This window comes from Stutzerimonas marianensis, from assembly GCF_022810315.1.
Lineage (GTDB): Bacteria > Pseudomonadota > Gammaproteobacteria > Pseudomonadales > Pseudomonadaceae > Stutzerimonas > Stutzerimonas marianensis.
The window spans coordinates 1-57,671 of the sequence record NZ_JALGRD010000007.1; the positions used below are offsets into that span (position 1 = coordinate 1).

The 57,671-nt window shown below is 63.9% G+C and carries 44 protein-coding genes (1 of these 44 running past the window's edge); 25 read left to right on the forward strand and 19 right to left on the reverse strand.

Features of this window, described 5'->3' with window-relative positions:
• Positions 1-12 precede the first annotated feature (12 nt).
• From MST27_RS13000 to MST27_RS13010, 3 genes are all read right to left on the reverse strand, one after another.
• The gene (locus tag MST27_RS13000; RefSeq protein WP_243606372.1) at positions 13-771 is read right to left on the reverse strand and encodes a RelA/SpoT domain-containing protein; all 759 of its coding nucleotides are present in this window, start codon (positions 769-771) and stop codon (positions 13-15) included.
• Between the two features lie 69 nt (positions 772-840).
• Positions 841-2,094 carry a ribonucleotide-diphosphate reductase subunit beta gene (locus MST27_RS13005; protein WP_243606373.1) on the reverse strand — a complete coding sequence of 418 codons (1,254 nt, stop codon included), beginning with the start codon at positions 2,092-2,094 and terminating at the stop codon, positions 841-843.
• A 513-nt stretch (positions 2,095-2,607) separates the two neighbouring features.
• On the reverse strand, positions 2,608-5,502 hold the full coding sequence (locus tag MST27_RS13010; RefSeq protein ID WP_243606374.1) for a ribonucleoside-diphosphate reductase subunit alpha: 2,895 nt from the start codon (positions 5,500-5,502) through the stop codon (positions 2,608-2,610).
• Between the two features lie 775 nt (positions 5,503-6,277).
• On the opposite strand from MST27_RS13010, the gene MST27_RS13015 reads away from it, so the two are divergent.
• Entirely contained in the window at positions 6,278-6,997 is a 720-nt protein-coding gene (locus MST27_RS13015) for a winged helix-turn-helix domain-containing protein (RefSeq protein ID WP_243606375.1), read from the forward strand.
• The gene (locus MST27_RS13020; protein WP_243606376.1) at positions 6,994-8,595 is read left to right on the forward strand and encodes an ATP-binding protein; all 1,602 of its coding nucleotides are present in this window, start codon (positions 6,994-6,996) and stop codon (positions 8,593-8,595) included. Before MST27_RS13015 ends, MST27_RS13020 begins: the two co-directional genes overlap by 4 nt.
• A gap of 1,686 nt (positions 8,596-10,281) precedes the next feature.
• Here MST27_RS13020 and MST27_RS13025 read toward each other — a convergent pair.
• Both MST27_RS13025 and MST27_RS13030 read right to left on the reverse strand, forming a co-directional pair.
• A complete protein-coding gene (locus tag MST27_RS13025; RefSeq protein WP_243606377.1) occupies positions 10,282-10,998 on the reverse strand; it encodes a 4'-phosphopantetheinyl transferase family protein in 717 nt (238 codons plus the stop codon).
• A gap of 6 nt (positions 10,999-11,004) precedes the next feature.
• Entirely contained in the window at positions 11,005-11,934 is a 930-nt protein-coding gene (locus tag MST27_RS13030) for an HTH-type transcriptional regulator ArgP (protein WP_243606378.1), read from the reverse strand.
• Between the two features lie 125 nt (positions 11,935-12,059).
• Between MST27_RS13030 and MST27_RS13035 the strand changes: the two genes are divergently transcribed.
• Both MST27_RS13035 and MST27_RS13040 read left to right on the forward strand, forming a co-directional pair.
• Complete coding sequence (locus tag MST27_RS13035) at positions 12,060-12,686, forward strand: trimeric intracellular cation channel family protein (protein WP_243606379.1); 627 nt, start codon at positions 12,060-12,062, stop codon at positions 12,684-12,686.
• A 101-nt stretch (positions 12,687-12,787) separates the two neighbouring features.
• Positions 12,788-15,541 carry a response regulator gene (locus MST27_RS13040; RefSeq protein WP_243606380.1) on the forward strand — a complete coding sequence of 918 codons (2,754 nt, stop codon included), beginning with the start codon at positions 12,788-12,790 and terminating at the stop codon, positions 15,539-15,541.
• A gap of 99 nt (positions 15,542-15,640) precedes the next feature.
• Here MST27_RS13040 and MST27_RS13045 read toward each other — a convergent pair whose 3' ends face one another.
• Positions 15,641-17,437, reverse strand: a complete 1,797-nt coding sequence (locus tag MST27_RS13045; RefSeq protein WP_243606381.1) for a gamma-glutamyltransferase family protein — start codon at positions 17,435-17,437, stop codon at positions 15,641-15,643.
• A 263-nt stretch (positions 17,438-17,700) separates the two neighbouring features.
• On the opposite strand from MST27_RS13045, the gene cysM reads away from it, so the two are divergent.
• From cysM to MST27_RS13075, 6 genes are all read left to right on the forward strand, one after another.
• The gene (gene cysM, locus MST27_RS13050; RefSeq protein ID WP_243606382.1) at positions 17,701-18,603 is read left to right on the forward strand and encodes a cysteine synthase CysM; all 903 of its coding nucleotides are present in this window, start codon (positions 17,701-17,703) and stop codon (positions 18,601-18,603) included.
• Between the two features lie 30 nt (positions 18,604-18,633).
• Positions 18,634-19,989, forward strand: coding sequence for a 23S rRNA (uracil(1939)-C(5))-methyltransferase RlmD (gene rlmD, locus MST27_RS13055; protein ID WP_243606383.1), 1,356 nt, complete (start codon positions 18,634-18,636; stop codon positions 19,987-19,989).
• Positions 19,990-20,090: 101 nt separating this feature from the next.
• The gene (gene relA, locus MST27_RS13060) at positions 20,091-22,337 is read left to right on the forward strand and encodes a GTP diphosphokinase (RefSeq protein WP_243606384.1); all 2,247 of its coding nucleotides are present in this window, start codon (positions 20,091-20,093) and stop codon (positions 22,335-22,337) included.
• Between the two features lie 202 nt (positions 22,338-22,539).
• Complete coding sequence (gene mazG / locus MST27_RS13065) at positions 22,540-23,364, forward strand: nucleoside triphosphate pyrophosphohydrolase (protein WP_243606385.1); 825 nt, start codon at positions 22,540-22,542, stop codon at positions 23,362-23,364.
• Between the two features lie 112 nt (positions 23,365-23,476).
• Entirely contained in the window at positions 23,477-24,016 is a 540-nt protein-coding gene (locus MST27_RS13070; protein WP_243606386.1) for a DUF2058 domain-containing protein, read from the forward strand.
• 315 nt (positions 24,017-24,331) lie between these two features.
• Complete coding sequence (locus tag MST27_RS13075) at positions 24,332-24,487, forward strand: hypothetical protein (protein WP_243606387.1); 156 nt, start codon at positions 24,332-24,334, stop codon at positions 24,485-24,487.
• Here MST27_RS13075 and MST27_RS13080 read toward each other — a convergent pair whose 3' ends face one another.
• Entirely contained in the window at positions 24,488-25,156 is a 669-nt protein-coding gene (locus MST27_RS13080; RefSeq protein WP_243606388.1) for a phosphoribosyltransferase, read from the reverse strand.
• Between the two features lie 3 nt (positions 25,157-25,159).
• Entirely contained in the window at positions 25,160-26,491 is a 1,332-nt protein-coding gene (locus MST27_RS13085) for an erythromycin esterase family protein (RefSeq protein ID WP_243606389.1), read from the reverse strand.
• 185 nt (positions 26,492-26,676) lie between these two features.
• On the opposite strand from MST27_RS13085, the gene MST27_RS13090 reads away from it, so the two are divergent.
• Positions 26,677-26,910, forward strand: coding sequence for a hypothetical protein (locus MST27_RS13090; protein ID WP_243606390.1), 234 nt, complete (start codon positions 26,677-26,679; stop codon positions 26,908-26,910).
• Positions 26,911-26,917: 7 nt separating this feature from the next.
• On the opposite strand, the gene pdeM is transcribed toward MST27_RS13090, so the two are convergent.
• The 7 genes from pdeM to mfd all read right to left on the reverse strand — a co-directional run bounded on the left by pdeM (position 26,918) and on the right by mfd (position 40,946).
• Positions 26,918-27,574 (reverse strand): ligase-associated DNA damage response endonuclease PdeM, encoded by a 657-nt coding sequence (gene pdeM, locus MST27_RS13095; protein WP_243606391.1) that lies wholly within the window; start codon positions 27,572-27,574, stop codon positions 26,918-26,920.
• Between the two features lie 181 nt (positions 27,575-27,755).
• Positions 27,756-30,338 (reverse strand): ligase-associated DNA damage response DEXH box helicase, encoded by a 2,583-nt coding sequence (locus tag MST27_RS13100; RefSeq protein ID WP_243606392.1) that lies wholly within the window; start codon positions 30,336-30,338, stop codon positions 27,756-27,758.
• A gap of 290 nt (positions 30,339-30,628) precedes the next feature.
• Complete coding sequence (locus MST27_RS13105; protein WP_243606393.1) at positions 30,629-32,335, reverse strand: ATP-dependent DNA ligase; 1,707 nt, start codon at positions 32,333-32,335, stop codon at positions 30,629-30,631.
• Between the two features lie 55 nt (positions 32,336-32,390).
• Positions 32,391-33,407 (reverse strand): ligase-associated DNA damage response exonuclease, encoded by a 1,017-nt coding sequence (locus MST27_RS13110; RefSeq protein WP_161611617.1) that lies wholly within the window; start codon positions 33,405-33,407, stop codon positions 32,391-32,393.
• Positions 33,408-33,486: 79 nt separating this feature from the next.
• On the reverse strand, positions 33,487-34,041 hold the full coding sequence (locus MST27_RS13115; protein ID WP_243606394.1) for a hypothetical protein: 555 nt from the start codon (positions 34,039-34,041) through the stop codon (positions 33,487-33,489).
• A gap of 137 nt (positions 34,042-34,178) precedes the next feature.
• On the reverse strand, positions 34,179-36,521 hold the full coding sequence (locus MST27_RS13120; protein WP_243606646.1) for a DEAD/DEAH box helicase: 2,343 nt from the start codon (positions 36,519-36,521) through the stop codon (positions 34,179-34,181).
• Positions 36,522-37,502: 981 nt separating this feature from the next.
• Complete coding sequence (mfd, locus tag MST27_RS13125) at positions 37,503-40,946, reverse strand: transcription-repair coupling factor (protein WP_243606395.1); 3,444 nt, start codon at positions 40,944-40,946, stop codon at positions 37,503-37,505.
• 159 nt (positions 40,947-41,105) lie between these two features.
• Between mfd and MST27_RS13130 the strand changes: the two genes are divergently transcribed.
• The 10 genes from MST27_RS13130 to sthA all read left to right on the forward strand — a co-directional run bounded on the left by MST27_RS13130 (position 41,106) and on the right by sthA (position 51,508).
• Positions 41,106-42,557, forward strand: a complete 1,452-nt coding sequence (locus MST27_RS13130; RefSeq protein ID WP_243606396.1) for a glyceraldehyde-3-phosphate dehydrogenase — start codon at positions 41,106-41,108, stop codon at positions 42,555-42,557.
• A 300-nt stretch (positions 42,558-42,857) separates the two neighbouring features.
• Positions 42,858-44,195 (forward strand): Na(+)-translocating NADH-quinone reductase subunit A, encoded by a 1,338-nt coding sequence (locus MST27_RS13135; RefSeq protein WP_243606397.1) that lies wholly within the window; start codon positions 42,858-42,860, stop codon positions 44,193-44,195.
• 3 nt (positions 44,196-44,198) lie between these two features.
• A complete protein-coding gene (locus tag MST27_RS13140) occupies positions 44,199-45,410 on the forward strand; it encodes an NADH:ubiquinone reductase (Na(+)-transporting) subunit B (protein ID WP_243606398.1) in 1,212 nt (403 codons plus the stop codon).
• Complete coding sequence (locus MST27_RS13145; protein WP_243606399.1) at positions 45,403-46,191, forward strand: Na(+)-translocating NADH-quinone reductase subunit C; 789 nt, start codon at positions 45,403-45,405, stop codon at positions 46,189-46,191. The genes MST27_RS13140 and MST27_RS13145 overlap by 8 nt, the downstream gene beginning before the upstream one ends.
• Positions 46,188-46,862, forward strand: coding sequence for an NADH:ubiquinone reductase (Na(+)-transporting) subunit D (locus MST27_RS13150; RefSeq protein ID WP_243606400.1), 675 nt, complete (start codon positions 46,188-46,190; stop codon positions 46,860-46,862). Before MST27_RS13145 ends, MST27_RS13150 begins: the two co-directional genes overlap by 4 nt.
• Positions 46,862-47,470: an NADH:ubiquinone reductase (Na(+)-transporting) subunit E gene (gene nqrE / locus MST27_RS13155; protein ID WP_122165194.1), complete on the forward strand. Its 609-nt coding sequence runs from the start codon at positions 46,862-46,864 to the stop codon at positions 47,468-47,470. Before MST27_RS13150 ends, nqrE begins: the two co-directional genes overlap by 1 nt.
• Positions 47,471-47,482: 12 nt before the next feature.
• The gene (nqrF, locus tag MST27_RS13160) at positions 47,483-48,709 is read left to right on the forward strand and encodes an NADH:ubiquinone reductase (Na(+)-transporting) subunit F (protein WP_243606647.1); all 1,227 of its coding nucleotides are present in this window, start codon (positions 47,483-47,485) and stop codon (positions 48,707-48,709) included.
• Between the two features lie 103 nt (positions 48,710-48,812).
• The gene (locus MST27_RS13165) at positions 48,813-49,736 is read left to right on the forward strand and encodes an FAD:protein FMN transferase (RefSeq protein ID WP_243606648.1); all 924 of its coding nucleotides are present in this window, start codon (positions 48,813-48,815) and stop codon (positions 49,734-49,736) included.
• The gene (gene nqrM, locus MST27_RS13170) at positions 49,733-49,963 is read left to right on the forward strand and encodes a (Na+)-NQR maturation NqrM (protein WP_243606401.1); all 231 of its coding nucleotides are present in this window, start codon (positions 49,733-49,735) and stop codon (positions 49,961-49,963) included. The genes MST27_RS13165 and nqrM overlap by 4 nt, the downstream gene beginning before the upstream one ends.
• Positions 49,964-50,113: 150 nt before the next feature.
• Positions 50,114-51,508, forward strand: coding sequence for a Si-specific NAD(P)(+) transhydrogenase (sthA, locus tag MST27_RS13175; RefSeq protein WP_243606402.1), 1,395 nt, complete (start codon positions 50,114-50,116; stop codon positions 51,506-51,508).
• 115 nt (positions 51,509-51,623) lie between these two features.
• Here the strand turns inward: sthA and MST27_RS13180 are convergent, their stop codons facing one another.
• From MST27_RS13180 to MST27_RS13190, 3 genes are read right to left on the reverse strand one after another with little or no spacing between them, the layout of a single operon-like run.
• Positions 51,624-52,349, reverse strand: coding sequence for a glycerophosphodiester phosphodiesterase (locus MST27_RS13180; protein WP_243606403.1), 726 nt, complete (start codon positions 52,347-52,349; stop codon positions 51,624-51,626).
• 19 nt (positions 52,350-52,368) lie between these two features.
• Positions 52,369-52,665: a phosphodiesterase gene (locus tag MST27_RS13185; RefSeq protein ID WP_243606404.1), complete on the reverse strand. Its 297-nt coding sequence runs from the start codon at positions 52,663-52,665 to the stop codon at positions 52,369-52,371.
• Between the two features lies 1 nt (position 52,666).
• Positions 52,667-53,248 (reverse strand): PilZ domain-containing protein, encoded by a 582-nt coding sequence (locus MST27_RS13190; protein WP_243606405.1) that lies wholly within the window; start codon positions 53,246-53,248, stop codon positions 52,667-52,669.
• Positions 53,249-53,344: 96 nt separating this feature from the next.
• Between MST27_RS13190 and MST27_RS13195 the strand changes: the two genes are divergently transcribed.
• The 3 genes from MST27_RS13195 to MST27_RS13205 are packed head-to-tail and all read left to right on the forward strand — an operon-like array spanning position 53,345 to position 56,542.
• The gene (locus MST27_RS13195; RefSeq protein WP_243606406.1) at positions 53,345-54,592 is read left to right on the forward strand and encodes a lipoprotein-releasing ABC transporter permease subunit; all 1,248 of its coding nucleotides are present in this window, start codon (positions 53,345-53,347) and stop codon (positions 54,590-54,592) included.
• A 7-nt stretch (positions 54,593-54,599) separates the two neighbouring features.
• Complete coding sequence (gene lolD, locus MST27_RS13200) at positions 54,600-55,295, forward strand: lipoprotein-releasing ABC transporter ATP-binding protein LolD (protein ID WP_420864247.1); 696 nt, start codon at positions 54,600-54,602, stop codon at positions 55,293-55,295.
• A complete protein-coding gene (locus MST27_RS13205; RefSeq protein ID WP_243606408.1) occupies positions 55,295-56,542 on the forward strand; it encodes a lipoprotein-releasing ABC transporter permease subunit in 1,248 nt (415 codons plus the stop codon). The genes lolD and MST27_RS13205 overlap by 1 nt, the downstream gene beginning before the upstream one ends.
• A 2-nt stretch (positions 56,543-56,544) precedes the next feature.
• On the opposite strand, the gene MST27_RS13210 is transcribed toward MST27_RS13205, so the two are convergent.
• Complete coding sequence (locus MST27_RS13210; RefSeq protein ID WP_243606409.1) at positions 56,545-57,060, reverse strand: DUF2062 domain-containing protein; 516 nt, start codon at positions 57,058-57,060, stop codon at positions 56,545-56,547.
• A gap of 153 nt (positions 57,061-57,213) precedes the next feature.
• On the opposite strand from MST27_RS13210, the gene MST27_RS13215 reads away from it, so the two are divergent.
• Positions 57,214-57,671, forward strand: partial view of a DNA internalization-related competence protein ComEC/Rec2 gene (locus MST27_RS13215; protein ID WP_243606410.1) — the 5' end (the start) only. The gene runs 1,768 nt beyond the window's last position; the window shows 458 of its 2,226 coding nt (coding positions 1-458); its start codon is at positions 57,214-57,216; its stop codon lies off the right edge, out of view.

Genomic DNA, 57,671 nt, shown 5'->3' on the forward strand with positions numbered 1-57,671 from the left:
TTGGCTAATTGTTCAGCGTCTCCTTAGTCCTCGCAGCATATTCATGAGCGAAAGGCTCTTGTCTAATTCCATGAATGAGCTAACTACCTCTTTGTCTGTTAACTCAGGTAGCGGCCCCATCTTATTCTCGTGTGCTCTAGCAAGAACCTCACTTGCTAGTGCCATGGCCTGTTGGTAGCGATTGTCGCCTTCCTGGAATTTTGGCTGGCTTTCAGTAATGAAGCCAATTACCTCAACGGCGGTTGCCCAAGCATGTTGTATGTTGGTTCTGTATTGAATCTCTACATATAAGCCGCGCAGATGGTTGCCGGCATGGGAGTTTACATCGTATTCATATATATCATGAATTCCTCTATAGCCGGTGCTTTTCGGGTTCTTTATGTAGTCATATTTATCGGCTTCGTTTCTGCGTTTATGCTTGAAGCGGGCGGAATGGAAGACCTTTCTGAATTTTTGAAGCTCTTCGCAGGAGGGGAAAATCAAGCGACAACCCGCAATATCGTCCATGCGAGACAGTTCCATTTTTGGCAGTCGAAATAGCTTGCCAAAGATGGTGTTACGGCGCTTGTGCCTCTGTGCTACAGCTATTTTAGTTCCACGGGTTCGGTTTCTAAGAATGGCCTGGAAAGTATTAAGGACGGGGCGGTGGGCGGCGCGCCATGTTTCGATGACTAAAAAATCTTCATTGCTGGCTTCGCCAATACGCACCCGTGCTCCCGCTTTGTTCACGCGAGTTTTTGAACCGCCTGGGTACTTGAGTTCTCCACTCATATCACTTCCTTGAGAAATTCGTGCTGGAAGTATGAGGGCAACTAATGTCACCCTCCTATCTAGCGAATATCAATCCCAGCTCAACGCCCCACCCGTCTGATACTCAATAACCCGCGTCTCAAAGAAGTTCTTCTCCTTCTTCAAGTCCATGATCTCGCTCATCCACGGGAACGGGTTAGTAGTACCCGGATACTCTTCCTTCAACCCAATCTGCGTCAGGCGGCGGTTGGCGATGAACTTGAGGTAGTCCTCCATCATCGAGGCGTTCATGCCGAGGACGCCGCGGGGCATGGTGTCGCGGGCGTATTCGATTTCCAGCTGCGTGCCCTGAAGGATCATCTGGGTCGCTTCGTCCTTCATTGCGGCGTCCCACAGGTGTGGGTTTTCGATCTTGATCTGGTTGATCACGTCGATGCCGAAGTTCAGGTGCATGGACTCGTCACGCAGGATGTATTGGAACTGCTCGGCGGTGCCGGTCATCTTGTTGCGGCGGCCCATGGAGAGGATCTGGGTGAAGCCGCAGTAGAAAAAGATACCTTCCAGTACGCAGTAGTAGGCGATGAGGTTGCGCAGGAACTCTTTGTCCGTCTCGACGGTGCCGGTCTGGAAGGTCGGGTCGGAGATGGAGCGGGTGTACTTGAGGCCCCAGGAGGCTTTCTTCGCGACGCTCGGGATCTCGTGGTACATGTTGAAGATCTCGCCTTCATCCATGCCCAGCGATTCGATGCAGTACTGGTAGGCGTGGGTGTGGATCGCCTCTTCGAAGGCCTGGCGCAGGATGTACTGGCGGCACTCGGGGTTGGTGATCAGGCGGTACACGGCCAGCACGAGGTTGTTGGCGACCAGGCTGTCGGCGGTGGAGAAGAAGCCGAGGTTGCGCTTGACGATGCGGCGCTCGTCCTCGGAGAGGCCGTCCGGGCTCTTCCACAGGGCGATGTCGGCGTTCATGTTCACTTCCTGCGGCATCCAGTGGTTGGCGCAACCATCCAGATACTTCTGCCAGGCCCAGTCGTACTTGAAGGGGACGAGCTGGTTGAGGTCGGCGCGGGCGTTGATCATCTGCTTGTCGCCGACGTGAACACGGGCGGATTCGCCTTCCAGTTCGTCGAGGCCTTCCTGGATGTCGAGGTCGTCCAGGGCTTTCTTGGCGCGGGCAACGGCGGCGGAGTCGTCAGCGGCAACGGCACGGGCTTCTTCGACGGAGCCGGCGGCGTCCTGGTCGAGTTTGGCGGGGGCTTCGTTGCTGGCGGCAGCGGCTTGAGGGGCAGCGGGCGCGGCGGCAGTGGTGGTGTCTTCTTCGTCGAATTCGTCCCAGCTCAGCATGGCGGTTTCTCCTGATTGGGGACCGGCGCAGCCGGTCGGGAATGTTCTGGGCTTTTGTGTGTGCACGCAAAAGCGGGTGTTGTTGTGGGGAGGGTGGTGGTGCCCTGCGCCCTTTGTGTTCTGTATCAGGCCGGGTTTGGGCCCGGCCTTTGTGTTGTCTGGTGGGGCTTCTTGCCCCTCACCCTAGCCCTCTCCCCAGAGGGGAGAGGGGATTGGATTTGAGGTGGCCCTCGGCTATGCGTTAACTCGGCTGGTGAGTTGGTGGATAGCGGATCGCGAGCAAGGACTAGGCGTCCCCGACTAGGTGTCCCCCTCGCTCCTACAGGTCCGTGTTGAGCTAAAGCCTCGGAGGAGCGCTTTTCAGCGGCGGCTCGGTGCAAGCGGTTTCCAGAGCGAGGCAGCGCTAGGCGCCTGGCGGGTCGGAGCCCCTGAGCGTACGCATGTACGTGATGGGGGCCGGCCTGCCGGCAACAACGCGCGGTCCGCTCTGGGGACCGCGACTTGCTTATCTACTTATTGGCAGGCTTCGCAATCCGGTTCATCAATGGCACAGGCTTTTGGGACCGGTGCCGGACCTGCCGACATTTCTGGCGCTGGCGCGGCTTTCGCCGGAGCAGCACTGGCGCCGCTGTTGCCACCGCTGGACACGGCGTTGAGCTTGCCGGTGTTGACGGTGGACTTCTCGGTGCTGGTCGCGGCCAGGGCACGGAGGTAGTAGGTGGTCTTCAGGCCACGGTACCAGGCCATGCGGTAGGTCACGTCCAGCTTCTTGCCGCTGGCGCCGGCGATGTAGAGGTTCAGCGACTGGGCCTGGTCGATCCACTTCTGACGGCGGCTGGCGGCGTCGACGATCCACTTGGTTTCCACTTCGAAGGCGGTCGCGTAGAGGTCTTTCAACTCCTGCGGGATGCGCTCGATCTGCTGCACCGAACCGTCGTAGTACTTGAGGTCGTTGATCATGACCGCGTCCCACAGGCCGCGGGCCTTGAGGTCGCGAACCAGGTAGGGGTTGATCACGGTGAATTCGCCCGAGAGGTTCGATTTCACGTACAGGTTCTGGTACGTCGGCTCGATGGACTGCGACACGCCAGTGATGTTGGCGATGGTCGCGGTCGGTGCGATGGCCATGATGTTGGAGTTGCGGATGCCGTTCTTCACGCGCTCGCGCACCGGGGCCCAGTCGAGGGACTCGGTCAGGTCGACGTCGATGTACTTCTGGCCGCGTGCTTCGATGAGGATCTGCTGCGAATCCAGCGGCAGGATGCCCTTGCTCCACAGCGAGCCCTGGAAGCTCTGGTAGGCGCCACGCTCGTCGGCCAGGTCACAGGAGGCCTGGATGGCGTAGTAGCTGACCGCTTCCATGGACTTGTCGGCGAAGTCGATGGCGGCGTCGGAGCCGTAGGGGATGTGCTGCAGGTACAGCGCGTCCTGGAAGCCCATGATGCCCAGGCCCACCGGGCGATGCTTGAAGTTGGAGTTCTGCGCCTGCGGCACCGAGTAGTAGTTGATGTCGATGACGTTATCGAGCATGCGCACGGCGGTGCGTACGGTGCGGGCGAGCTTCTCGGTGTCGAGCTTGCCGTTGACGATGTGCTTGGGCAGGTTGATCGAGCCCAGGTTGCAGACGGCGATCTCGTCCTTGTTGGTGTTCAGCGTGATCTCGGTGCAGAGGTTGGAGCTGTGCACCACGCCGACGTGCTGCTGCGGGCTGCGCAGGTTGCACGGGTCCTTGAAGGTCAGCCATGGGTGGCCGGTTTCGAACAGCATCGAGAGCATCTTGCGCCAAAGGTCTTTGGCCTGGAGCGTCTTGTAGTTCTTGATCTTGCCGTACTCGATCAGGGCTTCGTAGTACTCGTAGCGCTCCTCGAAGGCCTTGCCGGTGAGGTCGTGCAGGTCCGGCACTTCGCTCGGCGAGAACAGGGTCCACTTGCCGTCGTCGAAGACGCGCTTCATGAACAGGTCGGGAATCCAGTTGGCGGTGTTCATGTCGTGGGTACGGCGACGGTCGTCACCGGTGTTCTTGCGCAGCTCGAGGAATTCCTCGATGTCCAGGTGCCAGGTTTCCAGGTAGGCGCAGACCGCGCCCTTGCGCTTGCCGCCCTGGTTGACCGCGACGGCGGTGTCGTTGACCACCTTCAGGAAGGGCACGACGCCCTGGGATTTGCCGTTGGTGCCCTTGATGTAGGCGCCCAGTGCGCGCACCGGGGTCCAGTCGTTGCCCAGGCCGCCGGCGAACTTGGAGAGCAGGGCGTTATCGCGGATGGCGTCGTAGATGCCGCCCAGGTCGTCCGGCACGGTGGTCAGGTAGCAGGAGGACAGCTGCGGACGCAGGGTGCCGGCATTGAACAGGGTCGGCGTGGAGGCCATGTAGTCGAAGGACGACAGCAGCTCGTAGAACTCGATGGCGCGGGCTTCGCGCTGTTCTTCCTCGATGGCCAGGCCCATGGCGACGCGCATGAAGAAGATCTGCGGCAGCTCGAAACGCACGCCGTCCTTGTGCAGGAAGTAGCGGTCGTAGAGGGTCTGCAGGCCGAGGTAGGTGAACTGCTGGTCCTGCTCGTGGTTGATCGCGGCGCCCAGCTTGGCCAGGTCGAATTCCTTCAGCCGCGGGTCGAGCAGTTCGAACTCGACGCCCTTTTCCACGTAGGCGGGCAGGGCCTTGGCGTAGAGGTCGGCCATTTCATGATGGGTGGCGGTCTCGGCGACGTCGAGGAAGCTCAGGGCCTCGGCACGCAGGGTGTCCATCAGCAGGCGAGCGGTGACGTAGGAGTAGTTCGGCTCGCGCTCGACGAGGGTCCGTGCGGTCATCACCAGGGCGGTGTTGACGTCGGTCTGCTCGACACCGTCGTAGAGGTTCTTCAGGGTTTCTTTCTGGATCAGGGCGCCATCGACTTCCTCGAGGCCTTCGCAGGCTTCGCTGATGATGGTGTTCAGGCGACCCAGGTCCAGCGGTGCCAGGCTGCCATCGGCGCGCTTGACGCGGATGCTCGGGTGGGCTTCGACCGGCGCTTCGGCCACGCCACGCTTGCGCTCCTGCGCGCGCGATTCGCGGTAGATGACGTAGTCGCGGGCGACCTTCTGCTCGCCGGCGCGCATCAGGGCCAGTTCGACCTGGTCCTGGATTTCCTCGATGTGGATGGTGCCGCCGGAGGGCATGCGGCGCTTGAAGGTGGCGGTGACCTGTTCGGTCAGGCGCTGCACGGTGTCGTGGATGCGAGACGAGGCGGAAGCGTTGTTGCCCTCCACCGCGAGAAAGGCCTTGGTGATGGCGACGGTGATCTTGTCATCGGTGTAGGGGACGACGGTGCCGTTGCGCTTGATCACGCGCAGCTGGCCCGGGGCCGTGGCGGCCAGGTCCAGTGCGCCATCGGCTGCCTGCGGGTTCTCGCGAATGGACTCGTTCTGCATGGGGTCTCCGGATTCTCTCTGTCTCGGTCGATCGTGGGTGTTGGGCCTGCCTCGTGGGCGGCCTCGTTCTCGTACGGTCTGGCATTGCATGAACCATGCCCCGGCGAACCGGCGCATGGGTCTGAAAAACGAAAACGATCCGACACCGGGCGGTGGCGAATCGAATGTCCCGAAGCATAGTCAGGCGTTGTTAAGTTCTCAACCTCGAAACACAAGATGTTGTGTGACGCATCTATCGCGTTCGCTATCGCTGGTCTTGACTGCAAGCAACGTCGGGCGCCGTAAACGCGGGCCCGCCGTGGCGGCTGACCACCTTCGGCGCGGGCCGGAGCCGGGTAAATGCCGGTGCAAAATTATTTTGCTTGCATTTTTCGGCGTTTGTGTCTGGCTCGCTGATTTCACCCAACATATGGGGTTGAAGCGCCCAAAGGCGACAAGATAGTGCCGGCTCCGACCCCGCGCAAGCGGCGTGAGCGGAACAACCTGTGGATAAGATGTGGGTGAACTGTGCGCCATTCGACGCACGCCGAGCAGTCATGGGGGCTGGAGGCATTCGGATGAAATGCGCCGCTCGAGGGCCGGTTTCGGGCCTCTGGGGGCCGTGGGCGCAAACACTATATGTGGTGTTTTGTCAAAGCCGGTTTTTCAGCGTTTTCACAACGAGCGGCCGGAGTTTTGACGGCGTGTCGGGCGCGATGGCGGGACGGTACTGGACGCTGCCCGTGGACGCCGCCCTGGCGCTACAATGCCGGGCCGTTGTCTGGGAGGGCGCGTGGTGGATCAAGAGTCGTGGAACATCCTGATTGTCGAAGATGACCAGCGGTTGGCCGAGCTGACCCGCGAATATCTGGAGAGCAACGGCCTGCAGGTGGCGATCGAGGCCGACGGCGCCGTTGCCGCCGAGCGCATCCTCCGTGACGGTCCCGATCTGGTCGTGCTCGACCTGATGCTGCCGGGTGAGGATGGCCTGAGCATCTGCCGCAAGGTTCGCCAGCGCTACGACGGCCCCATCCTGATGCTGACCGCGCGCGCCGATGACCTCGACCAGGTGCTGGGCCTGGAGATCGGCGCCGACGACTATGTCTGCAAACCGGTGCGGCCGCGCCTGCTGCTGGCGCGCATCCGCGCCCTGTTGCGTCGGCGCGAAGGCAGCGAGGCGGCGCCCGTGTCGCACAAGCGCCTGCAATACGGGCCCCTGGTGGTCGACAGTGCGCTGCGTGAAGCCTGGCTGCGCGGCGAAGGCATCGAGCTGACCGGTGCGGAGTTCGACCTGCTCTGGCTGCTGACGTCCAATCCCGGGCGCATCATGTCGCGCGAGCAGATCTTCGCCGAGCTGCGGGGCATCGAGTACGACGGCCAGGATCGCTCCATCGATGTGCGCATCTCGCGCATCCGGCCCAAGATTGGGGACGATCCCGATCATCCGCGCCTGATCAAGACCGTGCGCGGCAAGGGTTACCTGTTCGTTTCCGAAGCGGCCGAAGCGCTGCAGTGAAATCGATTTTCCTGCGCATCTACGGCGGCATGCTCGCCGTGCTGGTGCTGGTCGGCCTGCTCGGCACGCTCGGCCTGCAGCAGCTCAACGAGGTTCGTGCCGACCAGCACCGGGAAAGCCTCGCCGCCGGCACCTTTCGCCTGATGGCGCACAACATGCAGAGCATGACGCCCATCGAGCGGCGCCAGGCGGCGAATCTCTGGGGGCGCTTGCTGGGCATTCCGCTGCGCGTGCGGACGCTTGAGGACGTCAGCCTGGAGCCGCGGCTGGAAGCCCGGCTGCTTGCCGGCCAGGTGCTGGTCGAGCAGATGCGGCCGAACAGCGTGACGGTCTTTTCCCTGGTCAGTGCGGCGGACCGGCTGGTGCTGACCGGTGAGGTCGAGCAACTCAGCGAGCAGTTGGCGCGCGCGACCATTTACCTGCTGATCGACGAGCTGATCCGCTATCCCGAGGCCGAGCAGCCGCAGCGCCTGGCCGAGCTCAAGCAGACCCACGGGTTCGGTTATGAGCTGGAATTGCTGACGCGCAACAGCGCCAGCCTCGACGACGACCAGCGCCGCCGCCTGGACGAGGGCGATACGGTGATGGCCCTGGTGCGGGGCGGCGAGGCGATCCGTGTATTCGCTGCGATTGCCGGCACGCCCTGGATCATGTCGCTGGGGCCGTTGTATCAGCTCAACCCTTATCCGCCGCAACTGCTGGTCGCAATCGCCGTGCTCGGGCTGTCATTGATCGGCTTGACCGTCTACCTGCTGGTCCGCCAGCTCGAGCAGCGCATGCGGGTCGTCGAGCGCGCCGCCACGCGCATCGCCGGCGGCAATCTGGAAACCCGGGTGCCGGATGCCGGAACCGATTCCGTCGCGCGCCTGGCCCGGGCCTTCAACGGCATGGCGAGCCATCTGCAGCGATTGTTGGCCGTGCAACGCGAGATGGTCAGCGCCGTGGCGCATGAGCTGCGCACACCGGTGGCGCGCTTGCGCTTCGGTCTGGAGATGGCGGCGGACGCGCAGAGCCCGGAGGCCCGTGCCAAGTATCTCGTGGGCATGGACGGGGACATCGACGACCTGGACCGGCTGGTGGACGAGATGCTCGTCTATACGCGCCTGGAGCGGGGTTCGCCGGAGCTGAACTTCCAGCCCGTCGATCTCGGGGCGCTGGTCGATCAGGTGATCGGCGAGCTGGCGCCGTTGCGGGGGGATGTCCGGGTCGAGCGCGGGCCATGCAGCGTCGCACCGGACGGCGACAGCCTGGTCGATGCCGAGCCGCACTACCTGCGTCGGGCCTTGAGCAACTTGATCACCAACGCCATGCGCCATGCCGAAACCCGCGTGCAGGTGAGCTTCACGCTCGATGCCGAGCGCGCCACCCTGAGCGTCGAAGATGATGGCCCGGGCGTGCCGGAAGACGCCTGGGAGAAGGTGTTCACTCCATTCCTGCGGCTGGACGACAGCCGCACCCGGGCGTCAGGCGGGCATGGGCTGGGGCTGTCGATCGTGCGGCGGATCAGCTATTGGCATGGCGGGCGGTCGCATGTCGGACACAGCGAACTGGGCGGCGCGCGCTTCAGCCTGAGCTGGCCACGCAAGCGGGCGCGCTAGTCGTAGGGTCGAATGTATTCGCCGGCATCACGGACCCTGGGCGAACAAGTTCGCCCCTACAGGACAGCGCTTTGTAGGGTCGAGTTTATTTGTCCGATCGCGGGCAGCGCCTTGTAGGGTCGAATTTATTCGACCGCCCGTGGTTGAGCCTGGCGCGGAGCCACTGGGCGACCAAGTTCGCCCCCACGGAGGCAGCGCTCTGTAGGGTCGAATTTATTCGACCGCCCGGGGTTGAGCCTGGCGCGGAGCCTTTGGGCGACCACGTTCGCCCCCACGGGCCAGGGCTTTGCAGGGTCGAATTTATTCGACCGCCCGGGGTTGAGCCTGGCGCGGAGCCTTTGGGCGACCACGTTCGCCCCCACGGGGGCAGCGCGCTGTAGGGTCGAATTTATTCGACCAATCGCAGTTGAGTCTGGGGCGGAGCCTTTGGGCGACCACGTTCGCCCCTACGGGGCAGCGCTGTGTAGGGTCGAATTTATTCGACCGCCCGTGGTTGAGCCTGGCGCGGAGCCATTGGGCGAACACGTTCGCCCCTACAGGACAGCGCTTAGTAGGGTCGAATTTATTCGACCGCCCGTGGTTGAGCCTGGCGCGGAGCCACTGGGCGACCCAGTTCGCCCCCACGGAGGCAGCGCTCTGTAGGGTCGAATTTATTCGACCGACCACGGGTTGAGCCTGGCGCGGAGCCTTTGGGCGAACACGTTCGCCCCCACGGGACAGTGCTTTGCAGGGTCGAATTTATTCGACCGCCCGGGGTTGAGCCTGGCGCGGAGCCATTGGGCGAACACGTTCGCCCCTACGGGACAGCGCTTAGTAGGGTCGACTTTATTCGACCGACCACGGGTTGAGCCTGGCGCGGAGCCTGTGGGCGAACACGTTCGCCCCTACGGGACAGCGCTTAGTAGGGTCGACTTTATTCGACCGACCACGGGTTGAGCCTGGCGCGGAGCCTGTGGGCGAACACGTTCGCCCCTACGGGACAGCGCTTTGTAGGGTCGAATTTATTCGACCGACCGCGGTTGAGCCTGGCACGAGCCACTGGGCGAACAAGTTCGCCCCTCCGGGACAGCGCTTTGTAGGGTCGAATTTATTCGACCGCCCGTGGGTGAGCCTGGCGCGGAGCCTTTGGGCGAACACGTTCGCCCCTACGGGACAGCGCTTTGTAGGGTCGAATTTATTCGACCGCCCGTGGGTGAGCCTGGCGCGGAGCCTTTGGGCGAACACGTTCGCCCCTACGGGACAGCGCTTTGTAGGGTCGAATTTATTCGACCAATCGCGGGTTTGGTCTGACGCGGGCCTTTGGGCGAACAAGTTCGCCCCTACGGGCCAGTGCTTTGTAGGGTCGAATTTATTCGACCCATCGCGGGTTTGGTCTGACGCGGGCCTTTGGGCGAACACGTTCGCCCCTACGGGACAGTGCTTTGTAGGGTCGTATTTATTCGACCAATCGCGGGTTGAGTCTGGCGCGGAGCCTTTGGGCGAACACGTTCGCCCCTACGGGACAGTGCTTTGTAGGGTCGTATTTATTCGACCAATCGCGGGTTGAGTCTGGCGCGGAGCCTTTGGGCGAACACGTTCGCCCCTACGGGACAGTGCTTTGTAGGGTCGTATTTATTCGACCAATCGCGGGTTGAGTCTGGCGCGGAGCCTTTGGGCGAACAAGTTCGCCCCTACCGCAGCGACGGGCTATTCGGCGGGGATGTGGACGAGGCTCAGTAGGTAGTCGTCGAACTGTACGAACTGACCATCCAGCTCACTACCTGCGCGCCAGTCAGGAGTCAGGTTGGTGAGCAGGCGCAGTCGAGCCCGGCCCGTGTCGTCATGGTGGATCAGCTCGGCGTCGTGGAAATAGAAGCGCTTGTTCGCCAGCGGGTAGAGCGCCTTGAACAGGCTTTCCTTGATGGAAAAGGTCAGGGTCACCCGCAGCGCGCGGCTCGTTTCGTCCTGCTCCGCGTAGCCCTGCAGTTCCCTGGCGGTAAGGATTTCGCCGGCCAGACGGTCGGCGCGGGCTACCGGCAGCGTCTTTTCCACGTCCAGCCCCAGGCCCCGCCACTGCGTATGGCGCGCGGTGATGGCGGCCGCCCAGCCGGCGCCGTGCGTTATCGAGCCGACCGTGCCTTGCGGCCAACAGGGCGCGCGGTCATCGCCGATGGCCGGGATGGCGCCGGCACCGTTCATCACGCGCAGCGCTTCCCAGGCGCAGAGCCGCCCGGCGAGGTATTCGGCCTGCCGCTTGTTCACCCCTGCCATCGGTGGCACGCCCCAGCGCGTGAAGTCTTCGGGATCGAGGCGGGCAGGGTCGAAGCGGGTGCTGACCAGCCGTGCGCCGGGCACCGCGTGGCGGAATGGCCAGGCAGCGTCGAGCGGGGTGCAGTAGGCGGGCAGGGCGGGGCGTTCGGTCATGGCGCGTTAGTCTGCCTGATTCTCAGGACTGGGTCTGTCCGCCGTCGGCCGCCCAAGGATTCTGGGCGCGGCTTCGATGATCTGGCGCGACAGGTTCTCCATCCGCGGCGACTGTACCTTCCAGGTATGCCAATACAACGCGATATCCAATGGCGCGTCGGCGGCCAGGTCGACCACCTCGCCCTGTGCCAGGGCGTCTTCGAGCAGCAATTCGGGGACCATGCCGTAGCCCAGGCCGTAGCGGATGGCGTTGAAGTGCGGCTCGGCCCCGGGCACGTAGTGGCAGGGGTAGGCGCCTTCGGGCAGCCCCAGCTGGCGCAGCAGGAATGAGGACGTGAGGCTGTCCTTGCGGGTGTAGGCGACCACGGGCGCCCGGCGCGCCGCAGTGCGGTTCAGGCCATTGCCGAAGTGCTGTTGGCGGAAGGCGCTGGAGGCCACCAGGCGGTAGCGCATGCTGCCCAGCGCGCTGGCGGTGCAGCCACGCATGGGCTTGGGTTCGGTGCTGATGCAGCCGATCGCCAGGCCCGTTTCCAGCAGGTTGTAGGTGTGGTCCTGGTCTTCGACGGTCAGGTCCAGCAGGACGCGCTCGCGGATCAGCACTTCGGCCAGCGCGGGGAAGAACCAGGTGCCGAGGCTGTCGGCGTTGAGCGCGGCGACCACCACCAGCGGCGCATCGCTGCGTTCGGCCAGTTCGGCGAGCAGGTCGGCTTCCAGCAGCTTGGCGCGCTTGAGGTATTGCAGCAGGCGCTGGCCGGTCTCGGTCGGGCGGCAGGGACGGCTGCGCACCACCAGCGCGTTGCCCAGGGCACTTTCCAGCGCCCGCACACGCTGCGAGATCGCCGGTGGGGTGAGGTGCAGCTGCAGCGCTGCCTGTTCGAAGCTGCCGGTGCGGATGACCGCCCGAAAGGCCTCGGTCTGCCTCGGGTCGAGATTCAAGAGGGTTCGCCTTGAATAAGTAAATATTTGTATAGCCTACATTTGCTTAGCCAGGCCGATTTTTCCGAAGTGTGCCCCATAATTGCGCGCCTTTCATTCCTCATGCCCCTTTTTGGAGTCGCGCCATGGATCTGCTCCACACGATTTACCTGATCGCGATCACGGCCGAAGCCATGTCGGGCGCCATCATGGGCATGCGCCGGGGGATGGACCTGTTCGGCATCTGCCTTCTGGGCACCGTCACGGCGCTGGGCGGTGGCACCGCGCGCGATGTGCTGCTCGGTCACTATCCGGTCGGTTGGATCGCCAACCCGGAATACCTGGCCTTCACCGTGGGTGCAGCGATCGTCACCGCGATGGTGGCGCGGCACATGCATCACCTGCGGCAGGTGTTCCTGCTCGTCGATGGGCTTGGGTTGGTGGCCTTCACCGTGATCGGCTGCGGCGTGGCGATGGAGATGGGCGTGCACCTGTCGATCGTCGTGCTGGCGGGCGTCATCACGGGCGTGTTTGGCGGCCTGCTGCGCGACATCCTCTGCAACGAGGTGCCCATGGTGCTGCAGCGCGAGCTGTACGCGACCGTGGCCTTGTTCACCGGCGTGCTTTATGTCGGGTTGCTCTGGCTGGGTGTCAGCAACACCATCGCGTCGCTGGCGACGCTGTGCGCAGGGTTCCTGTTCCGCGTGCTGGCGATGACCTTCCACTGGAAGTTGCCGGATTTCCAGGGCCGGGACATTCGCGGCCTGGATTGACCGGCAAGCCGGATGCGCCCCGTCGCCAGAGGGTGCTGTCGAGCAGATTCCAGCCCGCCGAGCCGCTACACTAGCGCGCTGGTTATCAAGGGGATGGATCCGTGCTGAAAGACCTGGGAATCAAAAGTCGCGTGCTGGTGCTGACGCTCCTGCCAGCGACCGTGCTGGCCGTGGTGCTGGGCATCTACTTTACCTGGATGCAGCTGTCGGAGATGCGCCACCAGCTCGACGAACGCGGCCAGTTGGTCGCCCAGCAGCTCGCCCCGCTGGCGGCGCCGGCCATGGCCCAGGGGTACAGCAAGCGGCTGCAGCGCATTCTCAATCAGGTGCTCGATCAACCCGACGTGCGCGCCGTGACCATCCTCGATACCGAGCGCAATGTGCTGGCCCACGCCGGGCCGAACATGATCACCCCCTCGCCACCAGCCGATCCGGAAGCCCTGACCCGCGTCAGCAGCGTCGACACCACGCGCATCCTGCTGCCCATTCTTGGCAAGCACCTGAACCTGGCGGCCGACAGCCTCGGCAACGACATGCGCCAGATCGGCTGGCTCGAACTCGAGCTGTCGCATCAAGGCACCTTGCTGCGTGGCTATCGCAGCCTCTTCACCAGCCTGTTGCTGATCGGCGCGGGGCTGATCATCACCGCGCTGCTGGCCCTGCGCATGAGCGGCGCCATCAGCCGGCCGCTGCACAAGATCAAGATGGCGGTGGCGCAGCTCAAGGAGGGCCACCTGGAGACGCGCCTGCCAGCGCTCGGCAGCCATGAGATGGACGAGCTGGCCGCCGGCATCAACCGCATGGCCGAGGCGCTGCTCAGTGCCCGAGAAGAGCTCCAGCAGAGCATCGACCAGGCCACCGAGGATGTGCAGCAGAACCTCGAGACCATCGAGATCCAGAACATCGAACTGGACCTGGCACGCAAGGAGGCCCTCGAGGCCAGCCGCATCAAGTCCGAGTTCCTGGCCAACATGAGCCACGAAATCCGTACGCCGCTCAATGGCATCCTCGGCTTCACCCATCTCTTGCAGAAGAGCGACCTCACGCCGCGGCAGCAGGATTACCTGTCAACCATCGAAAAGTCCGCCGACAGCCTGCTCGGAATCATCAACGAGATCCTCGACTTCTCCAAGATCGAGGCCGGCAAGCTGGTGCTCGACAGCATCCCGTTCAACCTGCGCGACCTGATCGAGGACACCCTCACCATCCTCGGCCCGGCGGCGCACTCCAAGCACCTCGAGCTGGTCAGCCTGGTCTACCGCGACACGCCGCTGTCGCTGGTCGGCGATCCGCTGCGGCTCAAGCAGGTGCTGACCAACCTGGTCAGCAATGCCATCAAGTTCACCAACGAGGGCACCATCGTCGTGCGCGCCATGGTCGAGGATGAGCGGGCCGACCGCGCGCAGTTGCGCATCAGCGTGCAGGACACCGGCATCGGGCTGACCGACCAGGACATGCGCTCGCTCTTCCAGGCGTTCAGCCAGGCGGACAACTCCCTGTCGCGCCAGCCGGGTGGGACCGGTCTCGGGCTGGTCATCTCCAAGCGGCTGATCGAGCAGATGGGCGGCGAGATCGGCGTCGACAGCATCCCTGACGAAGGCTCCGAATTCTGGATCAGCCTCAGCTTGCCGAAGGCGCGCGACGACATCGAGGACCAGCCCCGCGCGGTGCTGCTCGGTCGGCGAGTCGGTGTGCTGGAGCCGCATCCGCTGGCGCGCCAGGCGCTGCAGCATCAGCTCGAGGGGTGCGGTCTGGAGGTGCTCACCTTCGATACGCTCGACCAGTTGCAGGACGCCGTCGCCGCGGCGCGCACGAGCGAAACCCCGATCGAGATTGCCGTGCTGGGCGTGACCAGCCGCGAGATCGCCCCGCCGCAGCTCTGCCAGCGCCTGTGGGAATTCGAGGGGCTGGGCTGCAAGTGCATCGTGCTCTGCCCGACTACTGAGCAGGCGCATTACCACGAGGCCTTGCCCGAATCCCATACACACACCCAGCTGCAGGGCAAGCCGGCCTGCACGCGCAAGCTGCAACGCGTGCTCCTCGATCTGCTGCGCCCGGCGCAGGCGATTGTCGAGCACCCGCTGTTGCCGGAAAGCCGCCCGCCGCGGGTCCTCTGCGTCGATGACAACCCCGCCAACCTGTTGCTGCTCGAGACCCTGCTCAACGACATGGGCGGCGAGGCCGATGCGGTGAGTAGCGGCCGGGATGCCCTCGAAGCGGTCAAGCGCAAGGCTTATGACATGGTCTTCATGGACGTGCAGATGCCGGGCATGGACGGTCGCCAGACCACCGAGGCGATCCGCCAGTGGGAGGTCGACAGCGGCCAGCCGCCCTTGCCGATCATCGCGCTGACGGCGCATGCCCTGTCCAACGAGAAGCGCTCGCTGCTGCAGAGTGGCCTCGACGACTACCTGACCAAGCCGGTCAGCGAGCGGCAGCTGGCGCAGGTGGTGCTCAAGTGGACGGGGCTGCCCCTGGCGCGAAGCTTCCTGGCCGCGCCTGTCGAATCGCCCCCGCTGGAAAACAACCTCAAGGTGCTCGACGCCGAGGAAGGGTTGCGCCTGGCGGCTGGCAAGGCCGATCTTGCCGCGGACATGCTGAGCATGCTGCTGGCCTCGCTGGAGGACGACCGCCGCGCCATCCGCGATGCACGCCTGGCCGGCGACCAGCAGGGCATGATCGACCGCGTGCACCGACTGCATGGCGCCACGCGGTATTGTGGTGTGCCTCAGTTGCGCGCCGCCTGCGAGCGCAGCGAAACCCTGCTCAAGCAGAACCACCCCAGCGCCGCCCAGGCGCTCGACGAGCTGGATGGGGCCATCGAACGGCTCGAATACGAGGCGCGGGTGATCTAGACGGCACCCGCCCGGGTCGTCCTCGGGCGGGTCTCCCATTGAAGGCGAGCAGGCGTTTGTGGGCGCCACGCCCTCGCGGCGCCCGGTGCCATGGGCTGGCTAGTCGCCCATCACCACACCTTCCCGGCGCGGGTCGGCGCCACCGAACCAGCCGTCATCCGTGCGCTGGATCGCTTGCAGGCCGCTGGTCATCTCCATCTCGTTGACTTCGTGCCCGCGCACCTCCAGCGCGCGCGGCGTAGCCGGCGGGAAGCGTCCGGCCTCGAGCACGGTCGGGCCGTTGAAGCTGCCGAAGTTGGGCAGGTTGATAGCCCGCTGCGCATCCAGGCCCCAGCCGTACATGCCGAGCAGGGTCTTGGCGGTGAAATGGATGATCGCCGCACCGCCCGGCGAACCCACGCTCGCCAGCAGCTGCTCGCCAGCGGCGTCGAACACCAGCGTGGGGCTCATGCTCGAGCGCGGACGCTTGCCGGGTTCGACCCGGTTGGCGACCGGCCGACCCTCGCTGTCACGCGGCTCGAAGGCGAAATCGGTCAGCTCGTTGTTGAGCAGGTAACCGCCCGGCAGGCCGGTGCCGCCGTCGTTGAGCAGCCGTGCGCCGAAGGCTTGTTCGATGGTCGTGGTCATCGCCAGGGCGTTGCCGTCGGCATCGATGATGCTGATGTGGCTGGTCCCATATTCCGGTTGCTCGGGCTGGATGCCCAGCGCGACGGGCACCGGGCCCGGCTCGCCCGGCTCGGCGGTGCCCATGCTGCGCGGGCCGATCAGCCCGGCGCGTTGCCGTAGATATTCCGGCGCCAGCATGCTGTTCCAGGTGCGCCCGGGCACCGGCACGAAGTCCGGATCGGCGAGGTACTTGGCTCGGTCGGCATAGGCCAGCCGCGAGGCTTCGCTGTAGCGGTGCAGGAAGTCCACCGAGGGCACGCCCTGATCGAGGGCCGGTAGCGGACCGAGGTGTTCGAGGATGCCGAGGATCTGCATCTGGGTAATGTGCCCAGACGACGGCGGCGGAAAGCCGCAGACCTGATAGCTCGACTGCCACAGCGTGCAGATCGCGTCGCGCTGGCGCGGCTCGTAGCCTGTCAGATCGCTCAGCGCGATCCGCCCCGGATTGGTCGGATGTTCGTTCACCTGCTTGACCAGCGCATAGGCGTTCTTGCCCTCGTAGAAGGCGCGGCTGCCGCCCTCGGCGATGGCCTGCAGCAGCTCGGCCAGCGCCGGGTTGTGCAGCCGATGGCCGACAGGCCAGGGCGAGCCGTCCGGCTGGTAATAGAAAGCCGCAGCGGGCGGGTTGTCGCGCAGCGAGGGATCGGTCTGCAGCAGCGTATGCAGGCGGGGGCTGACGGCGAACCCTTCCCGCGCGAGCGTGATCGCGGGCTGCAACAGGTCTTTCCAGGGCAGTTTGCCGTACTGGCTGTGCGCTTTTTCGAGCATTTTCAGGGTGCCCGGCACGCCCACCGAGCGTCCGCCGACCACTGCTGTCTGGAACGCCATGGGCGTGCCGTCGGGCTCAAGGAACAGGGTTTCGTCGACCGCTGCGGGCGCGGTTTCGCGACCATCGAGCGCGACCAGTTCCTCACCATCCCAGTGCAGCAGGAAGGCGCCACCGCCAATCCCGCTCGACTGTGGCTCGACCAGGGTCAGCACCATCTGCACGGCGATGGCGGCATCCAGCGCACTACCGCCGGCCTTGAGCACGTCATAGCCGGCCTGGGTTGCCAGCGGGTTGGCCGCGGCTACCGCGAAGCGGTCGACGGCCCAGCCGGGTTTGGGTGTGTAGCCGCTGCTCGCCTCGGGCGCAGGGGGCGTGGTATCGGCCGGTTGTTCGCTATGGGTGCAGGCGCTGAGGCTGGCAAGAAGGACCGCGGGGACCAGTACGGCACGTCCATTGAGCATGCTGTGTTCCTTATCGGGGACGAAGTATCGGTTCTATAGACCTAGACGACAGACCTTCATCTGCCAAGACCGATCGAAACGCGGCGAAATAAAAATGCGTCTGTCGCCATCGCGTCGGGGCGCGCTCTGAGGGCCGCGCTTGGCCGTACATCCCTGCATAAGCCGCACCTATCCGAGCCGCCGAGCCGGGTAGGCGGTCTGCCCGAGTTCCCTGGTTGCCGGTATCATGGGCGCCTTTCCATGCCGTGCGGTACATCGAAGTCATGACCATTCAGTACCCGACCATTGCCGACTGCGTCGGCAATACCCCCCTGGTTCGTCTGCAGCGTCTGCCGGGCGAAACCAGCAACACGATTCTGCTGAAACTCGAAGGCAACAACCCTGCCGGCTCGGTGAAGGACCGGCCGGCCCTGTCGATGATCGCCCGTGCCGAGGCGCGCGGCGAGATCAAGCCCGGCGATACCCTGATCGAGGCCACCTCCGGCAACACCGGCATCGCCCTGGCGATGGCGGCGGCGATCAAGGGTTATCGTTTCATCCTGATCATGCCGGACAACTCCAGCGCCGAGCGCAAGGCGGCCATGACGGCCTACGGCGCCGAACTCATCCTGGTGAGCAAGGAAGAGGGCATGGAAGGCGCGCGTGACCTGGCGCTGCGCATGCAGGCCGAGGGGCGCGGCAAGGTGCTCGACCAGTTCGCCAACGGCGACAATCCCGAGGCGCACTACACCAGCACCGGGCCGGAGATCTGGCAGCAGACCGGCGGCACCATCACCCATTTCGTCAGCTCCATGGGCACCACCGGCACCATCATGGGTGTGTCGCGCTACCTCAAGGAACAGAACCCGGAGGTGCAGATCGTCGGTCTGCAACCCATGGAGGGTGCGGCCATCCCCGGTATCCGGCGCTGGCCGCAGGAGTACCTGCCGAAGATCTACCAGGCCGAGCGGGTCGATCGCATCGTCGACATGAGCCAAGCCGAGGCAGAAGAAGTGATGCGCCGCCTGGCACGCGAGGAAGGCATCTTCTGCGGCGTTTCGTCCGGCGGTGCCGTGGCAGGGGCGTTGCGCCTGTCGCAGGAACTGGAGAACGCGGTGATCGTGGCGATCATCTGTGACCGTGGCGACCGCTACCTGTCCACAGGTGTCTATGACCAGCCGCGCTGACCTCGGCACCCGCCAGCAGGGGGCACGCTGATGGCCCGGCGCACCAGCAGCCTGCGGTTCCAGCCCAGTGGCGGCGAACGCAAGGCGCCGATACCGACCGGCAAGAAGCAGCGGCTGGACATCCAGCGCCTGGCCAATGACGGCCGCGGCATCGCCTTCGTCGACGGCCGGACCTGGTTCGTCGAGGGTGCGCTGCCAGGCGAAAGCATCGAGGCGCGGGTGCTGGGCGCGCGCAGCCAGGTCGTCGAGGCGCGCACCGAACGGGTGCTCGCCGCCAGCGCGCTACGCCGCGAGGAGCCTTGCATTCATGCCCGCGTCTGCGGCGGCTGCACTCTCCAGCACCTGCCCGACGACGACCAGCTCGCCCTGAAACAGCGCAGTCTGGCCGAGCTGCTGTCGCGCCAGGCCGGAATCGAGCCGGCACAGTGGGCCGACCCGCTGAGCGGCCCGGCATTCGGTTACCGGCGCCGCGCCCGGCTGGCCGTGCGGTGGGACCAGAAAGCGAATCGTCTGGCGGTCGGCTTTCGCGCCAGCGCCAGCCAGGACATCGTCTCGATCCAGGAGTGTCATGTGCTGGTACGCCCCTTGCAGACGCTGCTGCCAGCGTTGCTGGCCGTGCTGCACGGGCTGAGCCGGCCGCAGGCGATCGGGCATGTGGAACTCTTCAGCGGCACCGCCGAGGCCGTAATGGTGCGGCACACCGCGCCGCTGGCGGATATCGATCTGAAAGCGTTTCAAGCCTTTGCCGATGCGCAGGGCGTACAGCTCTGGTTGCAGGGCGAGGGCGAGCCACAACCGACGGCAATGGGGGCAGCGCTGGGGTATCGTCTGCCGGCATGGGACCTGGAACTCGCCTGGCGACCTGGCGATTTCATTCAGGTCAATGCGCCGGTGAACGAGGCAATGGTGGCCCAGGCGCTGGACTGGTTGAAGCCGCAGCCGGGCGAGCGCGTGCTGGACCTGTTCTGTGGCCTGGGGAACTTTGCGTTGCCCCTGGCGCGGGTCGGGGCCGAGGTGGTCGGCGTGGAGGGCGTAGCGGACATGGTCGAGCGGGCACGCACCAATGCCGCGCACAACGGTCTGGAACATGCGCACTTTTACCAGGCGGACCTGTCGAAGCCGCTGCTCGAGGCCCGCTGGGCGAAGGGTGGTTTTCCGGCGGTGCTGCTGGACCCGCCGCGCGACGGGGCGTTCGAAGTCGTGAAACAGATCGAGACTTTAGGCGCAGCGCGTGTGGTCTATGTTTCGTGTAACCCTTCGACCCTGGCTCGTGACGCGGCGGAATTGATCCGCCAGGGTTACCGACTGGCGCGTGCGGGGGTGCTGGACATGTTTCCGCAGACCGCGCATGTCGAAGCCATGGCGCTGTTCGAGCGGCCCAGGTAGCGCAGTATTCTTGGCAGGCGACAGGCCTGCGGTTCAACCGACCGACTCCCAGAAAGTCGGCGTATTTGGCGCAGTCGATGCGCAGAGGGAAGGTAGAAAAGATGGTCCAGGTCAGAGCGCTTCAGCCGATCAACACCGACGGCAGTATCAACCTCGATGGCTGGCTCGATCACGTGCTGGGGATGGACCCGGCACTCGACCGCGATGCACTCAAGCAGGCCTGCGAATTCGCGCGCACGGCCGAGCAGCAGGCCAACGCGGCGCAGAACCTGTGGAGCGAGGGCACGTCCAGTTACCAGACGGGCCTGGAGATCGCCGAGATCCTTGCCGACCTCAAGCTCGACCAGGACAGCCTCGTCGCGGCGGTGATCTACCGTGGCGTGCGCGAGGGCAAGATCCAGCTCGCCGAGGTGCAGCAGCAGTTCGGGCCGGTGGTCGCCAAGCTGATCGAAGGCGTGCTGCGCATGGCCGCGATCAGCGCCAGTCTCAACCCGCGTGAATCCCTGGTGCTTGGCACCCAGACCCAGGTCGAGAACCTGCGCAAGATGCTGGTGGCGATGGTCGACGACGTGCGCGTCGCCCTGATCAAGCTGGCCGAGCGCACCTGCGCCATCCGTGCGGTGAAGCACGCCGATGACGACAAACGCCACCGCGTCGCGCGCGAGGTGTTCGACATTTACGCGCCGCTGGCCCATCGCCTGGGCATCGGCCATATCAAGTGGGAACTGGAAGACCTCTCCTTCCGCTACCTCGAACCCGAGCAGTACAAGCAGATCGCCCAATTGCTGCATGAGCGCCGCCTGGACCGTGAGCAGTACATCCAGAGCGTGGTCCAGCAGCTCAAGGACGAACTGAACGCCGCCGGCATCCATCCCGAGATCGACGGTCGCGCCAAGCACATCTATTCGATCTGGCGGAAGATGCAGAAGAAGGGCCTGCAGTTCAGCCAGATCTACGATGTGCGCGCGGTGCGGGTGCTGGTCCCGGAGATCCGCGACTGTTACACCGCGCTGGGGATCGTCCATACCCTGTGGCGGCACATCCCACGGGAGTTCGACGACTACATCGCCAACCCCAAGGAGAACGGCTATCGCTCGCTGCACACCGCCGTGCTCGGCCCTGAAGGCAAGGTGCTCGAGGTGCAGATCCGCACCCAGGCCATGCACGAGGAGGCCGAGTTGGGCGTGTGCGCGCACTGGCGATACAAGGGCACGGACGTCAACTCCAGCTCCAACCATTACGAGGAAAAGATCGCCTGGCTGCGTCAGGTGCTCGAGTGGCACGAAGAGTTGGGCGACATCGGCGGATTGGCCGACCAGCTGCGCGTCGACATCGAGCCGGATCGCGTCTACGTGTTCACACCCGACGGTCACGCCATTGACCTGCCGAAGGGCGCCACGCCGCTGGACTTCGCCTACCGGGTACACACCGAGATCGGTCACAACTGCCGTGGGGCCAAGGTCAATGGCCGCATCGTGCCGCTGAACTACAGCCTGCAGACCGGCGAGCAGGTGGAAATCATCACCAGCAAGCATGGCTCGCCGAGTCGTGACTGGCTCAACCCCAACCTCGGCTATATCACCACCTCGCGCTCGCGGGCCAAGATCGTCCACTGGTTCAAGCTGCAGGCCCGTGACCAGAACGTCGCCGCGGGCAAGGCGTTGCTCGAGCGCGAGCTGGGGCGCCTCGACCTGCCACCGGTGGACTTCGACAAGCTGGCCGAGAAGGCCAACCTCAAGACGGCCGAAGACATGTTCGCCGCGCTCGGGGCCGGCGACCTGCGCCTGTCGCAGCTGGTCAACCACGCGCAGCAACTGGTCGAGCCCGAAGACGGCGGCACCGACCAGCTCGAGCTGATCCCCAAGCGCCCGACCAGCACCAAGCCCGGCAAGCGCGGCGATGTGCAGATTCAGGGCGTCGGAAACCTGCTCACCCAGATGGCCGGCTGCTGCCAGCCGCTGCCGGGCGACCCGATCGTCGGCTATATCACCCTCGGGCGCGGGGTCAGCATCCATCGCCAGGACTGCGCTTCCGTGCTGCAGCTGGCCGGACGGGAGCCTGAGCGGATCATCCAGGTCAGCTGGGGGCCGATCCCCGAGAAGACCTACCCGGTGGATATCGTCATCAAGGCCTACGACCGCTCCGGCCTGTTGCGCGACGTGTCGCAGATCCTGCTCAACGAGCGGATCAATGTGCTGGCGGTGAACACCCGCTCCAACAAGGAAGACAGCACGGCACTGATGTCGCTGACCATTGAAATCCCTGGGCTCGGCGCGCTGGGCCGGTTGCTGGGGCGGATTTCGCAGCTGCCCAATATCATCGAGGCCAAGCGTCAGCGTGCTTCCTGACCTGCTGCGCTCGGCCATACGGCGTTGAAAGCCTGCTGAAAGATGCTTATTGGCAACAGCCAACTCCGCTTTTTCAGCAGGCTTTCGTCTTGTCTGGCCTTCGCTCGCGACGGTCAGGGTTCGCTTGACTTCGCATGGTAGATGTCGCCCTCACCTGTACTCGTACGAGTGCGATTCGCTCCACGCTTCAAGAGGATTTTGCATGTACCAGCTCCCCGACCTGCTGCACCTGATGGCCCGCCTGCGCGATCCGCAGCATGGCTGCCCCTGGGACCTGCAGCAGGACTACGCGAGTATCGTTCCGCATACGCTGGAGGAGGCCTACGAGGTGGCCGATGCCATCGAGCGCGGTGACTTCGACCATCTGCCCGGCGAGCTGGGCGATCTGTTGTTCCAGGTCGTCTACTACAGCCAACTGGCGAAGGAGGATGGCCGCTTCGACTTCGACACGGTGGTCGACGCCATCACCCGCAAGCTGGTGCGTCGCCATCCGCATGTCTTTCCTGACGGCGACCTGTACGGCTCGCCCGAATTGCCGCGGCTGGACGAGGTGCAGATCAAGCAGCGTTGGGAGGCCATCAAGGCCGAGGAGCGCGCCGAGAAGGCGGTGGCCCCCGAGCAGCTGTCGCTGTTGGACGACGTGCCCCATGCCTTGCCGGCACTGAGCCGGGCGGCGAAGTTGCAGAAGCGTGCCGCGCAAGTTGGCTTCGACTGGCCCGAAGCGCTGCCGGTGGTGGACAAGGTGCACGAGGAGCTGGGCGAGGTGCTCGAAGCCATGAGCACGGATGATCCGCAGGCCATTGCCGAGGAGCTGGGCGACCTGCTGTTCGTCACCGTCAATCTCGCTCGGCACTTGAAGATCGATCCCGAAGACGCCTTGCGCGCGGCCAACCGCAAGTTCGAGCGGCGCTTTCGCTTTATCGAGACGACCCTGCGCGCCCGTGGCCGACCGATCGAGCAGTGCGACCTCGCCGAGCTCGATGCGCTATGGGAAGAAGCCAAGAAGCAGCTGGAAGCTGGCCGCTAGACACAGCAAGTAAGCGGTCGCCCGGTGTGATGCAGCAGGCCACAGGCTTCCGGCTTCCGGCGCCAGCCGTTAAGCTCCACCCGTCTTCAAACCCGATATTACGAGCCGACACATGAGTCTTTCCCTTCGCGACCAGCTACTCAAAGCCGGGCTGGTCAATGAGAAGCAGGCCAAGCAGGCCGGCAAGCAGCAGCAGAAACAGCAGCGCCTGGTGAAAAAGGGGCAAGCCCAGAAGGACGACTCCCAGCGCGAGGCGGCGCTCAAGGCACAGGCGGAGAAGCAGGCCCGTGATCAGGAGCTGAACCGGCAGCAACAGGAAAAGGCCGAGCAGAAGGCCCGCGCCGCGCAGGTCAAGCAGCTCATCGAGGGCAGCCGTTTGCCCAAGCTGACCACCGAGGACTACTACAACTTCGTCGACGACAAGAAGGTCAAGCGCCTGTCGGTCAACAAACTCATGCGCGACAAGCTGTCCAGCGGCTCGCTGGCGATCGTCCGTCACGGTGGCGGCTATGAGGTGATCCCGCGAGAAGCTGCGCTGAAGATCCAGGAGCGTGATCCGCGGCGGATCGTCCAGCTCAATACGCCCACCGAAGCGCCGGACCCGGACGATCCCTACGCCGCGTATCAGATTCCCGACGACCTGATGTGGTGAGACTGGCCGTCTGCAGCCCGTCCGGGCGGCGGACGGACGTGGCGCTCCCTGTCGAGGCGTCGGTGATCGGCAGCATGCTCTGCCTGCGATTCGAATCCACGCGACCGTCAGGGCTGGCACCTATACGCTCAGCCGGTGGGAGGCCATCTCCCGACCCTTGGGGCCAGCTCGCTGGTGATCGCTGGCGAGCAGCTCCAGCGAGACGAGAGGCGGCCATGCCTCGATGCATGCCCGACGGAAGGCGGGATTTATGGCTGCCGCGCGGCCTCTACTGCTAGAGCCCGACAGGGCTTTCACCAGCAGGAGGACAGCACGATGGAAACCACCCGTTATTCGGATGAAATAGACACGCGAGCCCTTGAGGCCCAAGGCGTGCCCGGCGACCCGGAAGAGCCCGGCGTGCCGGATCTGCCCAGCGAGCCAGGCGAGCCCACCATCCCGGATCAGCCGCCGCCGGCGCCTGTCGCCTGATCAAGCACCCTGAGCACGCGCGAGCAGGTCGATGACCTGCTCGTCAGTGGTCTGTGTGAAATCCGCATAGTGGCAGCCCACGCCAATGAACGGTTCGGGCATTGCCAGGCAGACCAGTTCGTCGACCTCCGAACGTAACATCTCGATCACATCGCGCGGCCCCACCGGGACGGCCAGCACGATGTGCTCGGGTTTCGACTGCCTGAGCCCCTTGAGCGCCGCTCTGACCGTGGCACCGGTCGCCACGCCATCGTCTATCACGATCACGCAGCGATCGGTGATCACCGGCGCCGGGCGCTGGCCGCAATAGCGTTGCCGCCGGCGTTCCAGTTCGGCGAGTTGCCGCTGCATTTCCTCATCGAACCAGCCGGGCGGCGGCGCGATCTGGTTGAACAGTTCCTGGTTGATCACCCACTTCGGTTCGGCGCCGTCGATCACCGCACCCAGCGCCAGCTCCTCGTTGCCGGGCGCACCGATCTTGCGAACCAGCACCAGGTCCAGCGGTGCCGACAGACGGCGCGCCACTTCGTATGCAACCGGGACGCCGCCTCGCGGCAGCGCGAGCACGAGCGGTTGGCGATCGGCCAGGTGCAGCAGGGCTTCGGCCAGTTCCTGACCGGCATGGGGACGGTCACGGAAAAGCTGGATGTCAGGCATCAGGGCGCGCATGGCTCACTCTCCGAACGGGTAGGTATCCGGAACGCTCTCGTGGTCGACTTGCCGAGGCCCGATCGGGGTCACGGCAGTGGTCTGTTCGAGCCAGAGCAGGGCGTCGAACTGTTCCGACAGTATGGCTTGGAAATAGTGGCTCTGGCGTTCGGTGGCCGGACGGTAGATCACGCCGATGGCACGCTCCAGACGCGGTTGTGCCAAGGCCTCGCGCAGCGCGGCGTCGTCGCGCCAGCTCGTCAAGGAAGCCGCCAGGCCCGCCCTGAGGAACAGCTGCTCCCAACTGTCGTCGCGGGACGGACGGACCTGCTTGATCTGCATCGGCTCGTCCCAGTTGTCCGCGGCAGCCACTTCGCCCCGATCGGTGCCCATGCCGATCAGCACCGCCTCGCGCCCATAGGCGGTGCGGCAAAGCTCGCCGATGTTGAACTCGCCGCCCCAGCCCATCGAGGTGGCTGCCGCGTTGCCGATGTGCGAGTTGTGCGCCCAGACCACTGCCTTGGCGTCATCGCCCCGGTGCGCCAGAAGCGCGCGGAGGGTATCGAACATGTGTCGGTCCCGTAGATTCCAGGATTCTGTCGAACCTCGGTACATCGCCCGGTAGTACTGCTCGGCGGCGAGCACGACGCGTGCGTTCTGCTCGGCATCGAAGAAGTGTTCGCCGTCCTTCTCCAGGTAGCCCAGACGCTGGTCGAGCAATGCACGCAGTTGCTCGACCACCGCCTCCTCGCAGGAGGGCTCGCCGCGCATGACGTTGTGACCGTAGATTGCCGGCTCCTCCTGCCAGGGGCTCAGGCAGCCATAACGCTGGCGCGCGGCCTGCGCGGCGGCTGGGTCGACCTGATCGAGATAGGCCAGTACTTCGCGGATCGAGGTGCCCAGGCTGTAGACGTCCAGGCCGCGGAATTCGACGCGCTGCTCTGGCGCCTGCGAGGCATTGTGCGTGCGCAGCCAGCCGGCGAAGTCTGCAACGTCCCGGTTGCGCCACATCCAGGTGGGGAAGCGGCGGAAGCCCCGCTCGAGCCAGTCGGCAGGCTGCTGGTGGCGCACATAGCGGTCTATCATGGCCGCGTCCGGCCAGTCCGCTTCGGCGGCGACGATGGTGAAACCATGCCGCTCGATCAGCCGGCGCGTGATGGCGGCACGCGCGCGGTAGAACTCGGAGGTACCGTGGCTGGCCTCACCGATGAGCACCACCCGTGCATCAGCGAATCGGTCGAAGGCGTCGGCGAACGAAGGATCGTCGATGGGCGGCAACGGGACGGCTTTCTGCTGTAGCAGGGTGATCAGTTGCTCCTCGGAGCGTTGCGGTGCGCGCGTGCGGGTGAGCGGCATGACGTCATCTCCTCTGGCCTTCCTACCGATGACCGGCGTCTCACGAGGCTGTTCAGACCATTCGGCGGCTCATCCGCTGCCCAGCGGAGCGGCAGAACTGAACATCTGCAGCTAGCCTCTAAAGCAAGGCAACGCCATTTCGGCACGCCATTGCTGCCGAAGGCGCTTTTGATAAGGGGGTAGCCATGACGACCTGGATCATTGCGTACAGCAAGGACGGCAACACATCCATTCTCAGGACCGAGTCCGATCACCAACCGGATATAGACGAGGCCGTCGAACTGGTGATGCGCAAGGCGGAAGAACAGTTTGGCGACCAGGAGGATGCCTATGAGCACGATCCGGATGTCGAGGAAACACCCGCCACCCGGCTGGCTGAACGTTTCGGTATCACTGTGACCGGAATCAGCCAGGCCTGATCATCGCTCACGCCACCTGCCACACACACCCATCCCCAACCACGAACAGACGCCGGCCCGGGTCGGCGTCGATGTCCATCATTCCGGTGAAGTTGCCGAAGGCCGGCAGCACGCTGACCTGCGGGCCGATGCAGAAGCAGGGCAAGCGCAAGCGCTGACGGCCACGACCACGCAGGCAGAAGGCGGGATGCAGATGGCCGGCCAGGACGTGATGGGTGGGATGAGGATGAGGCTCGTGCTGCAGCGCGAACGGGCCGAGCAGCAGTGGCTCGGTGACCACCTCCATGCCCAGGCTGGCGGGCGGATCCCCCGCGCGTCGGTCATGGTTGCCGCGCACGAGTGTGATGCGCAGGGCCGGGTGCGACTCGCGCCAGGCGAGCAGCGGCGCGAACGTCGCCGGAGACTGCGATTCCGGCGCATGCAGGAAATCGCCTAGAAAGATCAACCGGTCGCAGGGATAACGGGCCAGCAAGGTGTCGAGCTGCTGAAGGTTCGCCTGGGTCGTGCCGTGCGGTACCGGCTGACCGAGCCGCCGATAGGCCGAGGCTTTGCCGAAGTGGATGTCCGCGACCAGCAACGCTCGCTGCGCCGGCCAATAGATGGCCTTCTCGGCGAGGAGCCACAGTTCTGTCTGGTGCAGGTCGATGGGTAGGGCAGGGGACATGGTGGGCAGTGTATCCGCGTTCGCCCGCCTGCCCAATCCGCCCGAGCGCGAGCGCCTGTGAGTGGTCTTCTGCGCTCGCGTGCGTTTGGATTTACGCCACAGGCTCGCTCCAGGGGGCGGCGCGACCGACAAACGGGGGACGGTTCGCTGCCGGTAAGCGCCTTGCGTCGGGTAATGGCCGCTAGCGGCTGGGTTTTTTCCGTCGCGGGGTGCCGTCCTTGGTTTCGCGGGGCTTGCGCGGCGTTCGGGTTTCGCGTTCCACGGCGATCTCGGCAACGCCCTCTGGCTGGTAGCCGCCGGGACCGGCAGCCTTGTCCAGCTCCGCCACCATGCGGCGGATGCGGTCGGCGAGCTTCTCCGAGGTCATGCTTTCGCGAAAGCGCTCGACCATCAGCGGAAAGGCCAGCGGGGTCGCGCGCCGCACCTGATGGACGTCCAGACGGCGCTGTTGCAGGCGTTGCAACGTCTGCTGCAAGCGCTCGACTTCCAGCTCCTGGCGCAGCACCTCTTCCTCGGCCTGGGTCAGCAGCAGATTGCCCGGATCGTATTGGCGGAACACATCGAAGAACAGGCCGCTGGAGGCCTGCAGCTGGCGCGCGCTCTTCTGCGCGCCCGGATAGCCAGAGAACACCAGCCCGGCGATGCGTGCGATCTCGCGAAAACGGCGACGCGCCAGCTCACTGGCATTGAGGCTGGCGAGCACGTCGTGCAGCAGGTCGTTTTCGCTGAAGAGCTCCGGCGTCAACCAGTGCAGCCAGTCCACCTCGGTGGCCGAAAGCAGTTCGAAGCCATAGTCGTTGACCGCGATGGAGAAGGTCAGCGGTCGATGCCTGGCCATGCGCCAGGCCAGCAGACTGGCGAGGCCCAGGTGCACATGGCGCCCGGCGAAGGGGTAGAGGAAAAGGTGCCAGCCTTCGCGGGACTTCATCACCTCGGCCAGCAAGGTGGTCTTGGTGGGCAGCGCCGACCAGTCCATCTGGACGCGAAGCAGCGGTTCGACCAGACGCATTTCGGGCGTGCTGAACTGCTCGCGCGAGGCAGCCCCGAGCTGCTCGACCACGGCATCGGCCAGCTCGCTGGATAGCGGCATGCGCCCGCCGTTCCAGCGCGGCACGGCAGCCTTCTTGCCCGTCGCGCGGCTGACGTAGGCGGTCATGTTCTCGACCCGCACCAGCTCCAGCAGGCGACCGCCGAAGAGGAAGTTGTCGCCGGGGCGCAGGCGCGCGATGAAGCCTTCCTCGATGCTGCCCAGCGAACGCCCGCTGCCGCCCTTGGCCCAGAACTTCACCGTCAGGCTGGCGTCGCTGACGATGGTGCCGATGCTCATGCGATGGCGCAGCGCCACGCGGCGACTGGGCACTTTCCAGAGGCCGGTTTCATCCGGCTCGACCCGTTGATAGTCGGGGTAGGCCGTCAGAGAATGCCCGCCATGGCGGACGAAGGCCAGCGCCCATTGCCAGTGCTCGTCGGTCAGCTCCCGGTAGGACCAGGCCTGGCGCACCTCGGCGAATAGCTCATCCGGGCGGAAGCCGCCGCCCAGGGCCATGCTCACCAGGTGCTGCACCAGCACGTCCAGCGGGCGATGCGGTGCGCTGCGGGCCTCGATGCGACGCTCGGCGATGGCCACCTGGGCGGCCGCGGCTTCCACTACCTCCACGCTGTGGGTCGGCACCAGGGTGACTCGTGAGGTTCGCCCCGGCGCGTGTCCGGAGCGTCCGGCGCGCTGCATCAGCCGCGCCACGCCCTTGGGCGAGCCGATCTGCAACACCCGCTCGACCGGGAGGAAGTCCACGCCCAGATCCAGGCTGGAGGTGCAGACCACGGCCTTGAGCGCGCCCTGCTTGAGGCCCAGTTCGACCCAGTCGCGCACCTCGCGCGCCAGCGAGCCGTGGTGCAGGGCAATCAGTCCGGCCCAGTCCGGCCGCGCCTCCAGCAGCGCCTGATACCAGATTTCCGACTGCGAACGGGTATTGGTGAACACCAGGGTGGTCGCGGCGGAGTCGATCTCTTCGAGTACCTGCGGCAGCATGCGCAGGCCGAGATGACCGGCCCAGGGGAAGCGCTCGATGCTCGGCGGCAGCAGGGTGTCTACGCGCAGGTCCTTGTCCACCTTGCCCTGCACCAGCCTGCCGCTGCCGGGGTGCAGCAGCACGTCCAGCGCGTGGGGCTGGTTGCCGAGGGTGGCGGAAAGGCCCCAAACGATCAGCTCCGGCACCCACTGACGCAGGCGCGCCAGTGCCAGTTGCAGTTGCACGCCGCGCTTGTTGCCCAGCAGCTCGTGCCATTCGTCCACCACCAGCATGCGCAAACCGGCGAAGGCCTGGCGCGCATCGGCGCGGGTCAGCAGCAGGGTCAGGCTTTCCGGCGTGGTGACTAGCGCGCTGGGCAGACGCCGTCCCTGCCGCGCACGTTCGGCACCGCTGGTATCGCCGGTGCGCAGGCCGATGCTCCAGCCGATGCCGAGGTCGTCCAGCGGCGCCTGCAGGGCGCGGGCGGTGTCGGCGGCCAAGGCGCGCATCGGGGTGATCCAGAGCACCGTCAAAGGCGCCGGCTTGTCCGTCGCGGTGGGAGAGGGTGCCTTGGTCGCAAAGCGATTCAGGGCTCCGAGCCAGACGGCGTAGGTCTTGCCGGAGCCGGTGGTGGCGTGCAAAAGCCCTGATTCGCCATCGCCTATCGCTTGCCAGACCTCCTGCTGGAACGGGAAGGGATGCCAGGCACGGCTGGAAAACCAGCCCTCAGCGAGGCTCTCGGCCCCGTCCCTCACCCCCAGCTCCTCTCCCGGACGTAGAGGAGGGCGATCGTGTGGCTCCCCGGCATCTTCGTCTGGCAAGGCTCCGCTCTTGCGCCCTCTCCTTTTGGGAGAGGGCCGGGGTGAGGGTTGACTCACCTCGGCGCTGTCAGCCGTTTCCCTCACCCCCAGCCGCTCTCCCGCAGGGAGAGGGGCGTGATCGTGTGGCTGCTCGGCATTCTTGCTTGGCACGACTCCGCTCTTGCTCCCTCTCCCTCTGGGAGAGGGTTGGGGTGAGGGCTGAGCGGGTGCGGGGTGCCTTGGTTTCATCCCAGCAGTTCCTTCAGCGTCTCCAGCGTATCGGCTTCCTCCACCGGCTTGTCGAGGCGCCAGCGCAGCATGCGTGGGAAGCGCACGGCGATGCCGCTCTTGTGGCGGCTGCTGGCGGCGATGCCTTCGAAGCCGAGTTCGAACACCAGTGTCGGCGTGACGCTGCGCACCGGGCCGAACTTCTCCACGGTGGTCTTGCGCACGATGGCGTCGACCTTGCGCATTTCCTCGTCGGTGAGACCGGAATAGGCCTTGGCGAAGGGGACGAGCTTGCGCTCCGGGTCACCCGGCTCGCCGTCCCAGACGGCAAAGGTGTAGTCGGTGTAGAGGCTGGCGCGGCGGCCATGACCGCGCTGGGCATAGATCAGCACGGCATCGACGGAGTAGGGGTCGATCTTCCATTTCCACCAGACGCCGACGTCCTTGGTCCGGCCGACGCCGTACTGCGCGGCCCGCGCCTTGATCATCATGCCTTCCACGCCCAGCGCGCGTGAGGCTTCGCGCTGGCGGGCCAGGTCTTGCCAATCCGCTCCGCTTACCAGTGGTGAAAGCATCAGCTGCGGGCTCGGGCATTGGCCCACGACCGCCTCGAGCTGCTGGCGGCGTTCGCGGTGCTCGCGCTGCCGCCAGTCGTCGCCCTGCCATTCCAGCAGGTCGTAGGCGAGCACTGCCACCGGCGCATCCTGCAGCACCTTGGCGGTCAGGTTCTTGCGGCCGATGCGCTGTTGCAGCAGGGCGAAGGGCTGCACGCCGAAGGCACCGGCGCTGGGCTCGCCGGTGCTGGCGGCGTCGAACAGCTCGCCGGCGGGAGTCTCCGGGTCATGCTTCCAGACCAGGATCTCGCCATCGATCACCGTGCCGTCGGGCAGGCAGCGGGCCAGTTCGCACAGCTCGGGAAAACGCTCGCTGACCAGCTCCTCACCGCGCGACCAGACCCAGATCTGCCCGTCGCGCTTGACCAGCTGGGCGCGGATGCCGTCCCACTTCCATTCGATGAACCAGTTGTCCGGCGCGCCAAGCAGGGTGTCGAACTCTTCGGCCGGCGCCTGCAACGGATGGGCGAGAAAGAACGGATAGGGCTGGCCCCCACGCTGGGCGTGCTCATGTTCGGATTCTTCGGCGATCAGCGCGCGATAGCCCTCGGCGCTGGGTCGATGGGACAGGTCGGTGTAGCCCACCAGGCGCTGCGCGACGCGCTTGGGGTCGAGATCGACCAGCGAGGCCAGCGCGCGGGTGACCAGCAGCTTCGACACGCCGACGCGAAAGGCGCCGGTGATCAGCTTGATGCAGACCATCAGGCTCAGCCGATCCAGCTGTGCCCAGAGTGCGGGCAATCGCTCAGCCAATTCTTCCGGCGGCACACCGCGCAAGGGCAACAGTTTGTCCTGCATCCACACGGCGAGCCCGTCCTCGGAGCTGTGTTCGGCCTCGGGCATCAGCAGCGAGATGGTCTCGGCCATGTCGCCGACCGCCTGGTAGCTTTCCTCGAACAGCCATTCCGGCAGGCCGGATGCCTGCATGGCGGTTTCGCGCAGGACGCGGGTCGGGACCAGCTGGCGCGGGCGGCCGCCGGCGAGGAAGTAGACCGCCCAGGCAGCGTCGGCCGGATCGGCCTCGCGAAAGTAGTCGCGCATGGCCGCGAGCTTGGCGTTGCTCGACGTGGTGGCGTCCAGGCGGCTGTAGAGCGTGGCGAAGGCTTTCATGCGGCGCCTCCGCTTCGGCGGTCGCCGCGGCGCAGGCGGGCGGCGTGGCCTTCGATCATGCGGCGCCCTCCGTCGCGGTATCGTCCTCTTCGCCGTATTCGGTGGCGAAGGCCTGGGCATCGAGGCCGCGCATTTCGCGCAGGTAGCGCACCAACACCGCAACGGAGCCGTGGGTGACCATCACCCGTTCGGCACCGGTCTGCTCGATGGCCCAGAGCAGGCCTGGCCAGTCGGCATGGTCGGAAAGCACGAAGCCGCGGTCGACGCCGCGGCGACGGCGGGTGCCGCGCAGCATCATCCAGCCGCTGGCGAAGGCGTCGGCGTAGTCACCGAAGCGGCGCATCCAGGTGCTGCCGCCAGCCGAGGGCGGGGCGAGAATGATGGCCTGCTTCAGGCGCGGATCACCCTTCTTCAGGTCACCGGCATACACCGTCGGCGGCAGGTGGATGCCCCCCTCGCGATAGACCTTGTTCAGCGGCTCTACCGCGCCATGCACGACGATGGTGCCGATGCTTTCATCAAGGCCGTGAAGGATGCGCTGCGCCTTGCCGAAGGCATAGCAGAACAGCACCGAGGCACGTCCGGCCGCGGCGTTGGCGCGCCACCAGTCATTGATCTCGCGGAAGACCTCGGTTTGCGCCGGCCACTTGTAGATCGGCAGGCCGAAGGTCGATTCGGTGATGAAGGTATGGCAGCGCACCGGCTCGAACGGCGCGCAGGTGCCGTCCGGCTCGACCTTGTAGTCGCCCGAGGCGACCCAGACTTCGCCCTTGTATTCCAGGCGCACCTGGGCCGAGCCGAGTACATGACCAGCGGGATGGAAGCTGAGCTTTACGCCGTGATGCTCGATGGATTCGCCATAGGCTAGCGTCTGCAGCGGCATGTCGGCGGCGATGCGCGAGCGCAGGATGCCTTCGCTGTCGCTGGAAGCCAGGTAATGCCCCATGCCCCAGCGCGCGTGGTCGCCATGGGCATGGGTGATGACGGCGCGGTCGACCGGCCGCCAGGGGTCGATATAGAAATCACCGGGCGGGCAATACAGCCCTTCGGGGCGGGCAACGACAAGGTCCATGACTACAGGCACGTTGAGGGCTTGTAGGGTTGGAGCGCATCGGCCGCCATGGAGTTCGGGTGTGTGGCGCCGGACGCGGTCAGTCCACCAGTTTCAGGTGTGAGGTGTCAGGGACGGGCGCATCGGTGGCGCGGCGACGTTCGCTCATGTCGCTGCCAACCGGAGCCAGGCTGAACTGCGAGAGGTCGACCTTGGGCGGCTGCGCGACCGGACGGGCGTCCTGCAGGTCGGCGCCAACCGGTGCGATGCCGAAGTCCGGCGCTTCGACATCCACAAAGGCAGCCATGTATTCGTCACGGGGTGTCACGTTCAGCGGCCCCGGCCTGGTCTGCGAAGACGCTGCCGAAGGGCCGGGCGGTGCGGGTTCGCTGGGCGGAGGCGCCAGCTCGATCTCCTCCACCTCGACCGGCATCGGTCGAACCTCTGCAACGGCGCCGGCGCGAGCCATGGCTTGACGGTATTTTTCGACGCTGGCGTGGTCGAGATCCTGCTTGATCACCACCCGACGTCCGGAAAAGAGCGCGGCGATGCGCTGGGCGTCGGCCTGGAACAGCCTGGCCAGGTTGGCCTCGACCTGTTCGAGCGTAGCGCCAGGAGCCAGCTCGCCGGAGAATGCGATTTCGTAGCGACTCATCTGTATACCCTGCCTCTGGCCCGTAGCGATGTGTCGATCATAGGAAGTGACGCGAGGCTTGGAAAGCGCCGACTTCGCGCTTCGAGCACCAGGTGGCAGAGCGGGGCCATCCTAGGGGATCGCCGCTTGCGGTAGCACTATGGCAACGGGGCGAAGAGGGCCTCGATATCCTCGGGGTTGAGTTGCCAGCCGGCTGCGCTTCCGGCATCGAGCACGCCTGCGGCCAGTTCGGCCTTGCGCGCTTGCAGCTGCTGGATCTTTTCCTCGACGGTGTCGCGCGCGATGAGCTTGTAAACGAAAACCGGTTTGTCCTGGCCGATGCGGTGCGCGCGGTCGGTGGCCTGGTTCTCCGCCGCCGGATTCCACCAGGGGTCGTAATGGATCACGGTGTCGGCGGCGGTCAGGTTCAGTCCGGTACCGCCAGCCTTGAGGCTGATCAGGAACAGCGGCACTTCACCTGCCTGGAAGCGCCGTACCGGGGTGCGACGGTCTTGGGTATCGCCGGTGATCTGGACATAGTCGATCGCCCTGGCGCGCAGTTCCTGCTCAATCAGCGCGAGCATCGAGGTGAACTGGGAGAACAGCAGGATACGGCGACCTTCGTCGAGTTGTTCGGTGAGCAGGTCCATCAGGCTGTCGAGCTTGCCCGAGGTGCTCGCGCGTGACGAACTGACCGTCTCCCCCTTGACCAGCCGAAGATCACAGCAGACCTGGCGCAGCTTGAGCAGCGCATCGAGTATGACGATCTGGCTGCGCGCCAGACCCTTGCTGTCGATCTCCTGTCGAACCTTGCTGTCCATGGCGAGCCGGACGGTTTCGTAGAGATCGCGTTGCGCCGGGCTGAGCTCGACCCAATGGGTGATCTCTGTCTTGGCCGGTAGCTCGTGTGCCACCTGTTCCTTCCGCCGCCTGAGCAGGAAGGGTCTGATCCGCGAGGTCAGGTGCTGCAGGCGGTCGCTGTCGCCGTTTTTCTCGATGGGGTTGCGATAGTCACGGTTGAACCGCTTGGCGTCGCCCAGCCATCCGGGCATGAGGAAGTTGAACAGCGACCAGAGTTCGCCCAGGTGGTTTTCCAATGGCGTGCCGGTGAGGCACAGGCGCTGGCGTGCCTCGAGCCGACCGGCTGCTTGCGCGGCCTTGCTGCTGGCATTCTTGATGTTCTGCGCTTCGTCGAGCACCAGCAGGTGCAAGGGGGTTTCAGCGAGCCGGTCGATGTCCCGCGGCAGCAGCGCATAAGTCGTCAGCAGCACGTCGTAATCGTCAAGACGCTGATACTGCTGCCGACGCGTGGCGCCGTGCAGCGTGGCGACCCTCAAGCCTGGCGTGAAGCGCGCGGCTTCGTCCTGCCAATTGGGAATCAGACTGGTCGGCATGACCACCAGCGAAGGGCGATCCATACGCCCTGATTCCTTTTCCAGCAGCAGGTGAGCCAGCGTCTGCAGCGTCTTGCCCAGGCCCATGTCATCACCGAGCACACCGCCGGCCCCAAGCTTTCGAAGCGTCTGCATCCAGCGCAGGCCATCGAGTTGATAAGGGCGCATCTGGGCCTTCAACCCCCGTGGGCTGGCTACCGGCTGTTGGCGGTAGTCACGCAGCCGCCGGCCGAACTCGCGGAGCTGTTCGCCGCCGTTCCACTTCAGTTCCAGCGCGTCGAGCTGGGCCAGCCGCGCGGCATCGGCACGCTCCAGGCGAAGCGGCTCTGTGCCTGCGCGTTCACGCAGATAGAGCTCCGAGAGGGTGCTCAGTATGGGTTTCAGGCGGCCAAACGGCAGCAACACCTGTACTGGCTGGCCATCGTCGTCACGGCGCTTGTCGAGCTGCACGCGCAACGTCTCGTCGTCGGCTCGTTGGCTAAGCGCTTGAGGGGACAGCAGGGCGGGATTGCGCCGGATGAGCCCCAGCAAAACCGGTAGCAGGCTGATCCGCTCGCCCTCGACGATTATGCCGAGCTCGAGGTCGAACCAGCTGTGTTCCGGCGATTCATCGACGTCGACATACCAGGCGTCTACCGGCGTGAGGTCGTAGGCGAAGCCGGGCTGCATGACGATCTGCCAACCCTCCTCGCGAAGCGGTTGCAGCTGTGTTTGGGTGAACTGTAGCCAGGCCGCCTCGTTGGGCAGTTCGAACATCTCGGCCGAATCCTTCGGCAGCGCCTGGCTTTGGCGTAGCGCTGGTCGAAAACCCAGGCTCTTCATTCGCAGGCGCAGTGCCTGTTCGGCATCGGGCTGTCGGGCGATGTTGCGCACTTGCGCGCCCTGGGCGTCACGAACGCGCTGGTCGGGCCTGGCCTTGCCGTGGACACTGGCCTTGCCATAGAGGAAGCTCAGGCCCGCGCGGTGCTGGTGCTCGCCAACCATGCGCCCGCTGCCAGGCTGGTAGTTGACCGCATGGTGGCTGCCGAGCGTCAGGCGGGGCGTCGGTGGGAGATCGTCGATCTGCTGCTCCTGGGGCCTCGGAGGCGCGGGAAGCTGAGGTGCGATCTCGTTGAGCGTCAGGCTGAACAGCGTCGCCTGGGCCGACGGAACCGACGGCGCTTCGAGCAGGTGGCGCGCCAGCGATGTCGGCAGGCCGTGCTCGATGAGGCCCATCTCCTGGGTCGTTTCGTCGAGGTAGTAGAGCGGGTCGACCGACCGCAGGGGCTTGCCGTGTGGGTCCGCCATGTCCAGTTCGGCTTCGAAGCTGCCGTCGGTCTGCTGGTTCCAGTTGAAGCGAGCCTGTCGCGGCGCGCCTAGCCGCAGCGCCGGTTGCTCCCACTGCACGAAGGCGCGACCGGTCTCAATAATCAGGCGCAGCGTCTCGCCGCCATTCTCCCCGGCGAGCCTGAAACCGAAGCCGCTGGGGCTGCACAAGCCGAGCAGCGCCGCGATTCGCAGGTCCAGCGGTTGCATGAAGGCGGGCTTGCGAAAGCTGGCTTCGCGAATTCCGTAATAGGGTTGGCGCTCACCCCAGCTGCCGTCCTTGTGCAGCCGACATTTGAACGCCTCGATGACAAGGTCTGGCAGAACACGATAATGAACGCACCAACCGTGCTCCGCGGGAAGGCCGTCGCTCAGCGCCTGGGGCAGTTGTGAAAGCCAGTGCTCCAGGGTGCCAGGGAAGCCGGCGCCTTCCGGCTCGCTGGCTTCGGGCTCGCGTTCGGCCTGTTGTTCCAGTGTCAGGATGAGCGCGACGCAATGCTTGCAGTTCAGGCCCACCGGGCAGTTGCAGATGCAGCTGAGCGTGCCGTCGCGCGATAGCTGCAAGGATTGCCGGTACGAAACCTCACCAGAACCGATGCAGCTGCCTTCGACGAATTGCTCCGTTTCGCGCAGGATCCTGACGCGCCGTTCCGCCGCGTAACCTTGCCCCCTGGCGAGCGCGTTTTCGGAGAACGGCAAGCGCCAGGCCGGCGGCAGCGAAGGCAGGAATCTACCCGGCATCGGAAGGGCAATCCTGCGCAGGAAGGTTGTGGGCGCGGTGCATCAGGTGCCCGACGCCAGGCGTTCGAGCAGCGCTTCGAGGGTGTTGAAGCGCTCTTCCGGCCGTTCCATCGGCACCTGGAACTTGAACACCGTGGCCCCTTCGAACTTGTAGCGCTTGGGTTGGCTCTGGATCAGCTTGATCAGCACCATCGGATCGACCTTGGTGTCCGCAGCGAATTCGATGCGCCCGCCCTGCGGCCCGGCGTCGATCTTGGTGATCCCGAGTTTCTCCGCGTGCAGCTTGAGCAATGTCAGGCGAACCAGGTGTTTGGTCGGTTCCGGCAGCAGGCCGAAACGGTCGATCATCTCGACCTGTAGCTCCTTGAGCCCATCCTCGTCGGTGGCGTTGGCTATCCGCTTGTAGAGGATAAGCCGCGCGTGTACGTCCGGCAGGTAGTCCTCGGGAATCAGTGCGGGCATGCGCAGGTTGATCTCCGGACCACCGCCCAACGGCTGGTCGAGATTGGGCTGCTCGCCTTTCTGAATCGCCTTGACCGCGCGCTCGAGCATTTCCATATATAGGGTGAAGCCAACGGCCTGGATCTGACCGCTCTGGCCTTCGCCAAGCAGTTCGCCCGCGCCGCGGATTTCCAGGTCATGGGTGGCCAGGACGAAGCCGGCGCCCAGGTCCTGCGCATTGGCGATCGCTTCCAGGCGCTTCTGCGCATCGTCGGTCATGCCTTTGCGGGGCGGGGTGAGCAAGTAGGCATAGGCCTGGTGGTGGCTGCGGCCAACGCGGCCGCGCAGCTGGTGCAGCTGCGCCAGGCCGAACTTGTCGGCGCGCTCGATGATAATGGTGTTGGCACTAGGCACGTCGATGCCGGTCTCGATGATGGTCGAGGCGACCAGCACGTTGAAGCGCTTGTGGTAGAAGTCGCCCATCACCTGCTCGAGTTCGCGCTCGCGCATCTGGCCGTGGCCAACACCGATGCGCGCCTCCGGCACCAGCGCGGCGAGATCGGCGGCGCACTTCTCGATGGTCTTCACATCGTTGTGCAGGTAGTAGACCTGACCGCCGCGCAGCAGCTCGCGCAACAGGGCTTCCTTGATGACCGCGTCCTGCTGCTCCATGACGAAGGTGCGCACCGACAACCGGCGGGCCGGTGGCGTGGCGATGATCGACAGGTCACGCATGCCGGCGACAGCCATGTTCAGTGTCCGCGGGATCGGCGTTGCGGTGAGCGTGAGGATGTCGACCTCGCTGCGCAGCGCCTTGAGTTGCTCTTTTTGACGGACACCGAAACGGTGTTCCTCATCGATGATCACGAGGCCGAGGTTGGTGAACTTGACGTCGTCCTGCAGCAGCTTGTGGGTGCCGATGAGGATGTCGACCTTGCCTTCGGCGAGCTCCTGCACAGCGCCCTGGATCTCCTTGGCCGATTTGAAGCGGCTCATCACTTCGACGCGCACCGGCCAGTCGGCGAAACGGTCGCGGAAGCTGTTGTAGTGCTGTTGGGCGAGCAGGGTGGTTGGTACCAGCACGGCGACCTGTTTGCCGCTGTGGACGGCGATGAAGGCGGCGCGCATGGCCACTTCGGTCTTGCCGAAACCGACGTCGCCGCAGATCAGGCGATCCATTGGCCTGGCCGCGAGCATGTCGCTGCGCACGGCTTCGATGGCGGCTTGCTGGTCCGGCGTCTCCTCGAAGGGGAAACCGGCGCTGAAGGCCTCGTAGTCGACCTGCGGGTCCTGGAAGGCGTGGCCTTTGCGCGCGGCACGTCGGGCGTAGATGTCGAGCAGCTCGGCCGCCACGTCGCGAACCTGCTCGGCGGCCTTGCGCTTGGCCTTCTGCCAGGTTTCGGAGCCCAGTCGGTGAAGCGGGGCCAGCGCATCGTCACTGCCGGTATAGCGCGCGATCAGATGCAGGCTGGAAACCGGCACGTAGAGCTTGGCTTCGTCGGCGTATTGCAGCATTAGAAACTCGGCCGCCTGGCCTTCAATTTCCAGCGTGACCAGTCCCTGGTAGCGACCGACGCCATGGTCGATGTGCACCACCGGCGCGCCTTCGCGCAGCTCGGTGAGGTTCTTGATGACGTTCTCGCCGGCGTCGCGGGTCTTTTCGCGTCGCCGCCGCTGCATGATGCGCTGGCCGAACAGCGGGCTTTCGGCGATCAGCGCCAGCGCCGGGTCCTGCAGCAGCAGGCCGTCGTCCAGCGGAGCAATCGTGATCGCCAGCCGTTCCTGGCTGGTGACGAACTGTGGCCAGCCACTGACCTCCTGCGGGCGCAACTTGAGCCGTGCGAGCAATTCGAGGAGCACCTCGCGGCGCCCGGCCGACTCGGCGGTGAACAGCACGCGGCCGGGGAACTCCTCGAGGAAACGCCTCAGAGCACCCAGCGGTTCGCTGGCCTTGGCGTCGATCGCCAGCTCCGGAAAGCGCTGCGCAGGGAAGCGTTCGCGTCCGATGCCAGGCTCGACGTCGTCCTGGCCCGCGACCACACGTGGCCAGCTCTTGAGTCGGGAGAAGCAATCCTCGACCGGAACGAACAGGTCGGCGGGCGGCAGCAGCGGGCGTTCCGGGTCGACACGGCGATCCTCGTAGCGAGTCCGCACGTCCTTCCAGAACTGCTCGGCAGCCTGTTCGATGCCGGGCAGGGAAAACACCTGGGTGTCTTCCGGCAAGTAGTCGAACAGCGTGGAGGTTTCGTCGAAGAACAGCGGCAGGTAATACTCGATGCCCGCGGGGGTGATGCCGGTCGACAGGTCCTGGTAGACGGGGCACCGGCGAAAGTCCACGTCGAAGCGTTCGCGGAAGCGTGCGCGAAAGCCGGTCACCGATTCCTTCTTCACCGGAAACTCGCGCGCTGGCAACAGCCGGATCGATTCCACCTTGTCGATCGAGCGCTGGTTTTCCGGATCGAAGGTGCGCAGGGTCTCGATCTCGTCATCGAACAGGTCGATGCGGTAGGGCAGGGCACTGCCCATGGGAAACAGATCGATCAGCGCACCGCGCACCGCGAACTCGCCGTGTTCGTAGACGGTGTCGACACAGCGATATCCCGCCGCCTCCAGCCGCAAGCGCATCTGCTCCACATCGAGCTTCTGGCCGACGTCGAGCACCAGGCTCGAACCGAGCAGAAAGCGCTTGGGGGCGAGCCTGTGTAGCGCGGTGGTGATCGGAACTACCAGTACGCCATGGGTGAGTTCGGGTAATTGATAAAGCGTGGCGATCCGCTGCGAAATGATGTCCTGGTGCGGCGAAAAAACATCATAAGGAAGCGTTTCCCAGTCTGGGAAATGCAGCACGGGCAGTTCGGGTGCAAAGAAGGCGAGTTCTTCCTGCAGGCGTTCGGCGCTCTGGCTGTCGGCGGTGATGAGGAGGGTGAATCGCTCTGCGTTGCTGGCCGCTTCGGCAATGGCAAGGCTCAGCGCGGCTCCGGGAAGGTTGCCCCATAGTTGCTTGCCGCTTGCGGCAGGCATGGGCGGAAGGCGCAATACGGACACGAGTGGGCGTGGCTCCGGTCATAAAAAATGGACCGCGAGGATTGTAACTATCCGCGCGGGACGCTGTCAGTGTTTCCGCTGCACAGATTGCCCGCGCTAGGGTGCGCCGGCATAATGTAGCCCTTTTTCTCAGCCCCTACATGTTGGAAGGAACTGCCCGTGACTCAGAAGCCCGACCAGTGTCTTGGTGAATGGATTGATCGAGAAGCCCTCGCCGAAGCGATGATTCCGCTGATTGGTCAGCTGTATCGTAACAACAACGTGGTGACTTCCATCTACGGCCGTGGCCTGATCAATCGCTCGGTGATCGCGCTGCTCAAGGCGCATCGTTTTGCACGCCATCGTCAGGCTGACGAGGCCGAACTCTCGGTCAACGAAACTCATCAGATCCTGACCACCATGAGCAAGATGGACCTGGGTGCTGCGTCGGTCGATCTGGGCAAGCTGGTCGCCAAGTTCAAGGCCGAGGGCAATGGCCGTAGCCTCGATCAGTTCGTACGCGACGAGTTGGCCGAGGTGGCGGGCAAGCGCAACACCACGGGTGTACACAAGGGGACGGACGTCGTGCTCTATGGCTTCGGCCGCATCGGTCGCCTGCTGGCGCGTATCCTGATCGAGAAGACCGGTGGTGGGGATGGCCTGCGTCTGCGTGCGATCGTTGTGCGCAAGGGCGCCGAAAATGACCTGGTCAAGCGTGCCAGCCTGCTGCGCCGCGATTCCGTGCACGGCCCGTTCGACGGCACCATTCACGTCGATGCCGAGAACAACACGATCACGGCAAACGGCAATCTGATCCAGGTGATCTACTCGAACGACCCGTCGTCGGTCGACTACACCCAGTACGGAATCGAAAATGCACTGCTGGTCGACAACACTGGTAAGTGGCGCGATGCGGAAGGTCTCGGCCAGCATCTCAAGTGTCCGGGTGTGGCTCGTGTCGTGCTGACGGCACCTGGCAAGGGCGAGCTGAAGAACATCGTCCATGGCATCAACCATGGCGAGATCACGGCGGACGACAAGATCATCTCGGCTGCTTCCTGCACCACCAATGCCATCGTGCCGGTGCTGAAGGCGGTCAACGACCAGTTCGGCATCGTCAACGGTCACGTCGAGACCGTCCACTCCTACACCAATGACCAGAACCTGATCGACAACTTCCATAAAGGCAGTCGTCGCGGTCGCAGTGCAGCGCTGAACATGGTCATCACCGAAACCGGCGCCGCCACCGCCGCGGCCAAGGCGCTGCCGGTGCTCAAAGGCAAGCTGACGGGTAACGCCATCCGCGTGCCGACGCCGAACGTGTCCATGGCCATCCTTAACCTGAATCTGGAAAAGGCGACCTCTCGCGACGAGATCAACGAGTACCTGCGCCAGATGGCCATGCATTCGGACCTGCAGAAGCAGATCGATTTCGTCAGTTCCCAGGAAGTCGTTTCGACCGACTTCGTCGGGTCGCGTTACGCCGGTGTGGTGGACGCCGAAGCGACCATCTGCAGCGACAATCGCGTCGTGCTGTATGTCTGGTACGACAACGAATTCGGCTACAGCTGCCAGGTGGTACGTGTAATGGAAGACATGGCTGGGGTCAACCCGCCGGCTTTCCCCCGCTAAGGGTTCGCTGCAAAAGACGGGAGCTTCGGCTCCCGTTTTGCTTTTTTCAGCCGTGTTTTGCTCTCTGAGCGCGTTGCGCATGATAGACCGCCAATTTCGACCGCTTGTCCTCAGTCAAAATTTTGAAAGACCTTGGGTGGTCAGTGGCGGGTCGCGACCTCTATAATCGGGCGGATTTCTACCTGGGTCCGCGGCATAGCGTCGCGCTGATATCGCATCAGCGCGTGTTGTGCAATTCAACTTTGCGCTAGACCGCGAGGCTCGTAAAAAAGCATTCAAAATCAGTGGTTAGGCGAACCGATGATCAATATAAAACGTGGGCTAGATCTGCCCATTGCAGGTGCGCCGGCGCAGCGTATCGAGGCCGGCAGGCCTGTGCGAAGCGTCGCCGTAATAGGGTTTGACTACCCTGGCATGAAGCCGACCATGGACGTGCAGGTTGGTGATCGCGTCAAGCTGGGGCAGGTGCTGTTTTCGGACAAGAAGACACCGGGCGTGTCCTTCACCGCACCTGGTGCTGGCGTGGTCAGTGCCATTCACCGGGGCGAGAAGCGTGTTCTGCAGTCGGTGGTCATCGACCTCGAAGGCTCCGAGGAGCTGACGTTCAACCAGTACGGCGACGCAGAGCTGGGGAATTTGAGCGATGCCCAGGTTCGCGAGAATCTGCAGCAGTCCGGCCTCTGGGTGGCCCTGCGCACCCGGCCGTACAGCAAGGTCCCCGCTGTCGATGCGGTCCCTCATTCGATTTTCGTGACCGCGATCGATACCCACCCGCTGGCGGCCGACCCGGCTGTGGTCATTGCTGAACGCAGTGCCGAATTCGAGGCCGGGCTCAAGGTGCTGGCGCGTCTGGGCAAGGTCTTTCTCTGCAAGGCCGAAGATGCTTCCATCCCAGGTCAGCAACTGGCCAATGTCCAGACCGAGAGTTTCGCCGGCCCTCACCCTGCCGGACTGGCCGGAACGCACATCCACTTTCTCGACCCGGTCAGTGCCAGCAAGAGCGTATGGTCCATTGGTTATCAGGACGTCATCGCCATTGGCGCGCTGTTCACTACCGGCCGACTGTCGGTAGAGCGCGTGATTTCGCTCGCCGGCCCGGTGGTGGAAAAGCCGCGTCTGATTCGCGCGCGTCTGGGCGCCAACCTCGATGAGCTGACGGCTGGGGAACTCCAGCCGGGCGTGAACCGCGTGGTGTCTGGATCGGTATTGGGCGGCCGCACCGCACATGGTGCCTTTGCTTTCCTCGGCCGTTACCACCAGCAAATTTCCTGTCTGCGCGAGGGCAAGGAGCGCGAGATGCTGCATTACCTGCGCGCCGGTTCCGACAAGCATTCGATCCTCAACATCTATATCTCCAAGCTGATGGGCGGCAAGAAGTTCGCGTTCTCCACGTCGACCAACGGTAGCCCGCGCGCCATGGTGCCGGTGGGCAACTATGAGGAGGTCATGCCGCTCGACATTCTGCCAACCCAGCTGCTGCGGTCGCTGATCGTCGGCGACACCGAGGTGGCTCAGAAACTCGGGTGCCTGGAGCTCGACGAAGAGGATCTGGCGCTGTGCACCTATGTCTGTGCCGGCAAATATGAATACGGCCCGATCCTGCGGGACAATCTGACCCGCATCGAGAAGGAGGGTTAAGGCATGGGCATTCGCGCATTCCTCGACAAGATCGAGCATCACTTCGAAAAGGGCGGCAAATACGAGAAGTGGTACGCACTGTACGAAGCGGCCGATACCTTTCTCTACCGTCCTGGCAGCGTAACCAAGACCACCGCCCACGTGCGCGACGGCATCGACCTCAAGCGGATGATGATCACCGTCTGGCTCTGCACCTTCCCGGCGATGTTCTTCGGCATGTGGAACACCGGCTATCAGGCCAACCTGATCTACGCCCAGAACCCCGATCTGCTGACACAACAGGCCGGCTGGCATATGGCGCTAATCAGCGCGCTCGCGGGTTTCGACCCCAACAGCCTGTGGGATAACTTCATCCAGGGTGCCGCCTATTTCCTCCCGGTGTATGCGGTCACCTTCATCGTTGGCGGATTCTGGGAAGTGCTGTTCGCGTCGATCCGCAAGCACGAGGTAAACGAAGGCTTCTTCGTGACCTCGGTGCTGTTCGCCTTGACGCTGCCGCCGAGCATCCCGTTGTGGCAGGTCGCCTTGGGCATCAGCTTCGGTATCGTGATCGGCAAGGAGATCTTCGGCGGTACCGGGAAGAACTTCCTCAACCCCGCTCTAACCGGGCGAGCGTTCCTGTTCTTCGCCTATCCGGCGCAGATGTCGGGTGATGAGGTCTGGACCGCCGTCGATGGTTTTGCTGGCGCCACGGCCCTGAGCCTGAGTTTTGCAGGCGGCATTGAAAACGTCGTCGAAAGCGGGATCTCCTGGATGGACGCCTTCGTCGGAACCATTCACGGTTCGATCGGTGAAACCAGCACGCTGGCAATCTTCATCGGCGGTGCAGTATTGCTGGCCACCAAGATCGCCTCGATGCGCATCGTCGCCGGCACGATGATCGGCCTGATCGCGATCAGCACACTGTTCAATCTGATCGGCTCCGATACCAACGCGATGTTCGCCATGCCTTGGTACTGGCACATGGTGGTCGGCGGGTTTGCCTTTGGCCTGATCTTCATGACCACCGACCCGGTGTCGGCGACCATGACCAATACCGGTAAATGGGTCTACGGCATTCTCATCGGTGTGATGGTGGTGCTGATCCGTGTAGTCAACCCGGCCTTCCCGGAGGGCATGATGCTGGCGATTCTGTTCGCCAACCTCTGTGCACCCTTGATTGACCATTTTGTCATCCAGGCCAATATCAAGCGGAGGCTGGCACGCAATGTCTAGTCAAAAAGAATCCACTGCCCGCACGTTGGTGGTGGCCCTGTTGGTCTGTCTGGTGTGCTCGGTCTTCGTCGCTGGCGCAGCGGTAGCGCTTCGCCCGACCCAGTTGGAAAACCGCCAGCTGGACAAGCAACGCAGCATCCTGGCCATCGCCGGCCTCGGTGAGGTAGGCATGTCGGCCAATCAGGTAAAGACCTTGTACGGCGAGCGAATCGTCGCGCGTCTGGTTGATCTGGAAACCGGCAAGTTCAGCGACGAATTCGACCCGAACAGCTTCGACCCCCTGGTCGCAGCGAAGGACCCTGAACTGTCCCAGGCCCTGCCGGGCGAAGAGGACATCGCTTCGATCAAGCGGCGCGAGCGTTACAGCGTCGTCTATATCGTGGAGGAGAACGGTGAGCTCGATACGCTGATCATGCCGGTCCGTGGTTACGGACTCTGGTCGACGCTGTATGGCTTCATCGCGGTCAAGGGCGACCTCAACACTGTCGAAGGCCTGGGTTTCTACCAGCATGGCGAGACCCCGGGTCTCGGCGGCGAGGTCGATAATCCCAAATGGCGTAGCCAGTGGCAGGGCAAGGAGCTCTTCAACGACGACGGCAACCTGGCCATTCAAGTGGTCAAGGGCGGCGTCGATCCGCAAAGTCCGCGAGCCGACCATCAGGTCGATGCTCTGGCCGGCGCAACCCTGACCAGTAACGGTGTGAACAATCTGTTGCGCTTCTGGTTGGGCGAAGACGGCTTCGGTCCATTTATCGCTCATCTGCGCGATGGGGAGGCTTGATCATGTCGCAACCCACAATCAAGGAAGTCCTGTTCAATCCGGTCTTCAACAACAACCCCATCGGCCTGCAGATCCTCGGGATCTGCTCGGCCCTGGCGGTCACCTCCAACCTCAAGACGGCGTTGGTCATGTCGGTCGCGCTGACCTTGGTGGTGGCGTTTTCCAACCTCTTCATTTCGCTGATCCGCAGCCAGATCCCCGGTTCGATCCGCATGATCGTGCAGATGGTGATCATCGCTTCGCTGGTGATCCTCGTCGACCAGGTGCTGAAAGCCTATGCCTTCAGTCTGTCCAAACAGCTGTCGGTGTTCGTCGGCCTGATCATCACGAACTGCATCGTGATGGGGCGTGCCGAAGCCTTTGCCATGCAGAACCCGCCCATGCTGTCGTTCTTCGACGGGTTGGGTAACGGCCTGGGCTACAGCGCCATGTTGATCGCCCTCGGGATCATCCGCGAGCTGTTCGGGGCCGGTAAGCTGATGGGTTACACCATCCTTCCCGTGGTCAACGACGGTGGCTGGTACCTGCCCAACGGCATGATGCTGCTGCCGCCTTCGGCGTTCTTCCTTATCGGCCTGTTTATCTGGGGCATCCGTAGCTGGAAGAAGGAACAGATCGAGAAGCCGTCCTTCAAGATGGCCCCGCAAGTCTCGAACAAGGAGGCTTATTAATGGAGCATTACATCAGCCTATTCGTCCGCGCCGTGTTCATCGAGAACATGGCCCTGGCGTTCTTCCTTGGCATGTGTACCTTCATCGCGATTTCCAAGAAGGTGGAAACGGCGATTGGATTGGGCATCGCGGTCATCGTGGTGCAGACCATCACGGTGCCGGCCAATAACCTGATCTACACCTACCTGCTCAAGGCCGGCGCGCTGTCCTGGGCCGGCCTGCCGGAAGTCGACCTGAGCTTTCTCGGTTTGTTGAGCTACATCGGTGTGATTGCGGCGATCGTGCAGATCCTCGAGATGACGCTCGACAAGTACGTACCCAGCCTCTACAACGCGCTGGGTGTGTTCCTGCCGTTGATCACCGTGAACTGCGCCATCATGGGTGGCACGCTGTTCATGGTCGAGCGGGACTACAATCTGGCGGAAAGTACCGTATACGGCGTTGGCTCCGGCCTCTCCTGGGCCTTGGCTATTGCACTGCTTGCCGGCATTCGCGAGAAACTCAAGTACAGCGATGTACCGGATGGTCTGCAGGGGCTTGGGATCACCTTCATCACCATCGGACTGATGTCGCTGGGCTTCATGTCTTTCTCTGGCGTACAGCTGTAAGGACGGGATGAACTGATGAGTTACGAAATTTTCCTCGCCATCGGCATGTTCACCGCCATCGTGCTTGCGCTGGTGGTGATCATCCTCGCGGCGCGCGCCAAGCTGGTATCGAGTGGCGACGTCAACATCGAGATCAACGGCGAACGCACCATTACCGTTCCGGCCGGCGGCAAACTGTTGCAGACGCTGGCTGCGAACAACATCTTCCTCTCATCCGCTTGCGGTGGCGGCGGCACCTGCGCGCAGTGCAAGTGCATCGTCGAGAGTGGCGGCGGCGAAATGCTGCCGACCGAGGAGTCGCACTTCACCCGTCGTGAGGCCGGTGAGGGATGGCGTCTGTCCTGCCAGACCCCGGTCAAGGCGGACATGAAGATCGAGGTCCCGGAAGAAGTCTTCGGCGTGAAGAAGTGGGAGTGCACGGTGGAGTCCAATCCCAACGTGGCCACCTTCATCAAGGAGCTGACGCTTCGCCTGCCGGAAGGCGAGAACGTCGATTTCCGCGCGGGTGGCTATGTCCAGTTGGAGTGCCCGCCGCACACTGTGAAATACAAGGATTTCGACATCCAGCCTGAATTCCGTGGCGACTGGGACAAGTTCGACCTCTGGAAGTACGTGTCCAAGGTCGACGAGACCACGATCCGCGCCTACTCGATGGCCAACTATCCGGAAGAGAAGGGCATCGTGAAGTTCAATATTCGCGTGGCCTCTCCGCCCCCCGGCCGTGACGACCTGCCGCCGGGCAAGATGTCTTCCTGGGTATTCAGCCTCAAGCCGGGCGACAAGGTGACAGTCTATGGGCCTTTCGGTGAGTTCTTCGCCAAGGATACCGATGCGGAGATGGTGTTCATCGGCGGCGGCGCCGGCATGGCCCCGATGCGCTCCCACATCTTCGATCAGCTCAAGCGGCTGAAGTCCAAGCGCAAGATGAGCTTCTGGTACGGCGCGCGTTCCATGCGCGAAGCCTTCTACGTCGAGGAATACGATCAGCTGCAGGCCGAGAACGAGAACTTCAAGTGGCACTTGGCGCTGTCCGATCCGCTGCCCGAAGACAATTGGGAAGGCCCGACCGGCTTCATCCACAACGTGTTGTACGAGAACTACCTCAAGGACCATCCGGCCCCCGAGGATTGCGAGTTCTATATGTGCGGCCCGCCCATGATGAACGCCTCGGTGATCAAGATGCTCACCGAGCTTGGCGTCGAACCGGAAAACATCCTGCTTGACGACTTCGGCGGATAGCATGGTTCGGGCGTCACTACGGCCCGTCATCGTTGTCGCTCTGGCGGCAGCCCTGACGGGCTGTCTTTTTCAGGACAAGCTCGAGACGTTCGCCGGCCCGACCATGGGCAGCACCTACACGGTCAAGTACGTTGCACATGCGGACGTTCCCGCAAAGGAGCAGCTGCAGCGCGAGATCGAGACGATACTGGCTGATATCGATCAGCAGATGTCGACCTACCGGTCCGATTCGGATATCGAGGTTTTCAACGCACTGCCGGCCGGCTCATGCAAATCGATGCCCGCCGGGATACTGGAACTGGTCGAGGCCGGGCAGCGACTGTCGGATGACAGTGACGGGGCATTCGACCTGACCGTCGAGCCGCTGCTCAATCTCTGGGGCTTCGGCCCACAGGGCCGCGGCGAGGTGGTACCTACCGCTGAGCAGATTGCCGATACCATGCAGCGGGTCGGGCAGCGCCATCTGCGAATCGATGGCGAGCAGCTGTGCAAGGACGCGGCAGTCGAAGTGGACTTCAACAGCATCGCCGCCGGTTACGCGGTCGACAAGGTTTCGGCCCGCCTCGAAGCCGCGGGTGTACAGAGCTACCTGGTCGAGATCACCGGGGAGCTGCGCGCAGAAGGGCGCAAGCCGGACGGTTCCGCCTGGCGCGTGGCCATCGAGGCACCCAGGGACAATGAGCGCGTGGCTCAGCGGATCATCGAGCTGGACGGATTAGGCGTCTCCACGTCCGGTGATTACCGCAATTATTTCGAGCGTGACGGCAAGCGCTACTCCCATACACTCGACCCGCTGACCGGGGCGCCGATCGAGCATCGTCTGGCCGCCGTGACGGTAGTGGATAAATCGACCTTGAGGGCAGACGGGTTGTCTACCCTGCTCATGGTGCTCGGGCCCGAACGGGGTCTGGCCTATGCCACGCAACGGGATATCGCAGCGTTCTTCGTGATTCACGAGGGGCAAGAATTCATCAGCAAGAGCACCGAGGCTTTCGATGAGCTCTTCGGTGCGGGAGCAGAGCAATGACCTGGTTATTGGTATTCGTCATCATGCTGCTGGTCGTCTTTGGTATGGCTATTGGCGTGATCATGGGGCGCAAGCCCATTGCAGGGTCCTGCGGTGGTATCGCCAACCTCGGCATCGAGAAGGAATGCTCGATTTGCGGAGGCAGCCGCGAGAAGTGCGAAGAAGTGAACGAGCAGGCGAAGCAGGGCGCAAAAGCTGATCTCGCGTACGACGCGACCAGACGCTAAGCCAAGGGCGACTCATAAGCTCATACCGGCGCTGAACCGGATCGATTCAGCGTTCAGCGGCTGGTTGAGGCAACCCGCATGCAGGCGTTGCCTGAGACAGTCGATTTTTGTTAGCTGCGGCGGGGGGTGCCTGTCGCTTCAGGGGTGAATATGGCGGTTTACAACTACGATGTGGTGATACTGGGTTCAGGTCCTGCCGGAGAGGGCGCCGCGATGAATGCGGTCAAGGCAGGGCGCAAGGTAGCGGTTGTCGACAGCCGGCCCCATGTGGGGGGCAACTCCACCCATCTTGGGACCATCCCTTCGAAAGCGCTGCGCCACTCGGTGCGGCAGATCATGCAGTACAACAACAATCCGTTGTTCCGCCAGATTGGTGAGCCGCGCTGGTTCTCCTTCCCAGATGTACTCAAGAGTGCCGAAAGCGTGATCGCCAAGCAGGTGACCTCGCGTACGGGCTACTACGCACGCAATCGAATCGACCTGTTCTTCGGAACGGCTAGCTTCTCCGACGAGCAGACCGTCGAGGTCGTCAGCGTCAATGGCATGGTCGAGAAACTGGTGGCCAACCAGTTCATCATCGCGACGGGTTCGCGCCCCTATCGGCCGTCCGACATCGACTTTTCGCACCCGCGCATCTATGACAGCGACACCATCCTGACCCTGAGCCACACGCCCCGTCGGCTGATCATTTACGGAGCGGGCGTAATTGGTTCTGAATATGCGTCGATTTTCAGTGGTCTTGGCGTACTGGTCGATCTGATCGACAACCGCGACCAGTTGCTGAGCTTTCTCGATGACGAAATTTCCGATGCGCTCAGCTATCACCTGCGCAACAACAACGTGTTGATTCGCCATCGCGAGGAGTACGAGCGCGTCGAAGGCGTCGACAACGGGGTCATCCTGCACCTGAAGTCCGGCAAGAAGATCAAGGCGGATGCCTTCCTCTGGTGCAATGGGCGTACCGGCAACACGGACAAGCTCGCGCTGGAAAACATCGGGCTGAAGGTCAACAGCCGTGGGCAGGTTCAGGTCGACGAGCACTACCGCACCGAGGTTGGCAATATCTATGCTGCCGGTGATGTGATCGGTTGGCCGTCGCTGGCGAGCGCAGCTTATGACCAGGGCCGTTCGGCGGCCGGCAGCATTGTCGACAACGACAGCTGGCGCTTCGTGGACGACGTCCCAACCGGGATTTACACCATTCCCGAGATCAGCTCGATCGGAAAGAACGAGCGTGAGCTCACCGAGGCCAAGATCCCGTACGAAGTCGGCAAGGCGTTTTTCAAGAGCATGGCTCGCGCGCAGATTTCGGCCGAACCGGTCGGGATGCTGAAGATACTCTTCCATCGCGAGACCCTGGCGGTCCTGGGCGTGCATTGCTTCGGTTACCAGGCTTCGGAAATCGTGCATATCGGCCAGGCCATCATGAACCAGCCCGGCGAAGCCAATACCATCAAGTACTTCATCAACACGACGTTCAACTACCCGACGATGGCGGAGGCCTATCGCGTCGCGGCGTTCGACGGACTCAACCGGCTTTTTTGAGCGGCTCCGACCGGTGGCCTGAGCCGGTCGGAGAGGATTCCCGGACGTGGCGTTGGCCCAATCGGGAAAGTTTCTAGCTCAGGTACAGGGGCCGCCGCGAGGCGGCCCGCTTCTTTCAGCCCCTGCTGCGCAGGGTGCTGACGGCCAGGCCCGGGAAGTCGGTGATCAGGCTGTCTACGCCGAAGTCGGCCAACCGGCGCATGAGCGCAGGCTCATTCACGGTCCACACCGACACATGCAACCCTTGCTGTTGCGCCTTCGCGATCCGTTCGGGGGTGCATAGCGTCCATTTCAGGACGAGGTAGTCGCATCCATATTGCTGCGCAACCTTGATGGGGTCGAGCCAGGCATATTCGGCCACCAGCCCGCACGACAGCTCCGGCGTCAGCCGCTTGAGCGCGCGCAAGACCTCCCGTGACCCGGACGTGACGGTGATACGGTCGAGCAAGCCGTGCTGCTCGGCGAGAGCCTTGATCGCCTGCACGGAACGTGCGGCACGTACGCGAGAGGCGCTTTTGACTTCGAGTTGCCAGTGTTCGAAGTCACATCGTTCGAACAGCTCAGCCAGACGGGGGATGGGGCAGGGCTGTTTCCATCCCGGTCCACCATGGCGTGCATCCAGGCGCACCAGATCTTCGGCTTCTTGCTCGACGACCTTGCCCCGGCGCCCCGTGGTGCGCTTGAGGGTCGGGTCGTGTATGACCATCAGCTCGCCGTCCTTTGACAAGTGAAGGTCCAGCTCGCAACGGCGAACCCCGTGCGCAAGGCATTGTTGGAAACTGGTCAGGGTATTTTCGGGCGCTTCGCCCTTGGCGCCTCGGTGGCCGTAGATGAGTGTCACAGTGGTCTTTCTCGCTGTGCTAGGGGACCTGTCCCGCGACTGCGGGTTGACGGTGTCGAACGCTGTTGATGACCCGGTTGCCCTCGAAGTAGACCGAGAACTCGCGGTAATCCCAGCGCGTGATGGGCGGTTGACCCACCGGTGGATGCTCCTCGTCCGCCAGGCCGAAACGGTCCAGAACGCGATTCTTCGAATCGCCGCGGTCCGGCAGCTCGATGCTGGGCGAACCCTGCTGACCGACTGGAATCCGGATGACCTCGGCGCTGGCGGGTGCGCAGAGCAGCAGGGTGATCAACGAGAAGAGGAGGTGGCGCATATCAGGTTCCTTGCAGTGATTCGCGGGCCAGGCGCCGTTGCGTCGCCTGTTTCTGCAGGATATGGCGTGCCAGCAATTGCCGCTGTGCATCAGTCAGCGCTTCGAAGGATGTACCGATGCTGAAGCCCCCGTCAGGCAGAGGCTGGCAGCTGGCGATGCGTGCCCAGAGCAGCATCCCGAGGCCTTGCGGCATCAGCATCATCTTCAAGCGCCAGGTCGAGCCTTCATCAAGCGACTGGTCATGAACGAAGCTGACACCGCCTTCCGACAGGACCACCTCGCGCGTCGCGCCTAGGTCCTTCAAAAAGGTCTGCGCCAGCGCCTGGCCGAGCAGGTCGATGCGCTTGTTCTGTACCTTGAGGTAGCTGGCCAGGGTACGGTTACGCTCGCCGATCTGGCGGAGCAGGTGCTGGGCCTCGAACTCCATTTGATTGAGTTCGGCGAGCAGGTCGAAGAGTTTCTCCGATCCATCCTTGCTGGCAGGGGCGTTAGGGGTGGTTTCGTCCGGAGGCAGGATTTCCAGTGCGATGACGTCCTCGATGCGATAGTATTCGCGTCGGTCTTCGATGTCTTCTGTAGGCATGTCGATCCCTGGGCTGCAGTGTTGGCTTGAGTGTATCAGGCCGCCTGGCCGCGTCATTCAGCTTGTTTCCGCCAGCGAAAGCGAACCCATCGATTTATGTTCAGACCGCTGTCCGTGTATATCGGGGCACGTTACACACGCGCCAGACGTCGCAGCCTCTTCGTTTCGTTCATTTCCTTCACATCCATGATCGGATTGGCGCTCGGTGTGCTGGTCATGATTGTCGTGCTGTCGGTGATGAACGGCTTCGATCATGAAATGCGCACCCGTGTGCTGGGCATGGTTCCGCATGCAACGGTCGAAAGTCCGGTGCCCATCGACGACTGGCGCGCTGTCGGCGAACGCCTTGTCGCTCACCCTCAGGTTGAAGCGGTCGCCCCTTTCATCCAGATGCAGGGACTGCTGACCAATCGCGGCCGGGTAAGCAAGACCTTGATCAATGCGGTCGATCCGGCAATGGAATCGCAGGTGTCGATCATCGGGCAATTTTTCCGCGAAGGGTCGCTCGAATCGCTCAAGCCAGGTGAGTTCGGCATCGTCCTGGGCGACAGCGCGGCCCAGAAACTTGGCGTTGGAGTCGGTGACAAGGTTACCTTCGTCGCACCGGAAGTCACGGTGACACCTGCGGGCGTCTTTCCGCGGATGAAGCGTTTTACCGTTCAGGGCATCTTCCATGTAGGGGCGGGGGAGATCGATGGCCACGTCGCCATGGCCAACATTTCCGATCTCGCACGGCTGCACCGCTGGCGCCCCGACCAGGTCCAGGGGCTGCGTCTGCGTTTCACTGACCTCTTTCAGGCGCCGCGCATTGCCTGGGAGCTGGCTGGCAACCTGGGCGACGATTTCTACTCGCGCGACTGGACCCGTACTCACGGCAACCTGTATCAGGCCATTCGCATGGAAAAGGCGATGATTGGGCTGTTGCTGCTGCTGATCGTCGCGGTCGCCGCCTTCAACATCATTTCGACACTGGTGATGGTCGTGACCGACAAGCGCGGCGACATCGCCATCCTGCGTACGCTTGGCGCCACACCGCGGCAGATCATGGCGATCTTCATGGTGCAGGGCACCGTGATCGGCGTCGTCGGAACGCTGGTCGGCGCCGTGCTTGGGATTGTCGCAGCGCTTAATGTCAGTGCCTGGATTTCCGCACTGGAGAAGCTGATCGGGCATAAATTCCTGAGTGCGGACGTCTATTTCATCGACTACCTGCCGTCTCGGCTGATGACGGCGGACGTCGTCCAGGTCTGCGTGGCGGCATTGGTCCTGAGTTTTCTCGCCACCCTGTACCCGGCCTGGCGCGCGGCGCGTACCCAGCCAGCCGAGGCACTACGTTATGAGTGAACGGGTTATGAATGAATGGTCACCTGACCAGGCGGTTCTGAGCTGCCGCAACCTCGGCAAGCGATACGAGCAGGGGCCCGAATCGGTCAGTGTGCTGGCCGGCCTGCAGCTGGAGCTCTATCCCGGGCAGCGAGTCGCCATCGTTGGCACCTCCGGTTCGGGCAAGAGCACCTTGCTCAATCTGCTGGGCGGCCTCGATACGCCGAGTGAGGGAAGTGTCTGGTTGGCCGGGGAAGAACTCTCGGCCCTGAGCGAAAAAGACCGCGGGCTGCTGCGAAATCGTGCGCTGGGCTTCGTCTATCAGTTCCATCACCTGTTGCCTGAGTTCACCGCGCTGGAAAACGTTTGCATGCCTCTGTTGATCGGCAAGGTGTCGATCCCCGAGGCACGCACCCGCGCACGTGACCTGCTTACCCGTGTCGGCCTGGGTCACCGGCTCGCTCATAAACCGTCCGAACTGTCTGGCGGCGAGCGCCAACGTGTCGCCATTGCGCGTGCGCTGGCCAACCAGCCGGCGCTGGTCCTGCTGGACGAGCCCACTGGCAATCTCGACCACCACACCGCCCAGGGTATCCAGGACCTGATGCTTGAGCTCAGCACGTCGCTGCGTACCGCCTTTCTTGTCGTGACGCACGATCCGCAGCTTGCCGGGCAGATGGACAAGGTGCTGCGCCTCGAAGACGGCCGCTTGGTGGAGGCCTGATGTTCAGACCCTTGAGCATCTTCATTGGCAGCCGCTACACGCGGGCCAAGCGCCGTAACCACTTCATATCCTTTATCTCGCTGACGTCGATGATCGGACTGGCGCTGGGCGTGCTGGCAATGATCATGGTCTTGTCGGTCATGAACGGCTTCCAGCGGGAGATGAGCAACCGAATCCTTGGAATGGTGCCGCATGCGGTGATCACCGGTGCGGGCCAGCCACTGAATGACTGGCAAGCGGTAGCCAAGCAGCTCGACGGGCATCCGCAGGTGCTAGGAACGGCGCCGGTCACGCAGCTTGAGGGCATGCTGTCGTTCAAAGGCAACATGCAGCCGATCGAGATCAACGGTGTCGATCCCGAGGCTGAAGGCGAGGTGTCGATTCTCGGTTCAAGGATGATTGGTGGTCGTCTGGAGGACCTGCGCGCGGGCGAGTCGGGGGTCATCCTCGGCTTGATGACCGCGCGGCGTTTCGGGCTGCGGATCGGCGACAAGCTCACCCTCATCGTGCCGGAACTCAGCGATGCGCCCGGTGGGGTCACGCCCCGCATGCAGCGGCTGAACGTCGTGGGCGTGTTCAAGGTGGGTGCCGAGCTGGATGGCAGCTTGGCCATGATCCATCGCGCTGATGCGGCACGTATCCAGAAGTGGGATCCCGAGCAGGTCGAGGGTGTCAGGGTGCGTTTGGCCGATCTCTACCAGGCGCCCATGGTGGCGAGCGAACTGGCAACGACGATGGGCGAGGGATATCGCGCCCGTGACTGGTCGATGACCCAGGGCAGTCTGTTCAGTGCCATGAAGATGGAGAAGACCATGATCGGCCTGCTGTTACTGCTGATCGTCGCCGTCGCGGCCTTCAACATCATCGCGACGCTGATCATGGTGGTGGCTGACAAGCGCGCCGATATCGCGATTCTGCGGACCTTGGGTGCGACGCCGCGTCAGATCATGACGATCTTCATGGTGCAGGGCAGCATCATCGGCTTGACCGGGACGCTCATCGGCATGGTGCTCGGGGTGTTCGGCGCACTCAATGTCAGCGCCTTGGTCGGTTGGCTGGAGCGGGTGACGGGGCAGCACATCTTCAGCTCGGATGTGTATTTCATCAATACGCTACCGTCGGAGCTTCGCCTGGAAGATGTCCTGCTGGTCACGCTGGCGGCCCTGGTGCTCAGCTTTCTGGCGACGCTTTACCCAGCCTGGCGCGCCGCTCAGACCCAGCCGGCCGAGGCCTTGCGCTACGAATAGACCTAGCGTCGTGACTGTTGGCGCTTGCGCCAGTTGCGCGCCACCCACCAGCGCCAGTAAGCCTGGGTCGCGACGTAGCCGAATATCGATACCCCCACCGCGACGACCAGCGATCCGAGAAATAGCGGCTGCCAGTGGCTCTCGAGCATCTGCGTCACCCAGGCGAGGCTGAGCTCCATCGGCATGGGCGAGACAGGCGTGTCCATCAGCCAGGCGCCTACTTTGTAGTTGCAGTAAAACACCGGTGGCATGGTCAAGGGGTTGGTCAGCCATACCAAGCCAACGGCAATGGGCAGATTGGCCCGTGCCGGCACCGCGCAAAGCGCTGCAACAAGCATCTGCATCGGCATCGGGATCATGGCCCAGAACAGTCCGATCGCCATTGCGCGGGCGACCGAGTGGCGGTTCAGATGCAGCAGGTTGGGGTCGTGTATCAGCGTGCCGAGAAAGCGCAGGGATTTGTTGGCCTTAATACGGTCCGGGTGCGGCATGTAGCGTTTGAAGAAACGACGCGGCATGAAGGTTCTCTGGCAGGCTGAGCGAGCGATTATGCCTGAAACGAGAAGGCCGGCTGGGCGCTCTTTTTGTAACAGCTGCTAATGTTCGCGGGCGACAGGAGGTCGCAGGCGGGCCGTGATGTGCCCGCTCAGGAAAGGAATCCGGGAGTTCTGATGGTTACAGCGCTGCTGGCGCTCGCAGCGGGCCTGCTATCGCTGCGATTCATGCCCCAGTTACCACCGCCATGGGTATGGGGCATTCTGCTGGTCGTCAGTGGGATCGTGTTGCGCACCCGTCTGTGGCCGCTTGCTTTTCTGTCTCTGGGGTTCGGCTGGGCTTGCCTGCAGGGGCATTGGGCACTTCAGGATCGCTTGCCACTGGAGCTCGACGGCCGGACGTTCTGGCTGGAGGGGCAGGTGCAGGGGTTGCCGAGCGTGCAAGGCAATGTCGTCCGCTTCGAGCTCGTCGACATCAGTTCCCGACACGCCGGGCTGCCCTCGCAGATCCGGCTTGCATGGTACGGCGGGCCGCAGGTTCGCGCCGGTGAGCGATGGCGGGTTGCGGCAAAGCTCAAACGCCCGCGAGGGCTGGTCAGTCCTCACACCTTTGATTACGAAGCCTGGCTGCTTTC

Coding starts and splice junctions, on each gene's coding strand:
- MST27_RS13000 (WP_243606372.1), bottom strand. CDS start 771: ATGAGTGGAGAACTCAAGTACCCAGGCGGTTCAAAAACTCGCGTGAAC.
- MST27_RS13005 (WP_243606373.1), bottom strand. CDS start 2,094: ATGCTGAGCTGGGACGAATTCGACGAAGAAGACACCACCACTGCCGCC.
- MST27_RS13010 (WP_243606374.1), bottom strand. CDS start 5,502: ATGCAGAACGAGTCCATTCGCGAGAACCCGCAGGCAGCCGATGGCGCA.
- MST27_RS13025 (WP_243606377.1), bottom strand. CDS start 10,998: ATGACCGAACGCCCCGCCCTGCCCGCCTACTGCACCCCGCTCGACGCT.
- MST27_RS13035 (WP_243606379.1), top strand. CDS start 12,060: ATGGATCTGCTCCACACGATTTACCTGATCGCGATCACGGCCGAAGCC.
- MST27_RS13045 (WP_243606381.1), bottom strand. CDS start 17,437: ATGCTCAATGGACGTGCCGTACTGGTCCCCGCGGTCCTTCTTGCCAGC.
- cysM (WP_243606382.1), top strand. CDS start 17,701: ATGACCATTCAGTACCCGACCATTGCCGACTGCGTCGGCAATACCCCC.
- rlmD (WP_243606383.1), top strand. CDS start 18,634: ATGGCCCGGCGCACCAGCAGCCTGCGGTTCCAGCCCAGTGGCGGCGAA.
- relA (WP_243606384.1), top strand. CDS start 20,091: ATGGTCCAGGTCAGAGCGCTTCAGCCGATCAACACCGACGGCAGTATC.
- mazG (WP_243606385.1), top strand. CDS start 22,540: ATGTACCAGCTCCCCGACCTGCTGCACCTGATGGCCCGCCTGCGCGAT.
- MST27_RS13070 (WP_243606386.1), top strand. CDS start 23,477: ATGAGTCTTTCCCTTCGCGACCAGCTACTCAAAGCCGGGCTGGTCAAT.
- MST27_RS13075 (WP_243606387.1), top strand. CDS start 24,332: ATGGAAACCACCCGTTATTCGGATGAAATAGACACGCGAGCCCTTGAG.
- MST27_RS13080 (WP_243606388.1), bottom strand. CDS start 25,156: ATGCGCGCCCTGATGCCTGACATCCAGCTTTTCCGTGACCGTCCCCAT.
- MST27_RS13085 (WP_243606389.1), bottom strand. CDS start 26,491: ATGCCGCTCACCCGCACGCGCGCACCGCAACGCTCCGAGGAGCAACTG.
- MST27_RS13090 (WP_243606390.1), top strand. CDS start 26,677: ATGACGACCTGGATCATTGCGTACAGCAAGGACGGCAACACATCCATT.
- pdeM (WP_243606391.1), bottom strand. CDS start 27,574: ATGTCCCCTGCCCTACCCATCGACCTGCACCAGACAGAACTGTGGCTC.
- MST27_RS13105 (WP_243606393.1), bottom strand. CDS start 32,335: ATGAAAGCCTTCGCCACGCTCTACAGCCGCCTGGACGCCACCACGTCG.
- MST27_RS13110 (WP_161611617.1), bottom strand. CDS start 33,407: ATGGACCTTGTCGTTGCCCGCCCCGAAGGGCTGTATTGCCCGCCCGGT.
- MST27_RS13115 (WP_243606394.1), bottom strand. CDS start 34,041: ATGAGTCGCTACGAAATCGCATTCTCCGGCGAGCTGGCTCCTGGCGCT.
- MST27_RS13135 (WP_243606397.1), top strand. CDS start 42,858: ATGATCAATATAAAACGTGGGCTAGATCTGCCCATTGCAGGTGCGCCG.
- MST27_RS13140 (WP_243606398.1), top strand. CDS start 44,199: ATGGGCATTCGCGCATTCCTCGACAAGATCGAGCATCACTTCGAAAAG.
- MST27_RS13145 (WP_243606399.1), top strand. CDS start 45,403: ATGTCTAGTCAAAAAGAATCCACTGCCCGCACGTTGGTGGTGGCCCTG.
- nqrE (WP_122165194.1), top strand. CDS start 46,862: ATGGAGCATTACATCAGCCTATTCGTCCGCGCCGTGTTCATCGAGAAC.
- MST27_RS13165 (WP_243606648.1), top strand. CDS start 48,813: ATGGGCAGCACCTACACGGTCAAGTACGTTGCACATGCGGACGTTCCC.
- nqrM (WP_243606401.1), top strand. CDS start 49,733: ATGACCTGGTTATTGGTATTCGTCATCATGCTGCTGGTCGTCTTTGGT.
- sthA (WP_243606402.1), top strand. CDS start 50,114: ATGGCGGTTTACAACTACGATGTGGTGATACTGGGTTCAGGTCCTGCC.
- MST27_RS13185 (WP_243606404.1), bottom strand. CDS start 52,665: ATGCGCCACCTCCTCTTCTCGTTGATCACCCTGCTGCTCTGCGCACCC.
- MST27_RS13190 (WP_243606405.1), bottom strand. CDS start 53,248: ATGCCTACAGAAGACATCGAAGACCGACGCGAATACTATCGCATCGAG.
- MST27_RS13195 (WP_243606406.1), top strand. CDS start 53,345: ATGTTCAGACCGCTGTCCGTGTATATCGGGGCACGTTACACACGCGCC.
- lolD (WP_420864247.1), top strand. CDS start 54,600: ATGAATGAATGGTCACCTGACCAGGCGGTTCTGAGCTGCCGCAACCTC.
- MST27_RS13205 (WP_243606408.1), top strand. CDS start 55,295: ATGTTCAGACCCTTGAGCATCTTCATTGGCAGCCGCTACACGCGGGCC.
- MST27_RS13210 (WP_243606409.1), bottom strand. CDS start 57,060: ATGCCGCGTCGTTTCTTCAAACGCTACATGCCGCACCCGGACCGTATT.